The sequence below is a fragment of the Staphylococcus sp. HMSC063F05 genome (assembly GCF_001837075.1).
Lineage (GTDB): Bacteria > Bacillota > Bacilli > Staphylococcales > Staphylococcaceae > Staphylococcus > Staphylococcus epidermidis.
This window is the reverse complement of the sequence record NZ_KV831369.1, coordinates 1-48725: the sequence shown is the minus strand read 5'-3', so window position 1 is coordinate 48725 and position 48725 is coordinate 1. Positions and strand designations below refer to the sequence as shown.

General features: G+C 32.4%; 54 protein-coding genes, 2 tRNA genes and 1 riboswitch. Of the genes, 4 read left to right on the top strand and 52 right to left on the bottom strand.

Annotated elements, in window-relative coordinates; genetic code table 11:
- Nucleotides 1–5: 5 nt before the first annotated feature.
- The 18 genes from HMPREF2576_RS10760 to HMPREF2576_RS10675 form a co-directional block, all read right to left on the bottom strand.
- Nucleotides 6–79: transfer RNA gene (locus HMPREF2576_RS10760), tRNA-Gly, on the bottom strand.
- Nucleotides 80–101: 22 nt separating this feature from the next.
- A tRNA-Leu gene (locus tag HMPREF2576_RS10755) sits at nt 102–188 on the bottom strand.
- Nucleotides 189–945: 757 nt separating this feature from the next.
- Complete coding sequence (locus HMPREF2576_RS10750; RefSeq protein WP_001829897.1) at nt 946–1401, bottom strand: SprT family protein; 456 nt, start codon at nt 1399–1401, stop codon at nt 946–948.
- Nucleotides 1394–3544 carry a Tex family protein gene (locus HMPREF2576_RS10745; RefSeq protein ID WP_001832739.1) on the bottom strand — a complete coding sequence of 717 codons (2151 nt, stop codon included), beginning with the start codon at nt 3542–3544 and terminating at the stop codon, nt 1394–1396. Before HMPREF2576_RS10745 ends, HMPREF2576_RS10750 begins: the two co-directional genes overlap by 8 nt.
- 287 nt (nt 3545–3831) lie before the next feature.
- Nucleotides 3832–4602 (bottom strand): RNA polymerase sigma factor SigB, encoded by a 771-nt coding sequence (gene sigB, locus HMPREF2576_RS10740; protein WP_002440602.1) that lies wholly within the window; start codon nt 4600–4602, stop codon nt 3832–3834.
- Complete coding sequence (gene rsbW, locus HMPREF2576_RS10735) at nt 4577–5056, bottom strand: anti-sigma B factor RsbW (RefSeq protein ID WP_001829903.1); 480 nt, start codon at nt 5054–5056, stop codon at nt 4577–4579. The genes sigB and rsbW overlap by 26 nt, the downstream gene beginning before the upstream one ends.
- Before the next feature lies 1 nt (nt 5057).
- Nucleotides 5058–5384, bottom strand: coding sequence for an anti-sigma factor antagonist (locus HMPREF2576_RS10730; RefSeq protein ID WP_001829952.1), 327 nt, complete (start codon nt 5382–5384; stop codon nt 5058–5060).
- A 99-nt stretch (nt 5385–5483) separates the two neighbouring features.
- Nucleotides 5484–6485 (bottom strand): PP2C family protein-serine/threonine phosphatase, encoded by a 1002-nt coding sequence (locus tag HMPREF2576_RS10725; protein WP_001829902.1) that lies wholly within the window; start codon nt 6483–6485, stop codon nt 5484–5486.
- Nucleotides 6486–6830: 345 nt separating this feature from the next.
- The gene (locus HMPREF2576_RS10720) at nt 6831–7193 is read right to left on the bottom strand and encodes a type II toxin-antitoxin system PemK/MazF family toxin (RefSeq protein ID WP_001829891.1); all 363 of its coding nucleotides are present in this window, start codon (nt 7191–7193) and stop codon (nt 6831–6833) included.
- Nucleotides 7190–7360, bottom strand: a complete 171-nt coding sequence (gene mazE, locus HMPREF2576_RS10715) for a type II toxin-antitoxin system antitoxin MazE (RefSeq protein ID WP_001829931.1) — start codon at nt 7358–7360, stop codon at nt 7190–7192. The genes HMPREF2576_RS10720 and mazE overlap by 4 nt, the downstream gene beginning before the upstream one ends.
- Before the next feature lie 86 nt (nt 7361–7446).
- The gene (gene alr / locus HMPREF2576_RS10710) at nt 7447–8595 is read right to left on the bottom strand and encodes an alanine racemase (protein WP_001829972.1); all 1149 of its coding nucleotides are present in this window, start codon (nt 8593–8595) and stop codon (nt 7447–7449) included.
- A 65-nt stretch (nt 8596–8660) separates the two neighbouring features.
- Entirely contained in the window at nt 8661–9014 is a 354-nt protein-coding gene (gene acpS, locus HMPREF2576_RS10705) for a holo-ACP synthase (protein ID WP_001829915.1), read from the bottom strand.
- Between the two features lie 47 nt (nt 9015–9061).
- Nucleotides 9062–9571 carry a PH domain-containing protein gene (locus HMPREF2576_RS10700; RefSeq protein WP_001829888.1) on the bottom strand — a complete coding sequence of 170 codons (510 nt, stop codon included), beginning with the start codon at nt 9569–9571 and terminating at the stop codon, nt 9062–9064.
- The gene (locus HMPREF2576_RS10695) at nt 9558–11063 is read right to left on the bottom strand and encodes a PH domain-containing protein (protein WP_001829976.1); all 1506 of its coding nucleotides are present in this window, start codon (nt 11061–11063) and stop codon (nt 9558–9560) included. The genes HMPREF2576_RS10700 and HMPREF2576_RS10695 overlap by 14 nt, the downstream gene beginning before the upstream one ends.
- Nucleotides 11056–11535, bottom strand: a complete 480-nt coding sequence (locus tag HMPREF2576_RS10690; protein ID WP_001829909.1) for a PH domain-containing protein — start codon at nt 11533–11535, stop codon at nt 11056–11058. Before HMPREF2576_RS10690 ends, HMPREF2576_RS10695 begins: the two co-directional genes overlap by 8 nt.
- A 248-nt stretch (nt 11536–11783) precedes the next feature.
- On the bottom strand, nt 11784–13313 hold the full coding sequence (locus tag HMPREF2576_RS10685; RefSeq protein WP_001829967.1) for a degradosome RNA helicase CshA: 1530 nt from the start codon (nt 13311–13313) through the stop codon (nt 11784–11786).
- Between the two features lie 298 nt (nt 13314–13611).
- Nucleotides 13612–14967, bottom strand: a complete 1356-nt coding sequence (murF, locus tag HMPREF2576_RS10680) for a UDP-N-acetylmuramoyl-tripeptide--D-alanyl-D-alanine ligase (protein ID WP_070856572.1) — start codon at nt 14965–14967, stop codon at nt 13612–13614.
- An 11-nt stretch (nt 14968–14978) separates the two neighbouring features.
- A complete protein-coding gene (locus HMPREF2576_RS10675) occupies nt 14979–16052 on the bottom strand; it encodes a D-alanine--D-alanine ligase (RefSeq protein ID WP_002468311.1) in 1074 nt (357 codons plus the stop codon).
- 390 nt (nt 16053–16442) lie between these two features.
- On the opposite strand from HMPREF2576_RS10675, the gene HMPREF2576_RS10670 reads away from it, so the two are divergent.
- A complete protein-coding gene (locus HMPREF2576_RS10670; protein WP_002486299.1) occupies nt 16443–17654 on the top strand; it encodes an FtsW/RodA/SpoVE family cell cycle protein in 1212 nt (403 codons plus the stop codon).
- A gap of 98 nt (nt 17655–17752) precedes the next feature.
- On the opposite strand, the gene HMPREF2576_RS10665 is transcribed toward HMPREF2576_RS10670, so the two are convergent.
- From HMPREF2576_RS10665 to csoR, 3 genes are all read right to left on the bottom strand, one after another.
- Nucleotides 17753–17890, bottom strand: a complete 138-nt coding sequence (locus HMPREF2576_RS10665) for an Lmo0850 family protein (RefSeq protein WP_001829949.1) — start codon at nt 17888–17890, stop codon at nt 17753–17755.
- A 142-nt stretch (nt 17891–18032) separates the two neighbouring features.
- A complete protein-coding gene (locus HMPREF2576_RS10660; protein WP_001829980.1) occupies nt 18033–18242 on the bottom strand; it encodes a putative copper chaperone CsoZ in 210 nt (69 codons plus the stop codon).
- A 6-nt stretch (nt 18243–18248) separates the two neighbouring features.
- Nucleotides 18249–18542, bottom strand: coding sequence for a copper-sensing transcriptional repressor CsoR (gene csoR / locus HMPREF2576_RS10655; RefSeq protein WP_001829893.1), 294 nt, complete (start codon nt 18540–18542; stop codon nt 18249–18251).
- Between the two features lie 173 nt (nt 18543–18715).
- On the opposite strand from csoR, the gene cls reads away from it, so the two are divergent.
- Both cls and HMPREF2576_RS10645 read left to right on the top strand, forming a co-directional pair.
- Nucleotides 18716–20200: a cardiolipin synthase gene (gene cls, locus HMPREF2576_RS10650; RefSeq protein WP_002457116.1), complete on the top strand. Its 1485-nt coding sequence runs from the start codon at nt 18716–18718 to the stop codon at nt 20198–20200.
- Nucleotides 20201–20381: 181 nt separating this feature from the next.
- A complete protein-coding gene (locus HMPREF2576_RS10645; protein ID WP_001829983.1) occupies nt 20382–21035 on the top strand; it encodes an HD domain-containing protein in 654 nt (217 codons plus the stop codon).
- Between the two features lie 105 nt (nt 21036–21140).
- Here the strand turns inward: HMPREF2576_RS10645 and yidC are convergent, their stop codons facing one another.
- The 7 genes from yidC to HMPREF2576_RS10610 all read right to left on the bottom strand — a co-directional run bounded on the left by yidC (nt 21141) and on the right by HMPREF2576_RS10610 (nt 26756).
- Nucleotides 21141–22013: a membrane protein insertase YidC gene (gene yidC / locus HMPREF2576_RS10640; protein ID WP_002470121.1), complete on the bottom strand. Its 873-nt coding sequence runs from the start codon at nt 22011–22013 to the stop codon at nt 21141–21143.
- Nucleotides 22014–22101: 88 nt separating this feature from the next.
- Nucleotides 22102–22740, bottom strand: a complete 639-nt coding sequence (thiE, locus tag HMPREF2576_RS10635; RefSeq protein WP_002505076.1) for a thiamine phosphate synthase — start codon at nt 22738–22740, stop codon at nt 22102–22104.
- Between the two features lie 5 nt (nt 22741–22745).
- The gene (thiM, locus tag HMPREF2576_RS10630; protein WP_002469583.1) at nt 22746–23534 is read right to left on the bottom strand and encodes a hydroxyethylthiazole kinase; all 789 of its coding nucleotides are present in this window, start codon (nt 23532–23534) and stop codon (nt 22746–22748) included.
- Entirely contained in the window at nt 23527–24348 is an 822-nt protein-coding gene (thiD, locus tag HMPREF2576_RS10625; protein ID WP_001832736.1) for a bifunctional hydroxymethylpyrimidine kinase/phosphomethylpyrimidine kinase, read from the bottom strand. The genes thiM and thiD overlap by 8 nt, the downstream gene beginning before the upstream one ends.
- Nucleotides 24341–25030: a thiaminase II gene (gene tenA / locus HMPREF2576_RS10620; RefSeq protein ID WP_001829894.1), complete on the bottom strand. Its 690-nt coding sequence runs from the start codon at nt 25028–25030 to the stop codon at nt 24341–24343. The genes thiD and tenA overlap by 8 nt, the downstream gene beginning before the upstream one ends.
- A gap of 71 nt (nt 25031–25101) precedes the next feature.
- Nucleotides 25102–25200: riboswitch (TPP riboswitch) on the bottom strand.
- Nucleotides 25201–25313: 113 nt separating this feature from the next.
- Complete coding sequence (locus HMPREF2576_RS10615; RefSeq protein ID WP_001829904.1) at nt 25314–25973, bottom strand: transglycosylase family protein; 660 nt, start codon at nt 25971–25973, stop codon at nt 25314–25316.
- A gap of 387 nt (nt 25974–26360) precedes the next feature.
- A complete protein-coding gene (locus HMPREF2576_RS10610) occupies nt 26361–26756 on the bottom strand; it encodes a single-stranded DNA-binding protein (protein WP_002457121.1) in 396 nt (131 codons plus the stop codon).
- A gap of 190 nt (nt 26757–26946) precedes the next feature.
- Between HMPREF2576_RS10610 and HMPREF2576_RS10605 the strand changes: the two genes are divergently transcribed.
- A complete protein-coding gene (locus tag HMPREF2576_RS10605; protein WP_001829935.1) occupies nt 26947–27387 on the top strand; it encodes a YwpF-like family protein in 441 nt (146 codons plus the stop codon).
- A gap of 317 nt (nt 27388–27704) precedes the next feature.
- Here HMPREF2576_RS10605 and fabZ read toward each other — a convergent pair whose 3' ends face one another.
- The 24 genes from fabZ to HMPREF2576_RS10485 form a co-directional block, all read right to left on the bottom strand.
- The gene (gene fabZ / locus HMPREF2576_RS10600; protein WP_001829953.1) at nt 27705–28142 is read right to left on the bottom strand and encodes a 3-hydroxyacyl-ACP dehydratase FabZ; all 438 of its coding nucleotides are present in this window, start codon (nt 28140–28142) and stop codon (nt 27705–27707) included.
- Nucleotides 28143–28175: 33 nt separating this feature from the next.
- Nucleotides 28176–29441, bottom strand: coding sequence for a UDP-N-acetylglucosamine 1-carboxyvinyltransferase (murA, locus tag HMPREF2576_RS10595; RefSeq protein ID WP_001829978.1), 1266 nt, complete (start codon nt 29439–29441; stop codon nt 28176–28178).
- A 109-nt stretch (nt 29442–29550) separates the two neighbouring features.
- Entirely contained in the window at nt 29551–29784 is a 234-nt protein-coding gene (locus tag HMPREF2576_RS10590) for a DUF1146 family protein (protein WP_002456242.1), read from the bottom strand.
- Between the two features lie 148 nt (nt 29785–29932).
- Complete coding sequence (locus HMPREF2576_RS10585) at nt 29933–30337, bottom strand: F0F1 ATP synthase subunit epsilon (protein ID WP_002447782.1); 405 nt, start codon at nt 30335–30337, stop codon at nt 29933–29935.
- Nucleotides 30338–30356: 19 nt separating this feature from the next.
- Nucleotides 30357–31769, bottom strand: a complete 1413-nt coding sequence (atpD, locus tag HMPREF2576_RS10580; protein ID WP_070856571.1) for a F0F1 ATP synthase subunit beta — start codon at nt 31767–31769, stop codon at nt 30357–30359.
- 21 nt (nt 31770–31790) lie between these two features.
- Nucleotides 31791–32657 carry an ATP synthase F1 subunit gamma gene (atpG, locus tag HMPREF2576_RS10575; protein ID WP_001829942.1) on the bottom strand — a complete coding sequence of 289 codons (867 nt, stop codon included), beginning with the start codon at nt 32655–32657 and terminating at the stop codon, nt 31791–31793.
- Between the two features lie 84 nt (nt 32658–32741).
- Nucleotides 32742–34253 carry a F0F1 ATP synthase subunit alpha gene (gene atpA / locus HMPREF2576_RS10570; RefSeq protein WP_001829913.1) on the bottom strand — a complete coding sequence of 504 codons (1512 nt, stop codon included), beginning with the start codon at nt 34251–34253 and terminating at the stop codon, nt 32742–32744.
- A gap of 22 nt (nt 34254–34275) precedes the next feature.
- A complete protein-coding gene (locus tag HMPREF2576_RS10565; protein WP_001829963.1) occupies nt 34276–34815 on the bottom strand; it encodes a F0F1 ATP synthase subunit delta in 540 nt (179 codons plus the stop codon).
- Entirely contained in the window at nt 34815–35330 is a 516-nt protein-coding gene (locus HMPREF2576_RS10560) for a F0F1 ATP synthase subunit B (protein ID WP_001829958.1), read from the bottom strand. The genes HMPREF2576_RS10565 and HMPREF2576_RS10560 overlap by 1 nt, the downstream gene beginning before the upstream one ends.
- A gap of 97 nt (nt 35331–35427) precedes the next feature.
- Complete coding sequence (gene atpE, locus HMPREF2576_RS10555; RefSeq protein WP_001048816.1) at nt 35428–35640, bottom strand: F0F1 ATP synthase subunit C; 213 nt, start codon at nt 35638–35640, stop codon at nt 35428–35430.
- Between the two features lie 42 nt (nt 35641–35682).
- The gene (atpB, locus tag HMPREF2576_RS10550) at nt 35683–36411 is read right to left on the bottom strand and encodes a F0F1 ATP synthase subunit A (RefSeq protein ID WP_001829936.1); all 729 of its coding nucleotides are present in this window, start codon (nt 36409–36411) and stop codon (nt 35683–35685) included.
- 25 nt (nt 36412–36436) lie between these two features.
- On the bottom strand, nt 36437–36787 hold the full coding sequence (locus tag HMPREF2576_RS10545) for an ATP synthase subunit I (protein WP_002494682.1): 351 nt from the start codon (nt 36785–36787) through the stop codon (nt 36437–36439).
- A gap of 152 nt (nt 36788–36939) precedes the next feature.
- Nucleotides 36940–38085: a non-hydrolyzing UDP-N-acetylglucosamine 2-epimerase gene (gene wecB, locus HMPREF2576_RS10540; RefSeq protein WP_001829933.1), complete on the bottom strand. Its 1146-nt coding sequence runs from the start codon at nt 38083–38085 to the stop codon at nt 36940–36942.
- A 24-nt stretch (nt 38086–38109) separates the two neighbouring features.
- The gene (gene upp / locus HMPREF2576_RS10535; RefSeq protein WP_001829916.1) at nt 38110–38739 is read right to left on the bottom strand and encodes a uracil phosphoribosyltransferase; all 630 of its coding nucleotides are present in this window, start codon (nt 38737–38739) and stop codon (nt 38110–38112) included.
- Between the two features lie 28 nt (nt 38740–38767).
- Nucleotides 38768–40006 (bottom strand): serine hydroxymethyltransferase, encoded by a 1239-nt coding sequence (gene glyA, locus HMPREF2576_RS10530; protein ID WP_002468313.1) that lies wholly within the window; start codon nt 40004–40006, stop codon nt 38768–38770.
- A 24-nt stretch (nt 40007–40030) separates the two neighbouring features.
- Complete coding sequence (locus HMPREF2576_RS10525; RefSeq protein ID WP_001829927.1) at nt 40031–40555, bottom strand: TIGR01440 family protein; 525 nt, start codon at nt 40553–40555, stop codon at nt 40031–40033.
- Between the two features lie 109 nt (nt 40556–40664).
- On the bottom strand, nt 40665–41084 hold the full coding sequence (locus HMPREF2576_RS10520) for a low molecular weight protein arginine phosphatase (RefSeq protein ID WP_002457126.1): 420 nt from the start codon (nt 41082–41084) through the stop codon (nt 40665–40667).
- Complete coding sequence (locus HMPREF2576_RS10515) at nt 41081–42124, bottom strand: L-threonylcarbamoyladenylate synthase (protein WP_001829923.1); 1044 nt, start codon at nt 42122–42124, stop codon at nt 41081–41083. The genes HMPREF2576_RS10520 and HMPREF2576_RS10515 overlap by 4 nt, the downstream gene beginning before the upstream one ends.
- 162 nt (nt 42125–42286) lie before the next feature.
- On the bottom strand, nt 42287–43123 hold the full coding sequence (gene prmC, locus HMPREF2576_RS10510) for a peptide chain release factor N(5)-glutamine methyltransferase (RefSeq protein WP_002440566.1): 837 nt from the start codon (nt 43121–43123) through the stop codon (nt 42287–42289).
- Nucleotides 43110–44186: a peptide chain release factor 1 gene (gene prfA / locus HMPREF2576_RS10505; protein ID WP_001829940.1), complete on the bottom strand. Its 1077-nt coding sequence runs from the start codon at nt 44184–44186 to the stop codon at nt 43110–43112. The genes prmC and prfA overlap by 14 nt, the downstream gene beginning before the upstream one ends.
- The gene (locus tag HMPREF2576_RS10500) at nt 44186–44785 is read right to left on the bottom strand and encodes a thymidine kinase (protein ID WP_001829979.1); all 600 of its coding nucleotides are present in this window, start codon (nt 44783–44785) and stop codon (nt 44186–44188) included. The genes prfA and HMPREF2576_RS10500 overlap by 1 nt, the downstream gene beginning before the upstream one ends.
- A 286-nt stretch (nt 44786–45071) precedes the next feature.
- The gene (locus HMPREF2576_RS10495) at nt 45072–45329 is read right to left on the bottom strand and encodes a type B 50S ribosomal protein L31 (protein ID WP_001829959.1); all 258 of its coding nucleotides are present in this window, start codon (nt 45327–45329) and stop codon (nt 45072–45074) included.
- Nucleotides 45330–45445: 116 nt separating this feature from the next.
- Entirely contained in the window at nt 45446–46762 is a 1317-nt protein-coding gene (gene rho, locus HMPREF2576_RS10490; RefSeq protein WP_001829985.1) for a transcription termination factor Rho, read from the bottom strand.
- Nucleotides 46763–47065: 303 nt separating this feature from the next.
- Entirely contained in the window at nt 47066–48493 is a 1428-nt protein-coding gene (locus tag HMPREF2576_RS10485; RefSeq protein WP_001832742.1) for an aldehyde dehydrogenase family protein, read from the bottom strand.
- Between the last annotated feature and the right edge of the window lie 232 nt (nt 48494–48725).

Genomic DNA, 48725 nt, shown 5'->3' with positions numbered 1-48725 from the left:
TAAAATGGAGCGGGTGATGGGAATCGAACCCACAACATCAGCTTGGAAGGCTGAGGTTTTGCCATTAAACTACACCCGCATGTAGATATAAAAATTCAATTTGGTGCGGCCGAGAGGACTTGAACCTCCACGGGATTAACTCCCACTAGGCCCTCAACCTAGCGCGTCTGCCATTCCGCCACGACCGCTGGCAAAACGCATAATTAGAATTTAATTATCGAGAACATTAACTATTGTAAATGCTTTGTTACGTTTTGTCAATAATAATTTAACTTTATATTAATAAAATTAATTAGTACTTAATATTAAGACCTCTTATTAAGACAACGATAACTATGATATATCACAACAATTACATTGTCAATGCTTTTACAAGTATAATTTAAATTTTGTTTGTAACATTATACACAAGTCAAATTATATAGCATTACATCGTAAATCATTCTACAATATTATCTTAAACTTCAATTAAAAAATACAAATATGTTCTTTTTAATTATTTTACTACCATAGCGTAAGTCAAGGATAACTAAAATTACCTTTATATGGAGAATAATAATATAAAAAAGTTACATCACCATATTCAAGTCATCGATTATTACTTTACAATTAATAAGACGCCTAATGATAAAATTCATAAGACAATAATCATCAAACATATAATTTTGTGATTATTAACATTTCAATTTTCAGTATTAAATCAAAAACTGTAAGATAATTTAATGGTTTCTCATTGATTCAAAATAAAATTACTTATCTTTTACATCTTATTTTAATAATTATTTGCCCTTACTCAGCTATTTATATATATATCTTCAAGACATATCATAGAAAAACCTGAGACATTATAAATGACTCAGGTTAAATTTATATATGATTAGTACAAGTACTCTTTTATTAATTTTAACAATTCATTTTCAAAACAAAATGATGATTTAAATTCTTTCACTTTCTTGTTTGAAGAAGTTTTAAAATACCTCCACATCGTCCACAACGCATTTTTTCAAGATTCACACGCTTTATACGAATAAATTCTTGTTCACAATAGATGCACCTATATTTATAATTAGCTCTATCTTGATAAGATTCTGTCGGAGTACAAAACCTAGGTGCTCCTACTTTGGCGCTCAAACTCTTGAATGCTTTATCACGATGTTGATATCCTTCACCAGCTAAATGAAGAAAATAATGACACAGTTCATGTTTTATGATATCAATGACTGCTTTTTCTCCAAACATTTCATACTGTTTTGGATTTATTTCTATATTATGACTACTTAATATATATCTACCGCCAGTGGTACGTAAACGTTTATTATAATATACCTCGTGCTTAAAAGCTTTGCCAAAATACTTTATCGCTATACTTTCGGTAAGGCTTTGTAATGCTAAATTATTCATTTGGGGCAACCATAGTCAATGAAACTTTGCCTTTATTTTCATCTATATCTAAAATCCAAACTTCTACAATATCTCCTACACTTATCATATCCATTGGATTTTTAACGAATTTCTTAGATAATTTTGATATGTGTACTAGTCCGTCTTGTTTAACACCGATATCTACAAATGCTCCAAAGTCAACAACATTTCTTACTGTACCATTCAACTTCATGCCTTTAGATAAATCTTCAATCGATAATACATCGGACTTCAAAATAGGTGTTTCAAATTCATCTCTTGGATCTCTATTAGGTGCAATCAATGATTGTATTATATCTTTTAATGTAGGTTCACCAATATTTAATTGAGATACAAGTGTTGAAATATTAACATTTGATAACGTGTTTTTGAGTTTAACGGAACCTATATCTTGTGCAGTTAAATCTAATTGATGAAGCATGCGATATGCAACATCGTAACTTTCAGGGTGTATTGCAGTATTATCTAAAGGTTCTTCACCATCAACAATTCTTAAAAAACCAATACTTTGCTCAAATGTTTTTGCACCTAATCGTTTAATTCTACTTATTTCTTTATGATGTTTTATAGGTCCGTTTTCTTCCTTATAATCAATAATATTTTGAGCGATAGTTGATGTAAGACCTGATACATATTGTAACAAGGATTTAGAAGCAGTATTCACATCCACACCAACTTGATTGACGGCAGTCTCTACTACAAACGTTAAGGCACTACTTAAATCTTTTTGGTTGACATCATGTTGGTACTGTCCTACTCCTATAGATTTAGGATCTATTTTAACAAGTTCGCTTAAAGGATCCTGAACTCTTCTACCAATTGAAACTGCACTTCGTTCTTCTACTTGAAAATCTGGAAATTCTTGTCTAGCAATTTCTGATGCTGAATAAACTGATGCGCCAGCTTCATTGACTATGATAAATTGAGCTTGAAGTTGATATTTTTTTATTACTTGAGCAACAAATTGTTCAGTTTCTCTACTCGCAGTACCGTTACCAATCGCTAAAAGCTCAATATTATAGTCACTTATCATCTTTACCAGCTCTTTTTCGGCTGCCTCAACTTTTGATATTGGAGGATGAGGATAAATAACACCTTTAGCAATAAAGGTACCAAATGGATTGACGACAGCAAGTTTGCACCCTGTTCTAAATGCTGGATCTACTCCAAGAATTTGTTTACCTTTCATTGGTGGTTGTAGTAATAAATTTCTAAGATTTTCACTGAATACATCTATTGCATGAGATTCTGCATTTTGTGTTAAATCTCCTCTAATTTCTCTTTCTATTGAAGGAAGAATTAATCGCTTAAGGCTATCCTGAATAGCCTCTTTAATAAACGGAGTTGCTTCATTTTGAGTTTTTATCTCAACATTTGCTATTTCTCTTTGAATACGTGTCGTGTCAAAATCAATTTTTATTGATAATACTTTTTCTTTTTCTCCTCGATTCATCGCTAAAACACGATGATTAGCAATACGTTTAATTGGTTCCTTGTAATCATAGTACATAGAAAATGTTTGTTTCTCATCTTCGGCTTTTTTCTTTTTCGAGGAAACAATTAGTCCCTGATTAAAAACATCTTTAAGTATTTTAGAGCGATATTGAGGATTATCCGAAATACGTTCAGCTATAATATCTTTAGCCCCTTCTATCGCATCTTCAATTGTAGTCACTTCATCATTTAAGAATAATTGAGCTTTATCTTCAATTTTTGTATCCAATTTTGATTGTGAAAACCAATCTGCTAAATCTTCTAATCCTTTTCTTTTAGCCTCAGTTGCACGTGTTTTCTTTTTTTGTTTATATGGACGATATAAATCTTCAACTCTTTGTAGCTTCGTCTGTGTTAATATGTCTTGCTTTAAATCAGAAGTTAATAGACCCTGTTGATCAATATTATGTATTACTTCTTCTTTACGTTTTTGAAGATTTAACATATAGTTATATTCATCATTGATTTGTTTAATTTCTACTTCATCAAGTCCACCTGTAGCTTCTTTACGATATCTTGCTATAAATGGAACCGTATTGTTTTCTTTCAGCAATTTTAAAACTGCTTTAATTTGTTTTTCCGAAAATTGATATTTACTTACAATTGTTTCAATTAAACTGTTATCCATTTGTCTTTTCTACCACGCTTTTCTTTAAAATTACTTATTTATCTTAACATAATAATTAAATTGATTTTCTAGCGATTCATTTCAATCAGAGTACCTAGTAAAAATAGAGATATAATTCAGATTGATAAAATTCATTCTAATAGTATCCAATATTTCATATAACTAATACTAATTTTAAATTTATTAAATCATGCAAATATAAATATAAGAAAACCTGAAATGAACTTATTTTAATTCATCCCAGGCTATTATAACGGATTTAATTGCCAAATCTGTTAACAACTCGTTTACTGTCTTGCAGCTTCTTGTAATTTTTTTATTGCGGTACGTTGCAAACGTGAAACATGCATTTGACTAAGACCAATTCTTTCACCAGTCTCTTTTTGGCTAAGACCTTCAATAAAAGTACATTGTATGATTTGTCTTTCTCTCTCTGACAAAATAGGTAAAATACGTTCTAATATCATACGTTTTTCCGTTAAATCATAATTATCATCTTGTTGTCCCATAATATCTAATAATGTAACTGTCGAACCATCTTTATCTGCTTCTATAGAGTGATCCACACTCAGGGCATTGTAACTCTGCCCCATCTCCATCGCTTCCAAAACTTCTTCATCTGAAACTTCTAAGCGTTGTGCGATTTCACTAATAGATGGTGAACGTTCAAGTTCATTTGTTAATTCATCACTAACTTTTTTGATTCTTGGACCAATTTCTTTAATACGTCTAGGTACATGAACACTCCATGTTTTATCTCGTAAATATCTTTTAATCTCACCAATAACTGTTGGTACTAAGAAGGCTTCAAACTTACGATCAAATGATAAATCAAATCTATTAATAGCACCTATTAGACCAACCATACCAACTTGAACTAAATCTTCATGATGTGATTGTCCCTTAGAGTACCTATAAGCTAAAGATTCAATCAGCTTACGATAATGTTTTACTAATTTATCTTGAGCTTGGCTATCTTCGTTTTCTTGATGTTGTTTAATCCATTGGTTAATTTGTTCAGGTGATACTTCACTAGCTGATTTCGACTCTTTCGCCATTATTTCGCACCTGCTCTTTTTTTATATACTTAATCATACTGATTGTTACACCAGATTCTTTATAAACAGTAACTTCATCCATTAAAGACTCAATTAAAAATAATCCTAGACCACCTTCACGTAGAAAATCAATATTTTCATTATCATTATATGGACCTAAATGTGATTTTGTGGCTTCATAATCAAAACTTTCACCTTGGTCTGAAATAACGATTTTAATTCTATCATCAAATATTTCAAAACAAAGATTAATCATGCCTATTTCAGAATTTTTTTTATATGCATGTTTAACCGCATTTGTCACCGCTTCACTCACTGCTATTTTAGAATCCTCTATATCATCGTAAGATGCGCCAGCTCTTGAAAATACCCCTGAAAGCGTCAAACGTATTAAACTTACGTATTCTGCAGAAGCTGGCAACCGCATTTCAATATAATCTTGTGTAGATTGCATGTTATTCTACCTCCGTTCCTTCATTAACATGCATTAAATCTTTTAAACCTGTAATATCAAACAATCTACCTATCCGCTCTGAAACACCTAAGATATAGAGATTTTTATCATTTTGATTTAATGCTTTTAGCGTGCCTACGAATAAACCGAGGCCTGTTGAATCCATATAGCTCACATTAGCTAAGTTAACGTGAACATCATGTGTGCCTTCTTGTCTCATTGGTACTAGTACCTCTTCTAATTCAGGTACAGTATATACGTCCAATTCTCCACCAACTTTAACCTCATAAAAATCATCATGAGTTATTGTTTCAATATTTAGATTCATTTAATACACTCCTAGTTTTTATCAAATGTGTTTATCCTACATATGTACTCAAAATCACCTATACCCTACATGAATTAACTTTAATCTATATTTTATAAATTAGTTTACTCTTTTTATAATTAAAATAGTCATATCATCTTTTCTCGCAGGATTTTGTAATTTTAAAATCGCTTCGTAAATAATTTGAACTATATCCTGTGGATGCATATGCTTATATTTTTGAATTAAGTCTAACAACTTATCTTTATCAATAAAATTACCCTCTACATCTCGTGCCTCTGTAACACCATCAGTAAAAATTATGATTAAATCATCAAGGTAAATAGGGATTTCCTGTTGGCTATAACGTGTTTTGGGACTCACACCTAGAACTCTTCCTCGCACACCAATTTCCTCAAACGCTTCAGTTTCTGCGCGATATATATAGCCAGGTTCATGCCCAGCTGAGCTACAGTAAAGAAGATGATTCATCTCTTCATACAGTCCATAAAACATTGTGACAAACATATTTTGGTTAACGTTCTTTTCAACAACACGGTTCAAACGCTTCAAACCATCACTAGGTAGTTGTGAATGTCCATAAGCATCCATGCCAAATTTTATCATACTCATAGCTAAAGCTGCTGGTATGCCTGAACCTATAACGTCTGCCACAGCAAAACTCATTGTGCCATCTTTATGGTCAATAAGATTAAAATAATCACCACTTACTTTTTGTGCAGCAACAGATATCACTCCTATTTGAATGCTATCAAATTGTGGAATATCAGCTTTCAGCATAGTTTGTTGAAGTCTTGAGGCTAAATCCATTTCTTTATCGTGGACTTGAAGCTTATTAACAAGTCTTTGGTAATCTCGGTAACTATATCCAAATCCTTTAACGACTTCTTGTAACACATCGAGTGTTTCTAATATATCTTCTTCAGTTAAATCTAATGTATTAATATAATCTTTATGTATCTCAACTATATCTTCAGGTAAAACATCTTTCTTTATAACTTCATTTGTGAATGCTTCACATTTCTTAATTAATAATGTTTTATTGTTAGTTATTAAACTTTCTTTAACAAGGGCTTTATAACTTTTTGTGAATTCTTCCACGAAATGCGCCTCCTTACTTCCACTTCAATATCCCATCATTTTTATAACAATATGAAACCTTTATTTACTTTCTGCAAATAGCATAATTTTTGGTGTTAAAACTTTGTTGATAGCTAAAAAAAGACTTTAGGGATGGATAACCTAAAGCCTTAAAAACTCAAGACATCCTTTTATAATAAATACATTTTCATAATAACTATAGTGATACGTCTTAAATCAAATATAAATAGACATATCGACAACTATACAAGTGTTTAAATATCCTAATATTACTTAAACACTTAATTATTATAAAGTTATTGCCTTTTATTTCAATATTTTTTTATGTTTACTGCATATAATTATTTAAGATTTATGATGATCAAAGTTATTTAATCCCAAACTAATATCTAAGGCATTATCAACCTCTATCATTTTACTCTCTGATAAAAATGTTAATTTTTCTTTTAAACGCTTTTTATCTAGTGTTCTAATTTGTTCAAGAAGAATAACTGAATCTTTGTCTAATTTATACTTTTTCTTTTCAATTTCTACGTGGGTTGGTATTTTCGCTTTATTAATCCTACCAGTAATCGCAGCTACAATTACAGTTGGACTATATTTATTACCAGTATCATTTTGAATGATAACTACAGGTCTTACTCCCCCTTGTTCAGACCCTTGAACTGGTGATAAATCCGCTAAATAAACATCTCCTCTTCTAATCATTCATTCTTTGAATTAGATATTAAATGTGATTCATTGCAATCACAAGCTTCACACTCTATCGGAAAAGCTTCTGTTGCTAGGGAGAGGTTTAAATCGGCCATTTGTGCATAACCTTCTTTTAAAGATTGTTCAAGACTGTGGTTTCTATTTTGATTAAAAGATAACATGAAAAGAACCTCCATCTGATTCCAAAAGTTGTTATATTAGCATCAATTTAGTTTTATAATAACAAATTTCCTAATCAGTGACTATACTATTTTAACAATTCGTTAGTAACCTCTTCATTATTATCATAATAATATATTCTTGGAAGACGTCTTGATAAATTACATAATACTTCGTAGTTAATTGTACCTTGTTTATTTGCTACGGCTTCAGCTGATTGTGGTGAATCAACGTGATTATCCATAAGTATTACTTTTTCACCCGTTTTTACATGAGAAGGAACCTTAACTATCAATTGGTCCATACAAATACGTCCAATGACTTCACATTGACTCCCGTTAACATTGACGAACGCACCTTGCATCGATCTTAAATATCCGTCGGCATACCCAATAGGTAAAATTGCAATTGTCATTTCTTCATCAGCAATATATGTACGTCCATAACTAACAGTTTCACCAGCTTTAAGTGTTTTAACTTGAACGGTTTCTGATACTAACTGCGCACTTGGTCTTAAATGAACTTTTACATTATCTTTAACATATTCTGAAGGATAGTATCCATAAAGAGAGATTCCTAATCTTATTGCATTACAAAATTGACCATCCATGAGTAGTGATCCAGCAGAATTTTGACAATGAATATAGATTGGTTTCTCAACTTGATTAACCATCTCTTTGAACAAAGTATATTGTTCATTCATAGAATTTCCAGGTTCATCTGCACTCGCAAAATGTGTGAAAACTCCTTCAAAAACTAAATGATCTCTTTTATTAATTAAATCAACCACTTCTTTATATTCATCTATATCTTTCATTCCAATTCGGCCCATACCAGTATCTAATTTTACATGTAGCCATAAATTTTTTTGGTTATCATCAGGAATTTGCTTGATAGTTTCCTTCAACCATGCTTTAGAAGGTACTGTTAAAGCAACACGATGCTGTATAGCCTTCTCAATGTCTTCTGTTGGAACAACACCTAAAACTAATAATTTAGCATCAACTCCATGCATTCTTAATTCTATTGCTTCATCAAGTGTAGCCACCGCAAAAAATGTTGCACCATGACGCATTAAATGTTGTGCTATTTTCACACTTCCTAATCCATATCCATTGGCTTTAATGACTGAAATGACAGTCTTATTAGCGTGTAATTGATTGAAATTTTGATAATTTGCTAAAATTGCATCTAAATTCACATTTAAATATGTTGCTCTATAAAACTTCTCTGACATATATATGTCCTCCTTGAAACTACTTACTTCATCTTATTCTGATGATTAAAAATACTATTCAATTTTCATTCGTTTTTTTCAAGAATAACTTGACTCATAGCATAATTCTCCGTATGTGTAATACTCACATGTGTATAAAAACCAGGATAGTCAATACATGGTTTACCTAGAGCGTCGTTGTAACAGTTAATATCCTGAAACGATACTGATTTCCCCAACCCAGTACCTAAGGCCTTACTAAATGCTTCTTTCACAGTAAAGCGTCCAGCTAAAAATTCTAATCTACGTTGCTCGTTTGTATATTGATTTAATTTGTCTCTTTCCTCTATAGTAAGTATTCTTTCAATAAATTTTGTTTGATTCTGAAGATTTTTAATTCGTTCAATTTCTATTAAATCTATACCTATTCCATAAATCACTTGTATCGCCTCTTTAGTATATCACCAATAATCTTTTATCAAGTCTTTTATATATCATCGTTTAATTTTTCTAATGAAGTTACATTTGTCGTTATTGATTTTTGTTGTTTAATTTGTTTTTTCAATCTTTGTGCTTCTTGAATATCTATCAATGCTATTTCAGAATTTCCCCCAGCAGTTGATAATGACAGCGAAGCGAGTTGGAACTTTCTCATGATAAATCCCTCAACTATATCTATATTTTGTATTCTAAAGTAAGGGATGACGTGCACATCTATAAAAATGATACCTTCTCTAATATGTATTTCTTTATCATCTAAAAAATATCTAAGATGTTTAAATTTAAACCAAGGCACTATAATCATAAATAAAATACAAACTATTGTAGTTAAAATTATTACTCCAATTATTAAATTTTTAGTATCAATAAAATGGAATTTTAATTCATTAAGCAATATTAAAATAGACAATGCTATCACAAGTAAAAGTGTCCAAAAAGCACCACTAATTCTCATTACTTTAATACCGTTTTGATGCATATATTTATAAGACTTCATGAGTATCACCTTTCATGTACCAATTTTTGAGTTTAAGAACATTATCTACTTCACTAAACTTCAAACCAATGTTTTGCTGACTACTACCCTTAGCAATAACAAATTGAAAATTTGCGAGTTGACTTCTTTCAAGAAAGGGATGTTGGCTAATAGCCATTCCTAAAACTTTTTCTTTTTTAACATAAAATCTCTTAATATTTAATATAGACGCTTTTTGGACAACTAGCTCTGATTCGCTAAAAGCAAAACCACTAAAACGTGTATAAAGTATAGCGTAAACAAAAAATAATAAGATTGGTAATAAAGCTATGATTAAAGACCATAAAGACCACATATACCATCCAATAATGCCCATACCAATAATACATAAGGAAGGAATTAGAAAGTGACGATGAAATCCTTTTAAAGGCATGCCAATTTTAGCATGATTAAATGTCATCTCAGGAACCAAAGGCCTAATCACTTTATATGCCTCTTTTCTTGGAATAAACGGTAAAATCATAATTCTTCCATCATTATCAGTGGGTTCCCCTTCAGTAGTATCTATATCACTTGTAATATAGAAATGTATAGATGTATAACCAAATAATTTTCGTATAAAAGATTGATGTTCAAGTACACCTTGCAGTCGGTCAGTTGGTACAGTGATATTTTTCTTTGTAAATAATCCATATTGAATTTTAAGTTGATGATTATCTTGAATAACTTGATATCCATAAAACTTTATTAAGTACATGATAGTTCCGATTATATAACTTAATAATAACACTAGTATGACAATAAAAATGACAATGAAATATATCGTTTTAAATACCGAAGATATTTCTTCACCAAATTTATCCCATGGAATAACACTTGAGAGACTGCCAATAATAGGAGATAGTGTCACAAAAGCAAGTGCTATAGCTCCACTTGTCATAGACATAAATAATAGTTGTTTAAAAGGCATTTTAAATATTGCATATTGGGGTTTGGCATGTTGTTGATATGTCTGAGTATGATTCTCATCATTTAACTCTTTAGCTTCTTGATTTACCTGGTTATTCATGCGTTCTTGAATAGATCGCAATTCTTGTTCAATAACTTCACTTTGCTTTTTGGAAATTGTCCCTAATTCTATGCCATCACTTGGTGTTTTAATGATGAGTTCAACGCCGCCAACAATTTGATTAATCAAACCTTGAGACGTATCTGCAGATTGTATGCGACTAATATTTAGTTCTTTTCGTTCCTTATTAAAAACACCAGTAGTTAAAATAAAATGATCCTCTTCAATCCAATATCGTGTATTATAAACCTTAATAATATTATGAATGAAACCGATAGAAAATATCAAAGTCATTATACCTGGAATAATATAAGACGAAAAATCATCATATTTAAAATCTTTTATATTAAATAAAAAGATGATAATTACAATGAAATTTGATTTAATCACACTAATCAAGCCATCAATATAAGAAATTGGATGTAGCTTTTGCGGACTATACATCGTCATTTGCACCTCTCAATCTCAATAGTATTTGTTGTTGAATATTTTGTGCTTCTTTCTCAGATATTATTGGAAATGAGATTGTATGACCTGCAGTAAATAAAGTTATGGAATTAAGATTTAATTTTTTTGATAACGGATTAGTTCCAATATCGATAAATTGTATTCTCTCTATTTTACTTAATTCTTCTTTCCTAAAAATAAATAATCTTTTTAATATGACAAAATCTTCGTGAATTTTATAATAATGATATCTATATTTAATTAGTGGAGATATACAAGTGTTTAAAATCGATAACAAACCTAGCCCAAGAAAGATGTAGGATGTAAAAGGCCACCAATGATTTAAATAGCTAAAATACAAAAGTAAACTAAGTATAACAAGCAAAATAAATAAACCTATGCAACTAGTTATGTAATAGTACTTTAGCGCTTGGATTGGGCTTCTATGAAACGTACTATCATTTTTCATAAATGTACTCCTTTTCAAGATTTACCCACATTATAGCATAGTGATAATAAAGTCTAAAAAATAACAGCGACCTATATTTTCAATGTATTATTTATTAAAAAAATTATTCACATGCAAAAATGGAAAAATTCATATCGACGGGTCACACTACTATATAATAAGTTTTATGCTCAATACATATTTACTTTTTAATCTGTATAAATAAAAAATGCCTGAGACAAAAAATTATCTCAGGCTAGTTAATTAATTTATTTTTGGTGATCAGCAAATGTGCGACCTTTTAGTGATTGATTACCACTTTTTTGTTGCTTATCTCTACGGTCAAATTTCTTTTGGTTTTTCTTTTTGCTTGATTGACCTTTAGACCCTTTTGATCGTCTATTTTTATTATCAAACTTACCATTACCACGTTTATGATTACTTCTTCTAGAACCGCCTTTATTACTGCGATTTTTACGTGCTAATGGTTTTTCAAAAGTTAATTGTACTTCCACTTCATCATTAGCTTCTACAAGTTCTTGAAGTAAAGAGGCTACTAATTCTGTACTATCATATTCTTTAAGTAATTCACTTGATATTCTTTGTAAACGTGGCTCATTTTCTCTTGACATCCAGTTTTGAACTCTATCTTTAATATCATCTTCACGCGCTTTAAGCACCTCTTTACGATGTGGAGGTCTTAATGCTTTCATTCGACGATTATTGACATCTTCAATTTGTCGAATATAATCCATCTCAATTGGATTTACAAAAGTAACTGCAATACCTTCTTTTCCTGCTCGACCAGTACGTCCAATACGGTGCGTATAACTTTCTGTATCTTGAGGGATATCAAAATTATAAACATGACTCACACCAGAAATATCAAGACCACGTGCAGCCACATCTGTAGCAACTAAAATATCTATTTGATCGTTCTTAAATTTCTTCAATACTTCTAAACGTTTTGCTTGGGTAATATCCCCATGTAAACCTTCTGCTTTGTATCCTTTAGATAATAGCGCGCTTGTTAATTCATCTACGCGACGCTTAGTACGACCAAAGACAATCGCCAATTCAGGCTGATGAACATCTAAAAAGTTTGTAAATGTATCAAATTTCTCTAATTCTTTAACGATTGTATAATATTCATCAATTTGAGGATCTGACATTTCATTATTCATTGTCTTAATTATTTTAGGAGCTTTCATAAACTGCTGTACCAATTCTTGGATTGCTTTTGGCATCGTAGCAGAAAATAGCATAGTTTGACGTTGTTCAGCTGGAATTTTATCCATAATAAATCTCATATCATCGATGAATCCCATATTCATCATTTCATCTGCTTCATCTAAAATAAGCGTGTGAATTCCTTGAGTTTTAAGTGTACGACGATTAAGATGATCAATAACTCTTCCCGGCGTACCTACTACAATTTGAGGGCCTCTTTTTAATGCTTTAATCTGTCTTTCAATAGGCATACCACCAAAGACTGTAACAACTTGTACTTTTTGACCTTTACTGAACTCTCTTAATTGCTCAGCTACTTGCATAGCAAGCTCTCTCGTTGGCGCAAGAATTAATGATTGAACACCCTGTTGGCCTACAACTTTCTCAATTAAAGGTATACCAAACGCCCCTGTTTTCCCAGTACCAGTTTGGGCTTGTCCAAGGATGTCATCTCCTTCTAACGCGTAAGGGATGCTATCTTTTTGGATAGGTGTCGGTTCTTTAAATCCCATTGCTTCTAATGTTTGAACCGTTTTATCCGAAATCCCTAGTTCTTTAAAATTTTGCAAAATAATTCTCCTTTTACGTGTATATTTCTTAATATGCTTTTTTACATATATGTTCACTTATGTTTTATCAACTTCTATATAGTACCACCTTAAAAATATTATAGCAATAAAGCAATTTCACACATTTACTGTTTTCAATGTGATTCATCAAACTATTTAACTTTCAAAAAGGTCGTGCAATATGTAATGTAAGCGTTTTTTTCATAATTCACCAAAAAATAAAAGCATGCGATGAAAGTAACATCCTAATTAATTTACAGATGCTCTTTCATTGCATGCTTTGAAATTAGATTTTATATTACAACAATGCGTCAACAACTTCCTCAAGTTTCATACCTCGTGAACCTTTAACTAAGACTTTGTCCTCAGGTTTAACTTGAGATATTAGCGTCTGAATTAACTGTTCTTTATTATCAAAGTATTTTGCTTCTTTAACAAAAATTTTACCACTATCATGGATATAACTAGCTTCTTTACCAAATGTATATAAAACATCAATATTTTTATCTTTCAAATATTCACCAACTTGTTTGTGCATCAATTGACTATTAGGTCCTAATTCAAGTACATCTGCTAATATTAAAATTTTTCGACCTTTCATGCCACTTAATGTATCAATGGCAGCTTTCATACTCGTTGGACTTGCGTTATATGCGTCATTAATTACTGTTACATTATTTGATGATTCATGTCTTTCCATTCTCATAGCGGTTAATTGCACATTGTGAATATTATTTTGAATTATTGTTTCATTTAGGCCTAATTCATGTCCAATAGCAATTGCAATAGCAGCATTTTTCATATTATGCGTGCCCAAAATTGGTAAATGATAATGTTCTTTTTGATTGATAGTAAAATGAATACCTTCGTTTTTTACATCGTTCATATGACAAGTATATGTACTGTCTGAATTTAACCCAATGCTTATTAATTTCGCATTTTTAACTTGATTAACATGAGGTTTTAATAAAGGTTCATCTCCGTCATAAATAAATATACCATTTGTTTTGAGACCAGTTGTTATTTCAAATTTAGCTTTTGCAATGCCTTCTCGCGATCCTAAATCTTGCATATGTGATTCGCCAATGTTTGTGATGACCGCTATATCAGGTTGTGCGATATGAGATAACAACTCTATTTGATGAAAACCTGACATCCCCATTTCTAGAATAGAAATTTCTGTGTCTTCATCAAGTTCTAGTAAAGTCAACGGCATTCCAATTTCATTATTATAATTTCCTTGTGTTTTCTTAACTTTAAATTCAGTTGATAATACACTTTCAATCATGTCTTTTGTTGTTGTTTTTCCATTAGAACCAGTAACCGCTATCACCTTAGGATTTACATGATTTAGATATGCTTTTGCCAATTGCTGTAAGGCTATTAAAGTATCTTCTACCCAAATAATAGGACCTTGGTTCCCTTCAGAATGTTTATTCTCTTTTTCACTAAAAACAGCTCCAGCACCATCGTTCAAAGCTTGTGTGATAAAACGATGGCCATCAACATTCTCACCTTTAAAAGGTATAAATAACGCCCCTTCATTGATTTTTCGTGAATCAATTGAAACGCCATTTATTGTTTTTTTTAAATGTTTTTCATCAATTTCACAATCTATCCAGTTTTTAATTTGCTCTAATGTTACGTTTATCATAACTAAAACCTCTAATAATCAATTTTATATTTATTTTTCTTTTTATCTTCATAACGTTCTTTAGCCAAATCAATCAATTTAGCAATTAAATCAGGGTAAGATAAGCCCATATTTTTCCATAAGTTTGGATACATACTATATGCAGTAAATCCTGGCATGGCATTTGTTTCATTGATATAAATTTGATTATCATCAGTAACAAAGAAATCTGCACGAACTAATCCCGAACAATCAGTAGCTTTAAAGGCCTCTAATGCCATGTTTCTTAATGTCATTTGAACATCTTGATCTAAATCTGCTGGAATATCTAATCTAATCTTACCGTCTTTATACTTTGATTTATAATCATAAAACGCTACATCCTTAACAACCTCACCAGGCCATGTCGTTTCAGGATAATCGTTACCTAAGACAGCTACTTCGATCTCTCTAGCATTAATCCCTTGTTCAATGACAAGTTTACGATCAAATTGGAATGCTTCAGTTATCCCAGATTTTAATTCTTCTTCATTGTTACATTTACTTATACCAACACTTGAACCGAGATTAGCAGGTTTTACAAATACCGGATATGTTAACTTATCATTAACTAATTTAATGATATTATTTTCATATTTTTCATACTCACTTCTTAAAAAGCTAATATAAGGTAATTGAGGTAAACCTCTATGCTCAAATAATTGTTTCATCACAAGTTTATCCATTGAGCTTGAAGCAGCTAACACACCATTACCTACATATGGTATATCAAGTACTTCAAAAAGACCTTGGATAGTTCCATCTTCTCCATTTGGACCATGCAATAATGGGAATACTGCATCATATGATTTTCCTAAACTACCTTTACTGAGTAACTGTGAGATTTCTCCAGTCTCTACATCGTTAATGACGAGTTCATCAGTATTTTTTATTTCTTGTGTAATATTATCTTTTTTCTTCCATTCACCATCGTTTGTTATATAAATGATATCAACTTGATATCGTTCTTTATCAATTGCGTTTAAAACATTTTGTGCAGTTAAAATTGAAACATCGTGTTCTGCACTTTTACCTCCAAAAACGATACAAATATTTTCTTTTGTCATTTCGTTTTCCTCCATTACAATTACAGTTCTTTTAGCCTTTTTCTTTAACGTAATTGTTTAATTGATCTTTTTATTTACTACTTTAAGTACATAACGGCTTCTGAAACTTAATATTATCATATTTTTAAATTCAATTGCATTTGATAATCTAAATATAGAACTAAATTTTAATGACAATTTGCGCTAATATACATATTTTTATTATGACTATTACATATTAAAAGTTAATAAGGTGCTATCATTCTGTGATATTCTAGCAAATTTAAAAGAAGTCATGTAAAATTAATATATATTTGATTAGAAAATATGAATGAATACAGATGATTAAAATATTGTAAAAGTATCTACAGAAATTTTGAAAAGTGATCCATATACATAAAGGAGTAAGCAATGAATTATTCTTCTCGTCAACAACCTAAACGTAACTGGTTACGTAAAGTAGACTGGATACTCGTACTAGTTATATCACTATTAGCACTAACAAGTGTTATTTTAATCAGTTCCGCTATGGGTGGCGGACAATATAGTGCAAATTTCAGTATTAGACAAATTATTTATTATATTTTCGGAGCTATTATTGCATTTTTAATTATGATAATTTCACCGAAAAAAATTAAAAATAATACTTATATTTTATACAGTATATTTTGCGTTCTATTAATAGGGTTACTTATTTTACCTGAAACTTCAATCACCCCAATTATTAATGGTGCTAAAAGTTGGTACAGTTTCGGTCCTATAAGCATCCAACCTTCCGAATTCATGAAAATTATACTTATACTTGCTTTGGCTAAAACGATATCTAAACATAACCAATTTACATTTAATAAGTCTTTTCAGTCTGATTTAATGTTATTTTTTAAAATTTTAGGTGTATCCATTATACCTATGGCATTAATTCTATTGCAAAATGACCTAGGTACTACTTTGGTGTTATGTGCAATTATAGCTGGCGTCATGTTAGTAAGTGGAATAACATGGAGGATATTAGCCCCTCTTTTTATTGTTGCATTTGTAAGTGGTTCTAGTATTATATTAGCTATCATTTATAAACCATCCTTAATAGAAAACCTATTAGGAATAAAAATGTATCAAATGGGACGTATCAATTCTTGGTTAGATCCCTATTCATACAGTAGTGGAGATGGATATCACTTAACAGAATCTTTAAAAGCTATTGGTTCAGGTCAATTATTAGGTAAAGGTTATAACCATGGCGAAGTTTATATTCCTGAGAATCATACCGACTTTATTTTTTCAGTGATTGGAGAAGAAATGGGCTTTATAGGTTCAGTATTATTGATATTACTTTTCTTATTCTTAATATTTCACCTTATACGGTTAGCTAGTAAAATTGATAGTCAGTTTAACAAAGTATTTATCATAGGATATGTATCGTTGATTGTTTTTCACGTGTTACAAAATATCGGCATGACGGTTCAATTATTACCGATTACAGGTATACCACTTCCGTTTATTAGTTACGGTGGAAGTTCTTTATGGAGTTTAATGACTGGTATAGGAGTAGTTCTTTCAATTTATTATCATGAACCCCAAAGATATGAAATAACCACATTATCTAAAAAATCTAATACAATTTAACCTGTATAAAATAAGAGACACTATTCACGATGAACAGTGTCTCTCTTTATATATTAATTTAGATAATCAATACATAAAATATTATATTATCATGCAAATTATTTTAATTCATGACTTACTTGATTAGATGTAGGCAAAGTATTAATAATATCTAAACGAGACTTAGTTTTCTTAATATTCACACCCAATGATGATAATAATTTGACTACATTTTGAATCTTATCTTGATTCTTCACAATTATCACCTCGTTAGAAATAGCTTTATTTCAATAATACCCTAATTACTTCTACTTTACTACATCATTCTAAAAATATTTTTAAATATTTCTAAAAGCTATAATAATTCAAACGAAAAATGAATTAAGCGCAATTATTTAATTATAAAATACGAAATCCGTAATCGTAAATTTCTTTTTCAATGTTATTTAAATTTGCAGGAGTGTCAAATTCTACTCGAATCTCATTCATTTGGTAATCGATATCCACACTATTGATGCCTATCATCTTAGATAAATGATCTTTGAGCTGTTTAGCTTGTTCAGTTGTTTTAATACCTGAAACATTTATCAATCCTTTTTTCAATTTCATACCCTCTTAATCTTTTATTAATTTTTGGAATGTCACGAGCAATTCATCCATTGCTTCTTCTTGCGCACCGTCGTTTATTTTTTCCATAATACAACCTTTCATGTGATGGTCTAGTAATTTAGTAGCTACACTATTCAATGCTGAACGTGTTGCTCTAATTTGAGTTAGTACATCATCACAGTAAACGTCATCATCAATCATACGATTTATTGCTCTTACTTGACCTTCTATTCTATTTAATCTTGATTTTAAATTTGTTTTTATTTGCTCTGAGTGATGTGCACTCTCCATGTCTGCCATAAAGTCACCTCTGTTCATATTATATCGTATTATTCATAAATTCACTCGTCAATGATTCAGGTAATTAAATATTATCTAACCATGATAATCGTATTTCTTCATGCTATAATTATATTTAAAAATCACTGAAATGAAAACTGAGTGAGAATAAACAATCATAAAGGAGGTAACCTATGATAGAAGTCTTTACTATGGCACTTCATCAATCTAATATTATAATTAATATTTTATTAGTTAGTGCCTTTTTATTAAATTTAGTTTTTGCATTCATTATTATTTTCATGGAGAGGCGTACAGCAAATTCTATATGGGCGTGGTTATTGGTTTTAGTTTTTCTACCTTTAGTAGGATTCATATTGTATTTATTATTAGGTCGCCAAATACAGAGAGAACATATATTTAAACTCGCCAAAGAGGATAAAGTTGGTCTTGAAATGATTGTTGACGAGCAATTAGAGGCATTGAAAAAGCAAGACTTTTCTAAGGGTAATCATCAAATTGTTAAATTTAAAGAAATGGTACAAATGTTACTTTATAATAATGCTGCTTTTTTAACAACTGATAATGATCTAACAATTTATACAGATGGTCATCAGAAGTTCGATGATTTAATTAATGATATTAGACACGCACAATCATATATTCACATCCAATACTACATTATTCATAGTGATAATCTCGGAAAGCAATTGTTACATGAATTAGAAAAAAAAGCTGAAGAAGGTATAGAAGTTAAAATGCTATACGATGATATGGGCTCAAGAGATTTACGAAAGAAAGATCTAAAAAAGTTTCGTCAAAAAGGCGGTCACGCTGAATCTTTCTTTCCATCAAAATTACCACTTATTAATTTAAGAATGAATAATAGAAACCACAGAAAAATAGTAGTCATTGACGGTACGATTGGATATGTTGGTGGTTTTAATGTAGGAGATGAATATATAGGTAAATCTAAGAAATTTGGTTATTGGAGGGACACACACTTACGTATTAAAGGTGACGCGGTAAATGCCCTTCAACTTAGATTCATCTTAGATTGGAACTCACAATCAACTCGTGACAATTTAACTTATGAATCTCGATATTTTCCTGATGTTGACTCTGGTGGTACGATAGGCATACAAATTGCTTCAAGTGGGCCTGATGAAGATTGGGAACAAATTAAATATGGTTATTTAAAAATGATTTCATCAGCCAAAGAATCTATATACATTCAATCACCATACTTCATTCCCGATCAAGCTTTTTTAGATTCGATTAAAATTGCAGCGCTTGGTGGTGTGGATGTTAACATCATGGTTCCTAACAAACGTGATCATCCCTTTGTTTATTGGGCTACGCTTAAAAACGTAGCGTCTTTACTTGAAGCTGGCGTTAATGTCTATCATTATGATAATGGTTTTCTACATTCAAAAACACTTGTCATTGATGATGAGGTAGCAAGTGTAGGAACTGCCAATATGGATAATCGAAGCTTTACATTAAACTTTGAGGTCAATGCTTTTATTTATGATGAAGGCGTAGCACGATCATTAAAACAAGCTTTCATTAATGATATGAAATTATCTAACAAGCTCACTTCTGAAGAATATGCTAAACGAAATCTGCTAGTTAAATTCAAAGAAGGGATTTCACAACTACTTTCTCCAATTTTATAATAATTTGCAAGAAGTGAACGCTTAACGAAAGGTTCACTTCTTCATTTATATCTTCTTTAATGTAATAGGATAAGTAGTTTCATTAATTAAACCATTATAAAGGATGTCAAAGATACTATTAAATACTAAATGTAAAAAATTAAATACTTTGCTACTTTTAAATTAAGTAAGGAGTCTATCTATGAACTCAAGAATGAAGATTAAAAAAGCTTATGAGTATATGAAAAGTTTCCATCAACATGATACAACTGGACATGATATTGCACATGTGGAACGTGTCTATAACAACGCTTGTTATATCGCTAAACGAGAAAATATAACAGATACACTTGTTATAGAACTATCATCTTTATTGCATGATACTGTTGATAGTAAATTAACTGATGAAATTTTAGCATATGATCAGCTTAAACAGTTCTTATCTACCCTAGATTTAAGCAGTGAAATATCACAACAAGTTCTCTATATTATTAAACATATGAGTTATCGAGCTGGTAAAAATAATCACGTTAAACTTTCAATAGATGGTGAAATCGTTAGAGATGCTGATCGCCTAGATGCAATAGGAGCAATCGGCATTGCGAGAACATTCCAGTTTTCAGGACACTTTGGTGAACCTATGTGGACTGAAACGAAGCTTTCAAATGAAGAGTTACATACGTCTCTCGTTGAAGAATTAGACAATTCAGCAATAAAACATTTTTATGAAAAATTATTTAAATTAAAAGATTTAATGCACACTCCTACTGCAAAAAAACTTGCTGAAGAAAGACATCAATTTATGATTCAATATCTCAAACAATTTATGTCAGAGTGGAATTTTAATAAAGAGTAAATTCAAATAAAAGATATATTGTTAACTCATGTTTTAACCAAAGTCCATTAGCATCTACCACAAAAAATACCTGAGACAACGATTGATGTCTCAGGTTATTGTTTATTATTTTTTATTCTTTTTTGATACTACTTGAGTATTTTTCCCTTTTTTCTTTGAATATGGATTATGTTCTCTTTCATACTTTTCAATAAAAGGTTGAACTTCTTTTTTAGCAAGTTTAGAGTAATAAATATTAGCAAAATGCGTTTGAATTACTAAGAATAATGCACTGACAGACCAATATAAACCTAAAGCTGATGATGCTTGTAAAGAAATCCAAATAATCATTATTGGAGAAATAACCATCATCATATAGCCCATCTGACGTTGCTCTTGAGGCATCGTTTTGCTTGAAACTACAGCTTGAATAAAGTATAGCACACCGGCAATAACTGTAATCCAAATATCAGGCTTAGTTAAATTGAACCATAAGAAATGCGGATGTTCAGATAAACCATTTACAAGCTTATCTTTTAATACAAAGTATAATCCCATAATAATTGGCATTTGAATAAGTATAGGTAAACATCCTAACATGCTCTTCATAGGGTTCATATCATATTTTTTATAAACTTCCATAAGTTCTTGGTTTGCAGCCATTTTTTCTTCTTGTGTTCGCGCACGTTTAACCTTTTCTTGAATGCCATCTACTTCAGGTTTAGCCACTTTCATTTTCTCACGCATCATGTGACTATTTTTATAGTTAGATAACATAAATGGTAACAAGATTAAACGAATGAAAAGAACTAATACAATAATTGCTAGTCCAAAATTATTATGAAAAACATCATTTCCTAACCACTGTAAGAGATGTTTCATAGGTTGAACAAAAGTATTAAAGAAGAATCCATCTTGCTTCTCAGGTGTAGAGTAATCACAACCTGCTAGAAAAATCATTATTCCCAAAAACAAAGGTAGTAACGCTTTTTTCTTCATTTTTCCACCTCTAATGTTATATTCACATAGAGTATATTTTATCATACTAATTCAATAGTAGAAAACAAAAAGTAGAAAAAATAGAGATTTAGGTGAAATATCTTAAGAAATATTTAACCGTTTTGTCTATATTGGTACTACGTGTAATAGCTGAGATGACAGAAATACCATCTGCACCTTCGTCAACAATAGGCTGCACGTTAGTTTCATTTATACCTCCAATGGCAACTATAGGAAAATCATGAATATATAATCTTAATTGAGATATCATAGATGGACCAACAGGTTTACTAGCGTCATCTTTTGATGATGTTGTATACATTGGACCTACTCCAATGTAATCAACTTTAGACAAATCAGATTGTTGATACTCTTTCAAATTCCCAACACTTAAACCTATAATCTTATTTTTAAATTGGCTTGCAAATTGTTGAATTTCCATATCATCTTGACCTACATGAATGCCATCAGCATTAATCTCTTGGGCTAATTGAACATCATCATTAACTATCATAGGTACGTGATATGAGTGACATAATTGTTTAAGTTTTAAGGCTAACTGTTTTTTCTTTTCCCCTTTTAGTGCATTCGGACCTTTTTCACGAAATTGATATAGCGTGATTCCAGCTTCTAATGCCTCTTTGAGAACTTGCTCAATTGATTTATTTTTAGGTATATCTTGTGTTCCGCAAATAAAATAGACTGATAATTGTTTTGAATCAAACATCATATTCATATCTCTACCTTTTTGACTTGATTTTTATAAGTAATGTCATTCATCTGATAAAGTTGATCTAGCAGTTCAGATAGAAAAGTACTAGGTCCATTTACATGAGGCGCTTGTTCAGCAAATTCTGCCGCGATGTTGTAGACACTTACCGCTTCAACTAATAAATCAATTGAAGGTTGAGTATTTCTAAACAAGAAACTTGCTAATACACCACCTAACAAGCATCCAGCCCCCGTGATTTTAGTAAGAAGCGGAGAACCATTAGATAATTTAATTATTTTCTCATTTTTTGCAATAATATCATCTTTTCCAGTAATGACAATAGCAGTATTTAAAGTATTAGCCGCTTTTTTTGCAATATTTACTGAATCTAATTCGCTGTCACTGTCAGTACCTTTCATAGTTGTATTAAAATCTATTAATGTCAATATTTCTGAAGCATTGCCTTTTATTACTGTGACATTAACTTCACCAAGAAAACGTTGACAAAAATTTTTACGATATGTAGAAGCACCAACTGCCACTGGATCAAAAACTATTGGTGTACCTTGCTGATTAGCAATTTTACCTATTTTGATAATGTCTTCTTCATTTTCACGTGTGAGTGTACCGATGTTAATTAAAAGCGCACTAGCCATTCGAGTAAAATCTTCAGCTTCTTCTGGTGCCTCACTCATTGCGGGACTAGCACCTAAACTTAGTAAACCATTCGCAGTAAAGTTTTTCACAACATCATTGGTATAGCAAATTACGAGTGGATTTTCTGAACGTAATCGTTCTAAATTATTCATCATCTAAACCTACTTTCTTCATATAAGCAAAATGATTTACAGGTCCTCTCCCCTTGCCAATTTCTGGGGTATGTTCAATACTTAATGAAATAAACTCTTTTGCTTTTTTAACTGCATCTTTTATGGAACGACCTTTAGCTAATTCTGCTGTAATAACTGCTGAAAAAGTACAACCAGTTCCATGAGTATGTTTAGTATCAAAGCGTTTGTTCTCAAAGGTATACGTTTCATTCTTAGTAAAAAGAAAATCTTTAGCATTATTTAAATCGGCTGAATGCCCTCCCTTAATTACAACACCCTTACTACCAATTTCATTAATAAAGATTTGACCTGCTTTACGTATGCTTTCTTCATCATTAATTTTAATACCAGTAATTTCCTCAGCTTCAGGTATATTCGGAGTGACAACATCAGCCAAAGGTAATAATGTTGATTGCAAATGATTTTTAGTATTTTCATCCATCAATGAATCACCACTTTTGGCAAGCATAACTGGATCAATCACATAAGGAATATTGGAATGTTCCTTTAAGTAACTTTGAATCAACTCCATCGTTTTTTTTGTTGCAATCATACCCGTTTTGATAGCTTGTGGTAATTCATCATCAAACACACTATCAAGTTGTTCCTTTACCCATGAAGATTCTAAATTATGGATATGTTGAACTCCTAGGGTATTTTGAGCAACGATACTTGTTATAGTGGCCATACCATAAACGCCACACGCGTGAAATGATTTTAAATCCGCCATAACACCTGCCCCACCGGTGGGATCTGTGCCTGCTATTGTTAGTGCAATTTTAGGTTTATTCATTGTTATTTCCCCCATATTCCCATTTTTCATTAATATATGCCATATTGAAGAAATGTCTCTCATGAATAGTACTTTGCAAGAAATTTTCTTTAATCTCTTTTTTTTCTGTCTCACTACAATGTTTAGTTAAACGGTCCATCAATTGATCGAACACATCAACAAGTTCGTCCATTTCAGTACTATAAAATTGAAACCATTTAGAAGTCACTGATTCTTTATTTAATTTGGGATCTTCCATCGCACGTTTACCAATGACAGCGTAGACGTATGGACAGGGTGCCATCGCTGCAATCGTGAAGGCTGCATTTTCACGTGCAAATGCATTGAAGTACATATGTTTAATATAATGATCACCACTTGGTGGCCATACTTTTTCTTTTACTATTTCTTCATATGGTTCATTAATGAAATCAGCTAGAACCTCATGCGCTTCAACTTCTCCTTCTAACATAAACTCAATTTGTTCTACTAGAAATTTAACATCTTCCATAGAACTCATTTTGGGTATGAGCATTGCATAAATATTTGTAAACTCTTTTAAATAAGAAGCGTCTGCTCTTAAGTATTGTCTTACAGCTTGATTAGATAACTTACCTGCTAGTAAATCTTGAATAAAACCATCATTGTAAATGTCATCAATAATAGGTCTTGATGCTTCCCTCAACTCTTTTGAAAATGTCATAATTAGCCTCCTCAAAAAATAAAACTACTTCCCAGCGAAGAAAGTAGTTAGACCAAGACATCTCAATGACGAATAGTTAATAACTACTTTCCTACGTTGGTATTAACCAAATCAGGTTATAAGGGTCTGAATACATTCATCTCAGCCTTTTGGCTCCCCTAGTAGCAAATAATATATGATTCATTATCAACCATAGCAAACGATTACATGTAAATCAAATAAGTCGTACAATAAAAAACCATCTTCTCAAATTCGAGAAGATGGTAGATACTTCATATTTTAATTATGCAGTTACCCAATGACCTGGGCCACCAGTATTATATAATTTTACTGCTGCTCGGTCTTGTACGCTTTCTGGAGCTTTTGCAGGTGAAACACCTTTATATTGACTTGGAGCAACAGAATCCCAAGTTGATTGTAAGAATTGATATTTACCTGCTGCACCTGAAGATGGGTTTATTGCATGAATATCGCCACCTGATTCACGTTGAGCAATTTGTTGTAAATGTGAATTTACATTTACTGATGAACCACTTGAAGCTTTACTTGAAGAAGTTTGACTTGTAGATGTTGATTTTGTTTGTGGTTGTGCTGTTTGCTCATTTTGTGGTGCTGATACTTGTACAGGTTGTTGTTGTGTAGCTACTTGAGATTGGCTTGGTTGAACAGGTTGCGTAGCATTGTTTGTTGATTCATAACTCCAACTCCAAGTAGAACCATCAGATTCAAAATGATATGAATTACCATTGTAATCAAAATTAATATTATAAGCACCTTCTTGAACAGGGCTTTCATTTAGTGATTGATCATTAGTTAACGCTTTTTGAGCTAACTCTGCTTTATCAACATTTGTAGTCTCACTTGCATGTGCGTCATGACCTGCGTTACCTGCTACAACGCCTAGTCCTATAGCTAATGATGATGCAACTAATGTTTTTTTCATTATTAAAAATCCTCCTAAAAGTGATTTGTTTTCTTAATTTGTTTACGTAACCCACTGTAACATCTATAAAAATCGTACAGGTTACACTGAAATAAAAATAAACGCCTATTTTTTACACTACAATTACATGAAATAGGATGCTAATTTTTATGAATAACCGTAATGATTCCTATCATGATAGTTTTTTCGAGTCATATTACTACAATATCGTTGTAATACAAATGAAATTTATCAGATAATTATTGAAATTATAGGCCTTTGCTATGTATTTAAAGCGACCTTTTATTAATATTTTATGATTAACAAAGGCCGCTCGAGTATAATTGAAAGAAAGGATAAATTAATTTATTAAATATAGGATGGAGTTTTAAAGGAAAAGTTAGTTGTTTAAATATGAATTATTTCTAAATCATCAGGTTGATAAGTGTTGTTTTCAAATTGATTATCAGAGGGAGTTTCATTGTTTTTATTTTTTGGGGACATGAATTTTATTGTTTCAACGTATAATTCTGTAACAAAATGTGTTTGGCCTTCTTTTTCATATTTTCTTGAACGCATTTGTCCAGTTATACCTACTAAAGTACCTTGACTAGTGTACTTTTCAATATTAGTGGCAGTTTTACCGAAAGCTTTACAAAGTAAATAATCTGTAGAAATTTCATTATTATCATCTTTGTAGTTTCTTTCTGTAGCAACGCAAAATGTTGCTATTTTGTTATCCTCCTTTTCATAGATTTGAGCATCTTTCGTCATTCTACCAACAATGACTATTTTATTTAACATGTGTCACCTCCTTCTTATGTTCTAATCATAACTGAGCTTAGTTCACTGGTCAAAACCACAATTTTATTGAAATTGTTAGTAAATGACGATGAGATTTTGATATATTTAAAGAAAATATTGAAGTATTATATCTAAATCTGACATAAATTTCTATTATTGTATTAATAAAAAAATTTGGAGAAGTGATATTATGAAAACTTTTAAGGCAGTAAGATTTCAAATTGTGAATGAACATGGTGCAATATCAGAATACGTCATTGAAGATGGTGTGATTATAAATAAAGAAGGAAGTGGCACTGGGTGGTTACTAGAAATAGTAATTTCAAATGAACACTATGAAACATTTAAGCAATATAAGGATAACAAACAACTTTTAGATATTAGAGTAGTCATCACAAGACCTGCTAACGATCCAGCGTTATTTAATGCAACAGTTAAAAGCGTTAAAAATTTTAAATATTCAATGTCAGTCGTTTTAGAATGTCACATCTACACTTTGAGACAAGAATACGCTGAGAGTTTATTAGAAGAATTAGTTGATGAAGGACTTACAGGTGAAAAGTTGAAAAAAACATTTAATCGTATGATGCAATCAAAACCTAAGTTGAAAGATGAGAAAATCGAAAGATAAACACCAAGGGTAATTATAAAACATTTAATTTTCATATATTTAAATCATATACAATTTTAAATATTGAACATAAATAAAGCCTAGAACATGAATTAACCATTGTTCCAGGCTCTTTACGAACAGAGATTACTATATTAAAAAGTACTGCCATTTGATACTTATATTTCTAGGCGAGACCTGACTTAAAGTATTTCAACCAGAAATTCAATATACATAAAGTGTTAGGTCAATAATCTGTGCGATATTCTTTAAATAAGTTTTACTATTTTGTTATCACAATACGAATTATTTTACCTAAAGAGTTTAATTATCTAAGATTAAGCATCTTGAATAGCAAAAGTAAGTTCACAGCTACAAGCAAGTTGGCCATCAACAGTCGCTTTAGCCGAACCCTTACCAATAGGACCTTTTATTTTAGTTATTTCAACTTCCAACATTAATGTATCTCCAGGTACGACTTGTTTTTTGAAGCGACACTTATCAATGCCTGCAAACAATGCTATTTTCCCTTTATTTTCTTCACTATTTAACATAGCTACTGCACCAGTTTGCGCTAAAGCTTCTGTAATAAGAACACCAGGCATCACAGCGTAATTAGGGAAATGTCCCTGGAAAAATGGTTCATTACCTGATACTTGCTTTAGTCCTACACACCTTTTACCTTCTTCATACTCTACAATTTTATCTATTAGTAAAAAAGGTTGTCTATGTGGGATAATTTGTTTAATTTGATTATAATCAAAAATCGTTTCCATTTTTAAAACCTCCGAGCTTAAGCTGTAATAATATTATCGATTTACACGTTCTATGTTTGCACCTAGACTTTTTAGTTTTCCATGTAAATTGACGTATCCTCTATCTAGATGCTTTAACTCAGTCACTTGCGTAGTTCCCTCTGCAACTAAACCAGCTAAGATTAAGGCTGCAGCAGCTCTTAAATCTGTTGCTTTAACTTGAGCACCTTGTAAATGGCTTTTTCCTTCAATTTTAGCACTTCTTCCTTCAACACTTATATTCGCATTCATTCTTCTAAATTCTGCAACGTGCATAAATCTATTTTCAAAAACAGTCTCAGTAATCACTTTGTGTCCATTTGCTGTTAATAATAAAGCCATCATTTGAGATTGCATATCAGTTGGGAAACCTGGGTGTGGTAAAGTTTTTACATCTACTGGATTTAAATCTCCATTTGCTGTAACTCTTATACCTTCTTCATAATATTCAAGATCTACCCCCATCTCTTCAAGCTTATATATTAAACTAGCCATATGTTCTTTAATTGCACCACGTACAAATATGTCACCACGAGTTATTGCACCTGCGATAAGTAACGTTCCAGCTTCAATTCTATCTGGTATAATTGCATGTTCAACACCGTAAAGTTTTTCAACACCATGTATCGTAATGGTATCAGTACCTGCACCTGTAATTTTACCGCCCATTTCATTAATATAATTAGCTAAATCAACAATTTCAGGTTCTTTAGCGACATTCTCAATGATAGATTTTCCTGATGCCAAGGACGCTGCCATAATAATATTTTGAGTTGCACCTACACTCGGAAAATCTAAATGAATATGTGCTCCCTTTAATCCATCTTTAGCATTTGCATAAATATTTCCATTTTCTAAATGAATGTCTGCACCTAAAGCTTCAAATCCTTTAATGTGCTGCTCGATAGGACGTGTTCCAATCGCACATCCTCCTGGCAAAGCAACAATAGCATGCCCTAGTCGAGCAAGTAGTGGTCCCATAACCAAGATGCTTGCTCGCATTTTACTCACATATTCATAAGGGGCTTCTTCATTTAAAGTTTTAGTTGCATCAACTTTAACTGCATTTTTATCTTTATCATACTCTACATTTGCATTGAGTGTAGATAATACATTATTGATTGTTTCAACATCGCTTAACTCTGGGACATTAACTAGTTTACTGTGTCCTTCAGAAGCAAGTAATGACGCTGTAAGTACAGGTAATACAGCATTTTTAGCTCCTTCAACATTAACTTCACCTGTTAAACGATTTCCACCATTTATTACTATTTTATCCATCTTTAATCCTCCACTTAAAACTCTAATCAGTTATACATTTCCCAACATTTTAATTAAATATTCGTCATATGATCATATTTAACTTATAAATTAAATAACAATTACATAGTTATTTTATCAAGTATTTCACTTGAGTTGAATATTGCAATAAATCAACTATAAAGTTACTGACTGCCGTACCCAGTAAAATAGAAATAAAAATCATACAAACTTGAACTTGTAATGGGTAGCCCTTTTTAAAAAATTGGTCTAATTTTATGGAATTTAAAGCCCAATAAGCTACGCAAATACAAACAACATGTAAGATTAAATGAACAATTGCGAACTGACCAAGATAATCCATATTAAGCTCCTTCGTAAGATTACTGTATAACATTGTACACGAAAAGAGGCAATAAAGATACTTATAAAAATGGATATTACTTTTTAACATTTTAAAATTTAAAAAAAGGTTCGATAGTCATTAAAATATACTATCGAACCTTTTTTAATTATTGTAATTCTGCAACACGTAAACGATTATTTGCTCGTTCAAGTGCTCTTTTAGCTCTATTTATGTCTGTATTATCATCATCATCTTCTAAATGTGATTCTGCTCTCGACTTAGCTAATTTAGCTCTTTCAACATCGATTTCACTAGCAGGTTCGGCCGTTTGGACGATAATTGATAATTGATGTTGTCTTGCTTCAATAAAGCCATCACTTACTGCAATAAATTCATTTCCGTTGTGAAAATTAACTTTCACATGACCTGTTTTTAATGCAGCAACAGTTGGAATGTGACCATACATAATCCCCATTTCACCAGCTGTTGTTTGTAAGACAGCCATCTCAACGTCTTCACGTTCATAGACAGAACCATTAGGAGTGACAATATTTAGTCTAAGTGTATTCATTATCCATACCTCCTAATTATTAGACTTCAACACCCATATCTTTTGCTTTCTCAATTACGTCTTCCATGCTACCTACTAAACGGAATGCGTCTTCAGGAATATGGTCATACTTACCATCTAAAATATCTCTGAAGTCTGCAACTGTTGTTTTAACAGGTACATATGAACCTTTTTGTCCAGTAAATTGTTCTGCAACGTGGAAGTTTTGTGATAAGAAGAATTGAATTCTACGTGCTCGTTCCACAGTTTGTTTATCTACATCTGATAATTCATCCATACCAAGAATCGCAATAATATCTTGTAACTCTCTATATTTTTGTAAAGTAGATTGAACTTCACGTGCCACATCATAATGCTCTTGACCTACTACTGAAGGTTCCAAAGCTCTAGATGTAGAAGCAAGCGGGTCTACAGCTGGATAAATACCCATTTCTGTTAATTTACGCTCTAAGTTTGTTGTTGAATCTAAGTGTGCGAACGTTGTTGCTGGCGCAGGGTCAGTATAGTCATCGGCTGGTACGAAAACAGCTTGAATTGATGTAACTGAACCTTTATTTGTTGAACTTATACGTTCTTGTAATTGACCCATTTCTGTAGCAAGTGTAGGTTGATAACCAACAGCTGATGGCATACGACCTAATAACGCAGAAACTTCTGAACCAGCTTGAGTGAATCTGAAAATGTTATCAATGAATAATAACACATCTTGGCCTTCTTCATCTCGGAAATATTCGGCCATTGTTAATCCGGATAATGCTACACGCATACGTGCACCAGGTGGCTCATTCATTTGACCAAAGACCATTGCAGTTTTCTTGATAACACCACTGTCACTCATTTCATAGTAAAGATCATTACCTTCACGTGTACGTTCACCAACACCAGCGAATACTGAGATACCACCGTGTTCTTGAGCGATGTTATTAATAAGTTCTTGGATTAGTACGGTTTTACCTACACCGGCACCACCAAATAATCCAATTTTACCACCTTTTATGTAAGGTGCTAATAAGTCTACTACTTTAATACCAGTTTCTAAGATTTCTACTTTTGTTGATAATTCGTCGAATCCTGGAGCTTGTCTATGGATAGGGTCACGTCGTACTGAATCATCAATTTTTTCATCTAAGTCAATAGTTTCTCCTAGTACGTTAAACACTCTTCCTAGAGTTACGTCACCGACAGGTACACTTATGTCTCTACCTGTATCTTTAACTTCCATTCCTCTTTGAACGCCGTCAGTTGAGTCCATTGCAATTGTACGAACTACATCGTCACCTAGTTGAAGTGCAACTTCTAATGTTAATTGAAGCGCTCCATCTTCTTTAGGAACTTCGATGTGTAATGCATTATTTATCTCAGGTACTTCGTTATGTTCAAAACGAACATCTATTACTGGACCCATAACTTGAGTTACACGGCCAATTCCCATGTTGATTTCCTCCTTTTATTATTACTCAAGAGCTGATGATCCACCAACAATTTCAGTAATTTGTTGAGTAATCGCAGCTTGTCTCGCTCTATTGTATTCTAATGATAAATCATCGATTAGTTCTGTCGCATTATCTGAAGCATTTCTCATTGCTGTCATACGTGAAGCATGTTCACTAGCTTTTGCATCTAAGATTGTACCGTAGATTAAGCTTTCAACGTATTGTGGCAAAATAACGCTTAAAATAGATTCTTTATCTGGTTCAAATTCGTATGAAGACATTTGACCATGTCCTTGACCTGAATCTTCTTGAGATAATGGTAAAACTTGTTTAGTTGCAGGTTTATTTTCTAAGACACTAACATAATGACTGTAATAAATAGTCAATTCATCTATGTTTTCCTCGCTAAATAAATCAATAGCATGTTTAGCTATAGATTGAATAGATTTAAATGAAGGTTGATCTGGAACTTCAACTAAAGAACTTTCAATTTCATATCCTCTATGTTTGAAGAAATCTACACCTTGCTGACCTAAAACGATTAGACTATATTCACTACTGTCGTTGTGTTTAGAATTGATATCGTTTACTAAGCTTTTTAAAACATTTGTACTATAGGCACCGGCTAAGCCTTTATCACTAGTGATTACTAAGTAACCACTTCTTTTAATATCTCTAGATTTAAGCATTGGATGATTAGAAGTACTATTTGAACCAGCTACAGCTGTAATAGCATCTTGCATCTTTTCCATATAAGGTCTAAATGATTTAGTATTTTTCTCAGCTCTACGTAATTTTGAACTAGAAACCATGTTCATCGCCTTTGTTATTTGCTTCATCTTACTTGTCGATTTAATACGACTATCTATCTCTTTAAGAGAGGCCATTATCTCACCACCTTTGGAGTATTAATCTTAATTTAACGATTTATAAGATTTAGAATGTACTCTCTATTACGATTAAATTAGATTTTATTCTTCTGATTTATTAAATCCTTTTTTAAATTCTGTGATAGCAGAATCAAATTTATCAGCATCTGGTAAAGCACCAGTTTCTCTAATTTCATTTAATAATTCAGTTGCATTTGACTCAGCCCAGTGGTTAAATTCCTCTTCAAAACGATTGATATCTTGGACAGGAATATCATCTAAGTAACCTTTAGTTAAAGCAAAAATAATAAGTACTTGATGTTCTACAGGCAGTGGGTTATTTTGACCTTGTTTTAATACTTCAACAGTACGTTCACCACGCGCTAATTTTTTAGCTGTAAATTCATCTAAATCAGAACCAAATTGCGCAAATGATTCTAACTCACGATATGAAGCTAAGTCTAAACGTAATGTTCCTGCAACTTTTTTCATCGCTTTAATTTGAGCTGAACCACCAACACGAGATACTGATTGCCCAGCATTAATCGCTGGTCTAACACCTGAGAAGAATAAATCAGATTGTAAGAATATTTGTCCGTCAGTAATTGAGATAACATTTGTTGGAACGTATGCTGAGATATCGCCAGCTTGAGTTTCAATGATTGGTAAAGCAGTAATTGAACCGCCTCCAAGATCATCGTTAAGTTTTGCAGCTCTTTCTAATAATCTACTGTGTAAGTAGAACACGTCCCCAGGATATGCTTCACGACCTGGTGGTCTACGTAATAATAATGATAGCTCACGGTATGCTGCCGCTTGTTTAGTTAAATCATCGTAAACGATAAGAACATGTTTTCCATTAAACATGAACTCTTCACCCATAGTTACACCAGAATAAGGTGCAATATAAAGTAATGGTGCTGGATCAGCTGCGGATGCAGATACAACGATTGTGTAGTCTAAAGCACCTGCTTGTCTTAATTTTTCAACATTTGCACGAACTGTTGAATCTTTTTGACCTATTGCAACATAAATACAAATTGTATCTTGATCTTTTTGGTTTAAGATTGAATCAATTGCAACAGTTGTTTTACCAGTTTGACGGTCACCAATGATTAATTCACGTTGACCACGGCCAATTGGTACTAAAGCATCAATTGCTTTGATACCTGTTTGTAATGGTTCATCTACAGATTTACGATCCATTACGCCAGTTGCTTTTTTCTCTACAGGACGAGTTTTAGTCGCATTGATTGGACCTTGTCCGTCAATGGGTTGTCCAAGAGGATTAACAACTCTTCCTATCATTTCCTCTCCGACTGGTACTTCCATAATTCGGCCAGTACGTTTAACTTCGTCACCTTCACTAATTTCTTCATATGGTCCTAAAATAACCACACCCACATTAGATTCTTCAAGGTTTTGTGCTAAACCAAGAACACCGTTATGGAATTCTACTAGCTCACCAGCCATAACGTCGTTAAGTCCGTGAATTAATGCGATACCGTCACCAATTTGGAGTACTGTACCAACATCTGTAACGGACATTTCTGACTCATAATTTTCAATTTGTGAGCGAAGCAATGCACTGATTTCTTCAGCTTTTATGGCCATCTATGTCACTCCTCTTTAAATATTAGTTAGCTCTTTCAAATTTTCTTTGTAATTGAACAAGGTCATTTCTAACACTACCATCCATAACTGTAGTTCCAACCTTAACTCTAAATCCACCAATTAAATCTTGATTGATTTTAGTGTTAACAATTACATTTGATAATTCAGTTTGCTTTTTGATAAGTTCTACAATTCTTGATATTTCATCTTCGCTTAACTCGTAAGTCGATTCAATAATTGCAAAATCTTGTTTGTAGTATTTGTTATATAAATTTTGGAATGATTTAAAAACATTCTCTACAATTGAAATATGTCGGTTATCTGCTAATACTTTTAAAGTATTTACCACATATGGATTTGCTTCGTTGTAAACTCTTTCTACAAATTCTTCACGTTGATTTGCAGTTAAGCTTGGATTACTATCAATTGCTTTAAGTTGTTTGATGAAATCAAACGATGAATGGCTAATTGTTTCTAAATCTTCATAGACAACATCTAGTTGATTTGTATCTAGAGCGACATCAAATAATGCTTTGGCATATTTTTTTGCTACCTTTGCCATTATTTATCCCCTGCCTCTTTTAAATACTTTTCAACTAATTCTTTTTGATCTTGCTCTGAAATTTCTTTTCTAAGAACTTTAGATGCAATAAGTACTGATAGTTCAGAAACTTGATTATTAATATCAGAAATTGCACGTTCTTTTTGACTATTAATTTCACTTTGAGCAGTTTCAATCATACCATTAGCTTTTTCGTTAGCTTCATGAATAATTTCTTCATGTTGCTTACGTGCTTGAATCTTAGCATCGTCTAAGATTTTTTGAACTTCATCTTGAGTTTCTTTAAGTGTCTTTCTATTTTCTTCTTCAAGTTTTTGAGCATTTATCTTAGCTTGTTCTGCGTCGTCAATATCTTTATTGATATCACGTTCACGTTTGTCCATTACTTCTTTTAATGGACCCCAAGCAAATTTCTTCAAAAGTATGATGAGGATTACAAATGTTACGAGTGTTACAATTGTTGTCCCCCATTCAACTCCTGCACCGAGAATAAATGTATTAGCTGTTGCAGTCACGGGCTCATGACACTCCTTTCGTCAAAATAATCACTAAGCTATAAAAAACAAAACGAACGGCGATAGTCTCTCATTAGACTTCGCCTTATAAAATGTCTTATCCAGCAAATGTCATGAATGCAATTACAACACCGATGATTGGTAATGCCTCAACTAAACCAACACCAATGAACATGATACCCATTAATTGACCACGTGCTTCTGGTTGACGTGCTACACCTTCAACTGTTCTAGATACGATAAGACCGTTACCAATACCTGCACCTAATGCTGATAAACCAATTGCGATTGCCGCTGCGATTAAATTCATAATAAAATTTCCTCCTAATATTTATATAGTTACTAAATTATATTAATGTCCGTCTGCCACTTTATGTGACATGTAAACCATTGAAAGCATTACAAAGATATATGCTTGAATTGTTCCCACGAATATAGAGAACGCTTGCCAAACAATTAATCCAGGAATACTAATTATCCAACCCCATGCAGGTTGTTCAAAGAACAATGATGCAAGTAAACCGAGTAATAATTCACCTGCAAAAATATTACCGTACAAACGTAGACCTAAAGTTAATGTAGAAGTGAATTCTTCGAATACATTAATAATAGCTAATGGCCAGAAAGGTTTAAAATATCCAGCTGCATAAGCTTTTGTTCCACGCATTTTAATACCGTAATAGTGCGTTAACAAAATCATAGTTGTAGATAACGTTAGAGTTACCGTAGCGTCTGCTGTTGGTGATTTCCACCATAGCGTATGGTCATGAGTGACAATTGCGAACGGTAAACCAAGCATGTTGGCCACAAAAATGAAAAGAATTAATGTCACTGCTAAGAAGTGGAAATTCCCACCTTTTTTCCAGGCCATATTACTTTCAATAATACCTCTAACAAAATCAAATACCCATTCAATGAAGTTTTGTTTTCCAGTTGGTCGTTTCTTTAAGTTTCGAGTGCAAACTATAGCTAAAATAAAAACTAAAATTGCTGTAATCACTACCATTAAAACACTGGCCAAATTAAAAACAATATCGAAACCAAAGACGTTCCAACTAACGAGTGGGGATTTGTGATCCATAAACTCACCTCTTTCTATTAAATTTTTACTCCCTTTGTAGTAGAGGGCGCAATATGATTACAATATAAGAAATCATTAACCCAATTAAAACTCCGATAATATTAATGTGTTCTTTAAAGAATAACCATAATACACATGCAATAACTGCCACTAAATACCTCCAAGTACTACCAGTAGACATTTGTGTAGTTTCTTTATGCATTGATTTAGCTAAATAAATCTCAAAGATGTATGTATTTACTAAAGAACCACATGTACCTATCATAAGACCCAAGAGAAATGGGTGGGGTGAAATTGAGTACAATATTCCAATTATTACCAATATATAAAGATAATATTGCAAATATTGTTTGAAAATGATGTTGAAACGACGCATTTTATAGCCTCCGAGTGTCCTATACCAATCATGTAAACCGTTCCACTCATACAATCTAAATGATAATATAGCCTGTTGTATGGTGTCAATTCTATTCAAATTCTTGTTAAATTTTCACCGGTTTTTGTCACAAAAAATTCACATTTGTCATTTTATAAATCTTTTGTAAATTCAAAATGATTGGGTCTGTCATTTGTCAAATTAAAATAATATTTTATATGTTGCACAATTCTCTCACTAGCTTGTCCATCGCCATATGGATTAACAGCTTGACTCATTTTTTGATAAAGGTCTGGGTTTTCTATTAATTTTTTAGTTTCATTATAGACATCTTCTTCATTCGTACCAATGACTCTCAAAGTTCCAGCATCTACTCCCTCCGGTCTTTCAGTACTATCTCTCAATACTAAAACTGGTTTGTGTAATGATGGTGCCTCCTCTTGTATTCCACCAGAGTCAGTCATAATGAGATATGCTTGTTTAGCAAAATTATGAAAATCAACCACATCAAGTGGTTCTATCAATTCAATCCTAGGATGATTTCCTAAATATTTTTGCGCAATATCTCTTACTTTGGGATTCATATGCATAGGATAGACCAACGCTAAATCCTGATATTCATCAATCAACTTTCTAATCGCTTTAAACACGTTTATCATAGGTTTACCTATATTTTCACGTCTATGTGCTGTGAGTAAAATAAAGTTTTTATTTTTATGTTTTTGTATGATAGATGATGAATATTGGTGATCGATTGTATAATTCATTGCGTCAATAGCTGTATTACCAGTGATAGCTATATGTTTGGCTAATTTACCCTCTTTTACTAAATTCTGTGCAGCATTATAGGTTGGGGCAAAGTGCAAATCTGCCATTACCCCAACCATTTGTCTATTTATTTCTTCAGGATAAGGTGAATATTTATTATAACTCCTTAATCCAGCTTCAACATGTCCTATAGGTGTTTGACTATAAAATGCGGCTAATGCTCCAGAAAAGGTTGTCACTGTATCACCATGAACAAGTACCATATCAGGCACTTCCTTTTGTATGATATCTTCTAACTTTTTCATTGCTTCAGATGTTACTTCAGACAATGTTTGACCAGCTTTCATAATATTCAAATCATAATCTGCACTTATGTTAAAAGTATTCAACACTGAATCAAGCATCTCTCTATGTTGGGCGGTGACTACAACAACGGGTTCCAGGTCAGAATCTTTCTCTAACGTTTTAATCAACGGAGCCATTTTTATAGCTTCAGGCCTAGTTCCAAATATGGTCATAACTTTTTTCATCAAAAATATCTATCTCCGAATCTATTATTTAGTACCGAATAATCTATCCCCTGCATCACCTAAACCTGGTGTAATATACGCTTTGTCATTTAATTTTTCATCTAATGCCGCAATATATATATCTACATCTGGGTGTGCTTCTTGCATTTTTTCAACGCCTTCAGGGGCAGCTATTAAACACATAAAACGTATACTTTTAGCTCCACGTTTTTTTAATGAAGAAATTGCTTCAATAGCTGAAGCACCAGTAGCAAGCATAGGATCAACCACAATAATTTGACGTTCATCGATGTCTTGAGGCATTTTCGCAAAGTACTCTACCGCTTCAAGAGTCTCTGGATCTCTATATAGTCCTATATGTCCTACCCTAGCAGCAGGAACAAGACTTAACACACCATCTGTCATGCCTAGACCAGCTCTTAAAATAGGTACAATTGCTAACTTTTTACCCGCCAAACGTTTAGCTGTCATTTTAGTCACAGGTGTTTGTATTTCAACATCTTGCAGTTCTAAGTCTCTAGTTACTTCATAAGCCATTAACATACCGACTTCATCTACAAGTTCCCTAAACTCTTTTGTTCCAGTGCGAGCATCTCTAATATAACTTAGTTTGTGTTGTATTAATGGGTGATCAAAAACATGTACTTTACTCATAATCATTTTCCTCCAATGTGTATGTCTATTAATTATATAATGGATATTTAGATGTGAGTGCGTGAACTCTCTCTTTAGCTTCATTTAGTTTAGTATCATTATCATAGTTATTTAATGCTAAACTAATAATTTTTGCTACTTCCACAAATGCAGATTCATCAAAACCACGAGTTGTAGCTGCTGGTGTTCCTAGTCTAACACCACTTGTTACAAACGGTTTTTCTTTATCAAATGGAATAGTATTCTTATTACATGTAATTCCTACTTTATCAAGTGTCTCTTCAGCTAATTTACCAGTCATATTGATAGAACCTTTAACATCAACTGCAACTAAATGATTGTCTGTACCGCCAGATACAACTCTGAAGCCTTCTTCAATTAATGTTTGAGCTAAAGCTTGTGCATTTTTAATGACTTGATTTTGATAATCTTTAAAATCGTCGTTCAAAGCTTCTCCAAATGCAACAGCTTTTGCGGCGATGACATGTTCTAATGGACCGCCTTGAATACCTGGGAAGATTGTTTTATCTATATCTTTTTTATATTCTTCTTTACATAAAATCATACCACCACGTGGACCGCGTAAAGTTTTATGAGTTGTAGTAGTCACAAAATCGGCATATTCTACAGGATTAGGATGTAAACCAGCAGCTACTAAACCAGCAATATGTGCCATATCTACCATCAATTTAGCTCCTACTTCATCAGCAATTTCTTTAAATTTTTTAAAGTCAATAGTTCTTGAATATGCTGAAGCACCAGCTACAATTAATTTAGGTTGATGCTCAATTGCTAAACGTCTCACTTCATCATAGTTTATTAATTCATTTTCTTGGTCCACACCATATTCAACAAAATGATAAAATTTACCACTAAAATTGACAGTTGCCCCATGTGTTAAATGACCACCATGACTCAAATTCATACCTAACACAGTATCGCCCATTTCTAAAGCAACCAAATACACAGCCATATTAGCTTGAGAACCTGAATGGGGTTGAACATTAACATGTTCTGCTCCAAATAAAGCTTTTGCTCTTTCAATGGCAATGGACTCAGTTACATCTACATGCTCACACCCTCCATAATAACGGCGCCCAGGATAACCCTCAGCATATTTATTCGTTAATACTGAACCTTGGGCTTCCATAACTGCTTGTGACACGAAATTTTCTGATGCAATGAGTTCAATATTACTATTTTGTCGTTGAAACTCCTTTTGAATAGCATCGTAAACAACTTTATCCTTTTTCTCGATATAAGACATTTAAATCCCCTTCTTCCTCAATATTTATTGATATTTAGCTCGTTCGCCACCAATTTTCTTAGGTCTAGATGTCGCTATGGTAACGATAGCTTCTCCAATTTGTTTAACACTTGTTCTTACAGGAACACACACATGTTTAATATGCATTCCAATTAAGGTCTGACCTATATCTATACCTTTTGAAACAGTAATATGCTCAACAACAATAGGATCTTCCATTTGTTGATAAGCGTAAGTGGATAAACTACCACCTGCATGAACGTCTGGAACGACAGTAACTTCTTCCATAGTCAATGGGTTGAAATTTGCTCTTTCTATCGTTACTGCCCTGTTAATATGTTCACATCCTTGAAAAGCAAATGTCACGCCTGTATCAATCTCTAGTTGTTTCAAATTTTCGTAAATTTCTTTAGCTACGTCCATTGATCCAACAGAACCAATACGTTTACCTATAACTTCGGAAGTTGAACAACCAATGATACACATTTCGCCTGGATTAAAGAATGACATATCTTTCAATTCATCAAGCAGTTGTTGTAAATCACGCATTTGAACCCACCCCTTTGTATAAAATAAAAAAGGAACATAGCAAACTTGCTATACTCCTTAATTATAACTTATTTAAAGCTTAACATATACTAATTATATATATTTTACTTTACTCGTGTTTAAATTTTATTTTGTCGACTAAATCATAAATTTTGGTATAAGTTTGTTCATAAACATCAAACGAGCCACCAAATGGGTCATCAATTTCTTGTGTGTCACCTACATACTCATTTAATGTAAAGACATTAGATTGTCGTCCATACATAGAAAATATTAAATCTTTATGAGCTTGCGTCATGGTAAGTATAATATCAGCATCAAGATCATCTATATGAAATGCTTGTGCTCGTGATGGTTCAGGTAAATCGTACTTATGAATTAATTCTAACGATTCCTTAGATATGGCCTGTCCCTCAACTGCGAATAGCCCTCTTGAAGCTATACTATCGTGTGGTAAAAGGGACTTGGCTATACTTTCAGCCAGTGGGCTTCGACAAGTGTTGCCACTACATACAAAAATTATTTTCATAGCTTTTCACCTTTAATTAGTTTATAACTTGCTGCTTTTAACATTCGGTTCATGATAGCTTCAGTGTGATGATTATCTTCAAATCCATAAATATATGCCTCTTCTATTTCTTCATTCTGGTCAAGTTCATGTAAAATTTCATATAAATTATGGCCTGCTGATTTAAAATCTCCCTTATTTTCACATAAAGATATAAAAATGCTATTTTCGGGAATCAAACTTCTTTGACTCTCTGGGAATACAAATGCTACTTTTGACCATTTATCATCATTAGCAATTTTTTTATTTAAATCTTTAACAATTGTTAATGGGGTCTCTGGGGAATAATGTTTATATTTCATACCAGGTGCGATAGGCTTTTCATTTTCCTCATATATTTGACGATTTATCGAATGAGGTAGTTTAGTTTCTATCATATCTTGCGTAATTGAACCTGGTCGCGCGATACGAAACGGAAACTGTGTGCAATCAATCACAGTACTTTCAAGTCCTTCTTCACATTGATCACCATTAACTATACCGTTGACTTTACCATTTAAATCTCTATTCACATGTTCAAAAGTTGTTGGTGACGGTCGACCACTAATATTAGCACTAGGAGCTGCTATGGGTTCATCTACAATTTGAAGTAATGCTCTCCCTATTTTATGACTAGGCATTCTAACAGCGATAGATTCTAATCCACCAGTCACTTTACTGCAAAGATATCCCTGTTTAAGTGGTAATATAAAAGAAATAGGTCCCGGCCAAAATTCATCCATCAATACTTTAACCTTATCATCAATATACTCTACAAAATCATCGAGTTGTTCAATACTGTGAATATGAACGATTAACGGATTATCGGACGGACGTCCTTTTGCAACATAGATGTTTTCGACTGCTTCTTCGTTTCTAGCATTCGCACCAAGACCATATACTGTTTCAGTAGGTATCGCTACTAAACCTCCATCTAGGAAAGTTTGTTTTATCTCATCTATATGTGGATATTGACTAACATTATTTTTATACATTCTTAAATCCCATATTTGTGTGTGCATGTTTTCACCTCTTCTGTGATTATATGCTGTAAAGAAATAAGGGCAGAATTTAATTCATTTTCAAAAAGTTGAATTAAAATTCCACCCGTGCTATGTTGCTGATCGAAAGTCACGTTTTTCTTATACAAAACAACTATAAAAAATATCTTATAAATTGTTTAACTACCAAATAATAGATATAATACGCTGATTTCCATTGATATCTTTGAAAATCTCTACTTCTTTTTCAGGATATAAATCTTGAATCATTCTTTTTAAGATATCTCCTTGACTATAACCTATTTCAAAAACAACATGTCCACCTTGTTTCATTACAAATGGTAAATCTTCTAATATTGACTCATAAATAGCAAATCCGTTTTTCTCAGCAAATAGAGCATGATGTGGCTCATAATTTAGTACTGTTGACTCCATATCTATTATTTCACTATGGCCTATGTATGGTGGATTAGATATCAGCCCATCCAATTTTATATCATTTTCAATTAGCGGTTTTAAAGCATTTCCACGCAAAAACTGAATATTTTGGTGATAATGACTAGCATTTTGCTTAGCTACATTTAAAGCATCTTCATACAAATCTGTTGCAATAACATTTAATTCAGGTTGCAGTAACTTAAGCGTAATTGCTATAGCACCACTTCCAGTTCCAATATCTGCTATGGTATCAGTCTTTTTACACAATTCTAAAAAATGCAACATAACTTCCTCGGTTTCAGGCCTTGGTATAAGACAGTGTTGATTCACTTTATATTGATAACCATAAAAAGACTGAAATCCAACAATGTATTGAATAGGTTCTCCTGTGATCATTCTATCCAACGCTTTATCCAATTTGTTAATTGATGTCAAAGACATTTGCTCATCTTTATGAATTAAATAATCTGTTTTCGACCAACCAAAAACATCTAAAAACAACCATTCGGCACGAGTTGATTCAAACCCCTCATTTACGGCAATTGTCTTGGCTTCTGCAAACTTCTCTTTATAATTCACCATTGTTTAATTCTTTCAGTTTCTCAGTTTGTTCTGAAAGTGTGAGTGCCTCCACAATCTCGTCTAAATTTCCTTCCATGATTTGATTTAACTTTTGAAGCGTTAAACCAATTCGATGATCTGTCACACGACTTTGAGGATAATTATAAGTTCTTATTCTTTCAGAACGATCACCTGTACCAACAGCTGATTTTCTTTGAGAAGCATATTTTTGTTGTTCTTCTTGCAATTTCATATCATACAATCGTGCTTTTAAAACTTTCATAGCTTTTTCTCGGTTTTGAATTTGAGACTTTTCAGAAGAAGTTGCTATAACACCAGTCGGCAAGTGTGTAATACGCACTGCAGAGTCAGTCGTGTTAACGTGCTGACCACCAGCACCACTAGAGCGATAAGTATCAATTTTTAAATCTTCATTACGTATCTCAATTTCGACATCTTCAGCTTCAGGTAATACAGCAACAGTTGCGGTAGAAGTGTGAATTCGCCCCCCTGATTCTGTTTCAGGCACACGTTGGACCCTATGTGCACCATTTTCAAATTTTAATTTACTGTAAGCACCTGTACCAGATACTGAGAAACTCACTTCTTTATATCCACCATGATCACTTTCTGAAGCTTCAACTATTTCTGTTTTAAATCCGTTTGCCTCGGCGTATTTTGAATACATTCTCATTAAGTCCCCAGCAAATATTGCAGCTTCATCTCCCCCTGCAGCTGCACGGATTTCAACTATAACATCTTTATCATCATTAGGATCTTTAGGTATAAGTAAGATTTTTAATTCTTCTTCCATATCAGGTAATTCTGTTTTTAAAGCACTACTTTCTTCTTTTAGCATTTCAACTTCTTCTTTATCAGATGTTTCATTTAGCATATCTTCAATATCTTGTAATTCTTCTTTTTTGGTTTTATAACTTCTGTACACATCAACAGTCTTTTGTAAGTCAGCTTGTTCTTTTGAATATTTTCTTAATTTATCAGCGTCATTCACGACATCAGGATCACTCAGTAATTCATTTAATTGTTCATATCGTTCTTCTACTATATCTAATTGATCAAACACTACATTTCCTCCTTCTCATTTTCACTAGGTGCAACTATATGATGTGCTCTACAACGTGGCTCGTAACTTTCATTTGCACCAACCAATATGATGGGATCATCTACTTTCGCCGGTTCACCATTTATTAACCGTTGTGTACGACTCGAAGGTGAACCACATACAGAACATACTGCTTGCAACTTTGTAATATGTTCACTAACTGCGAGCAACTTGGGCATAGGTTTAAACGGTTCTCCTCTAAAATCCATATCTAAACCTGCTACAATAACACGATGCCCGTTTTCAGCTAATTTTTCAACTATGTTGACAATATCGTCTTCAAAAAATTGCACTTCGTCAATTCCGATGACGTTTACTTCTTCTAGCTTATGATTTAAAATTTCTTGAGCTGTAGATATATTAATCGCTTCTATCTCATTACCATTATGTGAGACGACCTTTTCTTTATGGTAACGATCATCAATTGCTGGTTTGAAAACAACCACCTTTTGTTTAGCGTATATTCCACGTCTTAAGCGACGTATAAGTTCTTCAGATTTCCCACTAAACATACTTCCTGTTATGGTTTCAATCCAACCTGAATGGTACGTTTCATACATTGATAGTTCCACCTTTTTCAAAACATAATCGCTTAATTATATCATATTTTTTATGTAGATAAATGTATTTTCAAAGTAAGAATCATAATTTACAGGTGCATTATGAAATTTAAAAATTGAACGAATGATTTATAAAAAGTTTTACACACCTCTATATATAATTATACTAATCGTAGATTTTATAGATATAAAGAGCTTTGATATAGAGTTGATGATTCAACAAAACTCTATAATAAAAAACTGTCTACAATACCCAAACGGGAAAGTAGACAGTTGAAATCCAAAATTAGTTGTTGTTTGATTTGAGTCCAAACTTTTTGTTGAAACGTTCCACACGACCATCCGCTGCTGCGAATTTTTGACGTCCAGTATAGAATGGATGAGAATCTGATGATACATCTAAACGAATAACTGGGTATTCATTTCCATCTTCCCATTCCATAGTTTCTGAAGATGTTTTTGTAGAACCACTTAAGAATTTAAAGTTTGTTGTTGTATCTAAAAAGATAACTTTGTGGTATTCAGGATGAATTCCTTGTTTCATTTTTTTCAGCTCCTTTGCCCTGAACCATCTGGAACAGAGTTATTTGTGAGTTTTTTACCCAATACTGTGTAATTATAATAGTAATATTTGGAAAACGCAACCCTTAATCTACGAGTTTAAATAATTGGTCTTCCAGTTTTAGTACTCTCTTCAGCTGCTTTTTGCAATTGCTTAAAGAATTCTTCATTATTTTTCGAACGCTTAAGTTTTCTAATAAAACGTTCTGTAAAGTCTGTTGAATCAGTAAATAAATTTCGTAATTGCCATAATGAATCTAATTCCGCTTTAGTGATTAATAGCTCTTCTTTTCGTGTTGAACTACGACCTATGTCTATCGCTGGGAATATTCTACGTTCTGATAACTTACGATCAAGATGTAATTCCATATTACCTGTACCCTTGAACTCTTCATAGATCATATCATCCATACGAGATCCTGTCTCAACTAAAGCAGTAGCTAAAATTGTCAAACTTCCCCCAGCTTCAATGTTACGTGCTGCACCGAAAAACGCTTTAGGTTTGTGTAATGAAGCGGGATCAAGCCCACCTGACAATGTACGTCCACTAGGTGGTATGACTAGATTATATGCTCGTGCCAAACGTGTTATGGAGTCCATAAGTATAATTACATCTTCTCCAATTTCAACTAATCGTTTTGCACGCTCTAATAATAATTCAGCAACTTTAACATGGTGTTCTGGTGGTTCATCGAAAGTCGAATGAACGACTTCTGCAGATTCAACCGATCTTTCAATATCCGTCACTTCTTCTGGACGCTCACCTACTAGTAATATAAACAAATTCGCTTCCGGTTTATTACTCGCTATTGCGTTAGCGATTTCTTTTAATAAACTTGTCTTACCAGCTTTAGGTGGTGCAACTATAAGACCACGTTGACCAAGACCTATTGGTGTGACTAAATCCATAATACGAGTGGAATAATTTGTAGATTGCGTTTCTAATAGGATTCTTTCTTCCGGATAAAGAGGTGTTAAAGCTTGGAAGTGAGGACGTTTTTTGACTTCTTCTGCATTATGGTCGTTTACAAAATCAACTTGAAGTAGACCATAATATTTTTCATTATCTTTTGGTTTACGAACTTTACCCGTTACTTTATCACCACGTTTTATTTCAAAACGTCGAATTTGGCTTGCAGAAATATAAATATCCTTCTCACCTTTAGAATAGTTAACGGTTCTTAAGAAACCATATCCATCTTGTTGAATATCATCTAATATTCCTTCCATATAGTAATTACCATCTTTTTCCATTTGTGCTTCCATAATGGCAAGTACCAATTCTTTTTTATTTAATTTACTGTAATTAGTTAATTTTAAAGATTTGGCTTTTTGAGTGAGCTCTTTAGTAGTATTGTTTTTATATAATTCGTGGAAAGATTCATACTGCGGAGATGTTCGTTCTCTACCAGGCATAGACTTGCACCCATTTCATTAATTATTTATTTTACGAAGTTCAAAAATAATAAACGCATAGTTAGCTTAACCAAATAATAGATTCTTATCTCGATATTTATGTGACTGACAATAATAAAAAGTCACATTATAGCTATATTTATACGTTTGTATATTTCTCAACCTTCTAATTACTAGACTAACTATAGCAAATTTTCATTTTAATTACAAAATGATTTTAGGAATTTTAACATAAAAAACAAAACACAGAACAAAATTAGTTCCGTGCTTTGTTTAATTGCAACATTTAATTTAATTTACTAATTATTTAAAATATCCAGCTATTGATTTTACTTCTAAGAATTCTTCGATACCATAATCGCCCCATTCACGACCTAAGCCAGATTCTTTATAACCACCGAATGGTAAGTCTGGTTTTCTACCAGCTTCATTAATTTCAATTGTACCAGCTTCGATTGAACGAGCAACATGTCTCAATGTATCTTTATCTTTACCAATAACATAGCCAGCAAGACCATATTTAGTATCATTAGCAATTTCAATAGCTTCGTCAAGATTATTATAAGTGATTACAGACATGACAGGTCCGAAAATTTCTTCTTGTGCAATCGTCATGTGATTATCTACATTAATAAATATAGTTGGACGCGCAAAATATCCTTTATCTAATCCTTCTGGTTTACCTGGACCACCGTAGAATAACTCTGCTCCTTCATTGATACCTTTATCAATGTAATCCTGAACTTGATCAAATTGTTTTTTACTAATAATAGGACCTACTTGAGTTCCTTCTTCTCTTGGTTGACCTACTTTAACTTTACTAAATGCTTCTTTAACTGCTGTTAAGTAGTCTTCTTTAATACTTTCAGGAATAAGTACACGTGTTCCTGCAGTACAAACTTGACCTGTATTGTTAACTACTTTTTTCGTTGTTGCATTAGCAGCTTCTTCAACATCAACGTCATCTAATACGATATAAGGTGATTTCCCACCCAATTCAAGAGACACTTTTTTGAAGTCTTTTGCAGCTTTTTCCATAATTTTTGAACCTGTAGGACCAGAACCTGTAAATGACATCATTCTTACTTTTGGATGTTCACTTAAAGGATTTCCTACTCCAGATCCATCACCATTGACTAAGTTAAACACACCTTTAGGTACGCCTACTTTATCAAAAATTTCTGCTAAAATAATTGCAGCAAATGGTGTTTCTTCAGATGGTTTTAAAACAACAGGGCTACCAGCAGCAAACGCAGCAGCTAATTTAAGTGAAGTTTGGTTTGTAGGGAAATTCCAAGGTGTAACAAGTCCAGCAACTCCAATTGCTTCTTTAACAACCAAATCATCGCCACGTTGTTCTTCAAATTGGAAGCTATCTAAAGCATCTCTTGCAGCTGTAAAATGATTCAATCCCATTTGATAATGAACGTTCTCGGAAACTGATAAAGGCGCTCCTAGTTCATCAGTAATTGCTTCAATTAAATCATTTTTTCTATTTTGATATTCTTTTACGATTTTATCTAAAAGTTCTCTTCTTTCTTCAACAGAACTATGTCTAAATTCTAAATATACTTTATCTGCAGCATCTACAGCTTTATTAACATCTTCTTCGTTACCTTTAGCAATTTTACCCATTACTTCTTCAGTTGCAGGGTTAATAACATCAATAGTTTCACCGCTTGCACTATCAACCCATTCACCGTTTATATATTGTTTAGTGAAATTTCTCATCTTATTATATTCACTCCTTAGAAAAGATATATACATATACTATCCTATTTTTACAGGTAATAAACATAACTTGCTCACAGGTCGATTTAAATAAATGCTATTTTCTAAAATGCACTTAATATAATTTGAGATATCAAATTATATTTTTCAAATTTGATTTTGAACCAAAAAGAGCCTGAGACATTAATGTCCCAGACTCTCTTCCTACGATTAGTCAAGTACTTATAATTAA

Excerpts from the sequence above, each read along its gene's own strand:
- HMPREF2576_RS10750 (WP_001829897.1), bottom strand. The coding sequence starts at position 1,401 with ATGAATAATTTAGCATTACAAAGCCTTACCGAAAGTATAGCGATAAAG.
- HMPREF2576_RS10745 (WP_001832739.1), bottom strand. The coding sequence starts at position 3,544 with ATGGATAACAGTTTAATTGAAACAATTGTAAGTAAATATCAATTTTCG.
- sigB (WP_002440602.1), bottom strand. The coding sequence starts at position 4,602 with ATGGCGAAAGAGTCGAAATCAGCTAGTGAAGTATCACCTGAACAAATT.
- rsbW (WP_001829903.1), bottom strand. The coding sequence starts at position 5,056 with ATGCAATCTACACAAGATTATATTGAAATGCGGTTGCCAGCTTCTGCA.
- HMPREF2576_RS10730 (WP_001829952.1), bottom strand. The coding sequence starts at position 5,384 with ATGAATCTAAATATTGAAACAATAACTCATGATGATTTTTATGAGGTT.
- HMPREF2576_RS10720 (WP_001829891.1), bottom strand. The coding sequence starts at position 7,193 with ATGATTAGAAGAGGAGATGTTTATTTAGCGGATTTATCACCAGTTCAA.
- mazE (WP_001829931.1), bottom strand. The coding sequence starts at position 7,360 with ATGTTATCTTTTAATCAAAATAGAAACCACAGTCTTGAACAATCTTTA.
- alr (WP_001829972.1), bottom strand. The coding sequence starts at position 8,595 with ATGTCAGAGAAGTTTTATAGAGCAACATATTTAAATGTGAATTTAGAT.
- HMPREF2576_RS10700 (WP_001829888.1), bottom strand. The coding sequence starts at position 9,571 with ATGAAGTCTTATAAATATATGCATCAAAACGGTATTAAAGTAATGAGA.
- HMPREF2576_RS10695 (WP_001829976.1), bottom strand. The coding sequence starts at position 11,063 with ATGTATAGTCCGCAAAAGCTACATCCAATTTCTTATATTGATGGCTTG.
- HMPREF2576_RS10690 (WP_001829909.1), bottom strand. The coding sequence starts at position 11,535 with ATGAAAAATGATAGTACGTTTCATAGAAGCCCAATCCAAGCGCTAAAG.
- murF (WP_070856572.1), bottom strand. The coding sequence starts at position 14,967 with ATGATAAACGTAACATTAGAGCAAATTAAAAACTGGATAGATTGTGAA.
- HMPREF2576_RS10675 (WP_002468311.1), bottom strand. The coding sequence starts at position 16,052 with ATGACAAAAGAAAATATTTGTATCGTTTTTGGAGGTAAAAGTGCAGAA.
- HMPREF2576_RS10670 (WP_002486299.1), top strand. The coding sequence starts at position 16,443 with ATGAATTATTCTTCTCGTCAACAACCTAAACGTAACTGGTTACGTAAA.
- HMPREF2576_RS10660 (WP_001829980.1), bottom strand. The coding sequence starts at position 18,242 with ATGAAATTGAAAAAAGGATTGATAAATGTTTCAGGTATTAAAACAACT.
- csoR (WP_001829893.1), bottom strand. The coding sequence starts at position 18,542 with ATGGCAGACATGGAGAGTGCACATCACTCAGAGCAAATAAAAACAAAT.
- cls (WP_002457116.1), top strand. The coding sequence starts at position 18,716 with ATGATAGAAGTCTTTACTATGGCACTTCATCAATCTAATATTATAATT.
- HMPREF2576_RS10645 (WP_001829983.1), top strand. The coding sequence starts at position 20,382 with ATGAACTCAAGAATGAAGATTAAAAAAGCTTATGAGTATATGAAAAGT.
- yidC (WP_002470121.1), bottom strand. The coding sequence starts at position 22,013 with ATGAAGAAAAAAGCGTTACTACCTTTGTTTTTGGGAATAATGATTTTT.
- thiE (WP_002505076.1), bottom strand. The coding sequence starts at position 22,740 with ATGTTTGATTCAAAACAATTATCAGTCTATTTTATTTGCGGAACACAA.
- thiM (WP_002469583.1), bottom strand. The coding sequence starts at position 23,534 with ATGAATAATTTAGAACGATTACGTTCAGAAAATCCACTCGTAATTTGC.
- thiD (WP_001832736.1), bottom strand. The coding sequence starts at position 24,348 with ATGAATAAACCTAAAATTGCACTAACAATAGCAGGCACAGATCCCACC.
- tenA (WP_001829894.1), bottom strand. The coding sequence starts at position 25,030 with ATGACATTTTCAAAAGAGTTGAGGGAAGCATCAAGACCTATTATTGAT.
- HMPREF2576_RS10615 (WP_001829904.1), bottom strand. The coding sequence starts at position 25,973 with ATGAAAAAAACATTAGTTGCATCATCATTAGCTATAGGACTAGGCGTT.
- HMPREF2576_RS10610 (WP_002457121.1), bottom strand. The coding sequence starts at position 26,756 with ATGTTAAATAAAATAGTCATTGTTGGTAGAATGACGAAAGATGCTCAA.
- HMPREF2576_RS10605 (WP_001829935.1), top strand. The coding sequence starts at position 26,947 with ATGAAAACTTTTAAGGCAGTAAGATTTCAAATTGTGAATGAACATGGT.
- fabZ (WP_001829953.1), bottom strand. The coding sequence starts at position 28,142 with ATGGAAACGATTTTTGATTATAATCAAATTAAACAAATTATCCCACAT.
- murA (WP_001829978.1), bottom strand. The coding sequence starts at position 29,441 with ATGGATAAAATAGTAATAAATGGTGGAAATCGTTTAACAGGTGAAGTT.
- HMPREF2576_RS10590 (WP_002456242.1), bottom strand. The coding sequence starts at position 29,784 with ATGGATTATCTTGGTCAGTTCGCAATTGTTCATTTAATCTTACATGTT.
- HMPREF2576_RS10585 (WP_002447782.1), bottom strand. The coding sequence starts at position 30,337 with ATGAATACACTTAGACTAAATATTGTCACTCCTAATGGTTCTGTCTAT.
- atpD (WP_070856571.1), bottom strand. The coding sequence starts at position 31,769 with ATGGGAATTGGCCGTGTAACTCAAGTTATGGGTCCAGTAATAGATGTT.
- atpG (WP_001829942.1), bottom strand. The coding sequence starts at position 32,657 with ATGGCCTCTCTTAAAGAGATAGATAGTCGTATTAAATCGACAAGTAAG.
- atpA (WP_001829913.1), bottom strand. The coding sequence starts at position 34,253 with ATGGCCATAAAAGCTGAAGAAATCAGTGCATTGCTTCGCTCACAAATT.
- HMPREF2576_RS10565 (WP_001829963.1), bottom strand. The coding sequence starts at position 34,815 with ATGGCAAAGGTAGCAAAAAAATATGCCAAAGCATTATTTGATGTCGCT.
- atpE (WP_001048816.1), bottom strand. The coding sequence starts at position 35,640 with ATGAATTTAATCGCAGCGGCAATCGCAATTGGTTTATCAGCATTAGGT.
- atpB (WP_001829936.1), bottom strand. The coding sequence starts at position 36,411 with ATGGATCACAAATCCCCACTCGTTAGTTGGAACGTCTTTGGTTTCGAT.
- HMPREF2576_RS10545 (WP_002494682.1), bottom strand. The coding sequence starts at position 36,787 with ATGCGTCGTTTCAACATCATTTTCAAACAATATTTGCAATATTATCTT.
- wecB (WP_001829933.1), bottom strand. The coding sequence starts at position 38,085 with ATGAAAAAAGTTATGACCATATTTGGAACTAGGCCTGAAGCTATAAAA.
- upp (WP_001829916.1), bottom strand. The coding sequence starts at position 38,739 with ATGAGTAAAGTACATGTTTTTGATCACCCATTAATACAACACAAACTA.
- glyA (WP_002468313.1), bottom strand. The coding sequence starts at position 40,006 with ATGTCTTATATCGAGAAAAAGGATAAAGTTGTTTACGATGCTATTCAA.
- HMPREF2576_RS10525 (WP_001829927.1), bottom strand. The coding sequence starts at position 40,555 with ATGCGTGATTTACAACAACTGCTTGATGAATTGAAAGATATGTCATTC.
- HMPREF2576_RS10520 (WP_002457126.1), bottom strand. The coding sequence starts at position 41,084 with ATGAAAATAATTTTTGTATGTAGTGGCAACACTTGTCGAAGCCCACTG.
- HMPREF2576_RS10515 (WP_001829923.1), bottom strand. The coding sequence starts at position 42,124 with ATGCACACACAAATATGGGATTTAAGAATGTATAAAAATAATGTTAGT.
- prmC (WP_002440566.1), bottom strand. The coding sequence starts at position 43,123 with ATGGTGAATTATAAAGAGAAGTTTGCAGAAGCCAAGACAATTGCCGTA.
- HMPREF2576_RS10500 (WP_001829979.1), bottom strand. The coding sequence starts at position 44,785 with ATGTATGAAACGTACCATTCAGGTTGGATTGAAACCATAACAGGAAGT.
- HMPREF2576_RS10495 (WP_001829959.1), bottom strand. The coding sequence starts at position 45,329 with ATGAAACAAGGAATTCATCCTGAATACCACAAAGTTATCTTTTTAGAT.
- rho (WP_001829985.1), bottom strand. The coding sequence starts at position 46,762 with ATGCCTGGTAGAGAACGAACATCTCCGCAGTATGAATCTTTCCACGAA.
- HMPREF2576_RS10485 (WP_001832742.1), bottom strand. The coding sequence starts at position 48,493 with ATGAGAAATTTCACTAAACAATATATAAACGGTGAATGGGTTGATAGT.